Source organism: Longimicrobium terrae, assembly GCF_014202995.1.
Classification (GTDB): Bacteria; Gemmatimonadota; Gemmatimonadetes; order Longimicrobiales; family Longimicrobiaceae; genus Longimicrobium; species Longimicrobium terrae.
The window spans coordinates 1-57,671 of the sequence record NZ_JACHIA010000024.1; the positions used below are offsets into that span (position 1 = coordinate 1).

The 57,671-nt window shown below is 70.5% G+C and carries 47 protein-coding genes (1 of these 47 running past the window's edge); 42 read left to right on the plus strand and 5 right to left on the minus strand.

Annotated elements, in window-relative coordinates:
- Positions 1-446 precede the first annotated feature (446 nt).
- From HNQ61_RS24550 to HNQ61_RS24670, 25 genes are all read left to right on the plus strand, one after another.
- The gene (locus tag HNQ61_RS24550; protein WP_170039211.1) at positions 447-1,019 is read left to right on the plus strand and encodes an HD domain-containing protein; all 573 of its coding nucleotides are present in this window, start codon (positions 447-449) and stop codon (positions 1,017-1,019) included.
- Positions 1,020-1,389: 370 nt separating this feature from the next.
- Positions 1,390-1,578, plus strand: a complete 189-nt coding sequence (locus HNQ61_RS24555; RefSeq protein ID WP_170039209.1) for a hypothetical protein — start codon at positions 1,390-1,392, stop codon at positions 1,576-1,578.
- 31 nt (positions 1,579-1,609) lie between these two features.
- Positions 1,610-2,854, plus strand: coding sequence for an ATP-binding protein (locus tag HNQ61_RS24560; RefSeq protein WP_170039207.1), 1,245 nt, complete (start codon positions 1,610-1,612; stop codon positions 2,852-2,854).
- Positions 2,851-4,212: a sigma-54-dependent transcriptional regulator gene (locus HNQ61_RS24565; RefSeq protein WP_170039205.1), complete on the plus strand. Its 1,362-nt coding sequence runs from the start codon at positions 2,851-2,853 to the stop codon at positions 4,210-4,212. Before HNQ61_RS24560 ends, HNQ61_RS24565 begins: the two co-directional genes overlap by 4 nt.
- A gap of 211 nt (positions 4,213-4,423) precedes the next feature.
- Positions 4,424-4,918: a pilus assembly FimT family protein gene (locus tag HNQ61_RS24570; protein WP_170039203.1), complete on the plus strand. Its 495-nt coding sequence runs from the start codon at positions 4,424-4,426 to the stop codon at positions 4,916-4,918.
- Positions 4,919-5,035: 117 nt separating this feature from the next.
- A complete protein-coding gene (locus HNQ61_RS24575) occupies positions 5,036-5,524 on the plus strand; it encodes a GspH/FimT family pseudopilin (protein WP_183685844.1) in 489 nt (162 codons plus the stop codon).
- A gap of 1 nt (position 5,525) precedes the next feature.
- Positions 5,526-5,930, plus strand: coding sequence for a type IV pilus modification PilV family protein (locus tag HNQ61_RS24580; RefSeq protein ID WP_170039199.1), 405 nt, complete (start codon positions 5,526-5,528; stop codon positions 5,928-5,930).
- On the plus strand, positions 5,927-6,793 hold the full coding sequence (locus HNQ61_RS24585) for a PilW family protein (RefSeq protein WP_170039197.1): 867 nt from the start codon (positions 5,927-5,929) through the stop codon (positions 6,791-6,793). Before HNQ61_RS24580 ends, HNQ61_RS24585 begins: the two co-directional genes overlap by 4 nt.
- An 8-nt stretch (positions 6,794-6,801) precedes the next feature.
- On the plus strand, positions 6,802-8,064 hold the full coding sequence (locus HNQ61_RS24590; RefSeq protein WP_170039195.1) for a hypothetical protein: 1,263 nt from the start codon (positions 6,802-6,804) through the stop codon (positions 8,062-8,064).
- A gap of 166 nt (positions 8,065-8,230) precedes the next feature.
- Positions 8,231-9,268 carry a type IV pilus assembly protein PilM gene (gene pilM, locus HNQ61_RS24595; RefSeq protein ID WP_170039193.1) on the plus strand — a complete coding sequence of 346 codons (1,038 nt, stop codon included), beginning with the start codon at positions 8,231-8,233 and terminating at the stop codon, positions 9,266-9,268.
- A gap of 40 nt (positions 9,269-9,308) precedes the next feature.
- Positions 9,309-10,046 carry a PilN domain-containing protein gene (locus HNQ61_RS29740; protein ID WP_170039191.1) on the plus strand — a complete coding sequence of 246 codons (738 nt, stop codon included), beginning with the start codon at positions 9,309-9,311 and terminating at the stop codon, positions 10,044-10,046.
- A gap of 4 nt (positions 10,047-10,050) precedes the next feature.
- Positions 10,051-10,671: a type IV pilus inner membrane component PilO gene (locus tag HNQ61_RS24605; protein ID WP_170039189.1), complete on the plus strand. Its 621-nt coding sequence runs from the start codon at positions 10,051-10,053 to the stop codon at positions 10,669-10,671.
- Positions 10,655-11,224, plus strand: coding sequence for a hypothetical protein (locus HNQ61_RS24610; RefSeq protein ID WP_170039187.1), 570 nt, complete (start codon positions 10,655-10,657; stop codon positions 11,222-11,224). The genes HNQ61_RS24605 and HNQ61_RS24610 overlap by 17 nt, the downstream gene beginning before the upstream one ends.
- 5 nt (positions 11,225-11,229) lie before the next feature.
- Positions 11,230-13,035 carry a secretin N-terminal domain-containing protein gene (locus tag HNQ61_RS24615; RefSeq protein ID WP_170039185.1) on the plus strand — a complete coding sequence of 602 codons (1,806 nt, stop codon included), beginning with the start codon at positions 11,230-11,232 and terminating at the stop codon, positions 13,033-13,035.
- 31 nt (positions 13,036-13,066) lie between these two features.
- A complete protein-coding gene (locus tag HNQ61_RS24620; protein ID WP_170039183.1) occupies positions 13,067-17,386 on the plus strand; it encodes a YncE family protein in 4,320 nt (1,439 codons plus the stop codon).
- A 521-nt stretch (positions 17,387-17,907) separates the two neighbouring features.
- Positions 17,908-19,116, plus strand: a complete 1,209-nt coding sequence (gene aroC / locus HNQ61_RS24625) for a chorismate synthase (RefSeq protein WP_170039181.1) — start codon at positions 17,908-17,910, stop codon at positions 19,114-19,116.
- Positions 19,094-19,648 (plus strand): shikimate kinase, encoded by a 555-nt coding sequence (locus HNQ61_RS24630; RefSeq protein ID WP_170039179.1) that lies wholly within the window; start codon positions 19,094-19,096, stop codon positions 19,646-19,648. Before aroC ends, HNQ61_RS24630 begins: the two co-directional genes overlap by 23 nt.
- A gap of 24 nt (positions 19,649-19,672) precedes the next feature.
- Positions 19,673-22,450: a type I DNA topoisomerase gene (topA, locus tag HNQ61_RS24635; RefSeq protein WP_170039177.1), complete on the plus strand. Its 2,778-nt coding sequence runs from the start codon at positions 19,673-19,675 to the stop codon at positions 22,448-22,450.
- A gap of 576 nt (positions 22,451-23,026) precedes the next feature.
- A complete protein-coding gene (gene trmFO, locus HNQ61_RS24640) occupies positions 23,027-24,382 on the plus strand; it encodes a methylenetetrahydrofolate--tRNA-(uracil(54)-C(5))-methyltransferase (FADH(2)-oxidizing) TrmFO (RefSeq protein WP_170039175.1) in 1,356 nt (451 codons plus the stop codon).
- A complete protein-coding gene (locus HNQ61_RS24645) occupies positions 24,379-25,338 on the plus strand; it encodes a tyrosine-type recombinase/integrase (protein ID WP_170039173.1) in 960 nt (319 codons plus the stop codon). Before trmFO ends, HNQ61_RS24645 begins: the two co-directional genes overlap by 4 nt.
- A 924-nt stretch (positions 25,339-26,262) precedes the next feature.
- Positions 26,263-26,805 (plus strand): ATP-dependent protease subunit HslV, encoded by a 543-nt coding sequence (gene hslV / locus HNQ61_RS24650; RefSeq protein WP_170039172.1) that lies wholly within the window; start codon positions 26,263-26,265, stop codon positions 26,803-26,805.
- A gap of 223 nt (positions 26,806-27,028) precedes the next feature.
- Complete coding sequence (gene hslU, locus HNQ61_RS24655; protein WP_183685842.1) at positions 27,029-28,441, plus strand: ATP-dependent protease ATPase subunit HslU; 1,413 nt, start codon at positions 27,029-27,031, stop codon at positions 28,439-28,441.
- A 61-nt stretch (positions 28,442-28,502) separates the two neighbouring features.
- On the plus strand, positions 28,503-29,336 hold the full coding sequence (locus HNQ61_RS24660; RefSeq protein WP_170039170.1) for a hypothetical protein: 834 nt from the start codon (positions 28,503-28,505) through the stop codon (positions 29,334-29,336).
- A gap of 126 nt (positions 29,337-29,462) precedes the next feature.
- Complete coding sequence (locus tag HNQ61_RS24665) at positions 29,463-29,807, plus strand: DMT family protein (RefSeq protein WP_170039169.1); 345 nt, start codon at positions 29,463-29,465, stop codon at positions 29,805-29,807.
- 268 nt (positions 29,808-30,075) lie between these two features.
- A complete protein-coding gene (locus tag HNQ61_RS24670) occupies positions 30,076-30,231 on the plus strand; it encodes a hypothetical protein (RefSeq protein WP_170039168.1) in 156 nt (51 codons plus the stop codon).
- 137 nt (positions 30,232-30,368) lie between these two features.
- On the opposite strand, the gene HNQ61_RS24675 is transcribed toward HNQ61_RS24670, so the two are convergent.
- From HNQ61_RS24675 to purE, 3 genes are all read right to left on the minus strand, one after another.
- Positions 30,369-30,791, minus strand: a complete 423-nt coding sequence (locus tag HNQ61_RS24675) for a hypothetical protein (protein WP_170039167.1) — start codon at positions 30,789-30,791, stop codon at positions 30,369-30,371.
- Between the two features lie 283 nt (positions 30,792-31,074).
- The gene (locus tag HNQ61_RS24680) at positions 31,075-32,244 is read right to left on the minus strand and encodes a 5-(carboxyamino)imidazole ribonucleotide synthase (RefSeq protein ID WP_170039165.1); all 1,170 of its coding nucleotides are present in this window, start codon (positions 32,242-32,244) and stop codon (positions 31,075-31,077) included.
- Positions 32,241-32,708 (minus strand): 5-(carboxyamino)imidazole ribonucleotide mutase, encoded by a 468-nt coding sequence (gene purE, locus HNQ61_RS24685; protein ID WP_170040465.1) that lies wholly within the window; start codon positions 32,706-32,708, stop codon positions 32,241-32,243. Before purE ends, HNQ61_RS24680 begins: the two co-directional genes overlap by 4 nt.
- A gap of 427 nt (positions 32,709-33,135) precedes the next feature.
- Between purE and HNQ61_RS24690 the strand changes: the two genes are divergently transcribed.
- Positions 33,136-33,720, plus strand: coding sequence for a hypothetical protein (locus HNQ61_RS24690; protein ID WP_170039163.1), 585 nt, complete (start codon positions 33,136-33,138; stop codon positions 33,718-33,720).
- Here HNQ61_RS24690 and HNQ61_RS24695 read toward each other — a convergent pair.
- Positions 33,717-36,410, minus strand: a complete 2,694-nt coding sequence (locus tag HNQ61_RS24695; protein ID WP_170039161.1) for a BTAD domain-containing putative transcriptional regulator — start codon at positions 36,408-36,410, stop codon at positions 33,717-33,719. The genes HNQ61_RS24690 and HNQ61_RS24695 overlap by 4 nt on opposite strands.
- Before the next feature lie 264 nt (positions 36,411-36,674).
- Between HNQ61_RS24695 and HNQ61_RS24700 the strand changes: the two genes are divergently transcribed.
- The 10 genes from HNQ61_RS24700 to HNQ61_RS24745 all read left to right on the plus strand — a co-directional run bounded on the left by HNQ61_RS24700 (position 36,675) and on the right by HNQ61_RS24745 (position 51,853).
- Positions 36,675-38,246, plus strand: a complete 1,572-nt coding sequence (locus HNQ61_RS24700) for a hypothetical protein (RefSeq protein ID WP_170039159.1) — start codon at positions 36,675-36,677, stop codon at positions 38,244-38,246.
- Positions 38,247-38,460: 214 nt separating this feature from the next.
- Positions 38,461-38,796, plus strand: coding sequence for a nucleotide pyrophosphohydrolase (locus HNQ61_RS24705; RefSeq protein ID WP_170039157.1), 336 nt, complete (start codon positions 38,461-38,463; stop codon positions 38,794-38,796).
- A 39-nt stretch (positions 38,797-38,835) separates the two neighbouring features.
- The gene (locus HNQ61_RS24710) at positions 38,836-40,197 is read left to right on the plus strand and encodes a sigma-54-dependent transcriptional regulator (RefSeq protein WP_170039155.1); all 1,362 of its coding nucleotides are present in this window, start codon (positions 38,836-38,838) and stop codon (positions 40,195-40,197) included.
- The gene (locus HNQ61_RS24715) at positions 40,198-41,679 is read left to right on the plus strand and encodes an ATP-binding protein (RefSeq protein ID WP_170039153.1); all 1,482 of its coding nucleotides are present in this window, start codon (positions 40,198-40,200) and stop codon (positions 41,677-41,679) included.
- A 180-nt stretch (positions 41,680-41,859) separates the two neighbouring features.
- Positions 41,860-42,243 (plus strand): response regulator, encoded by a 384-nt coding sequence (locus HNQ61_RS24720; protein WP_221305279.1) that lies wholly within the window; start codon positions 41,860-41,862, stop codon positions 42,241-42,243.
- An 804-nt stretch (positions 42,244-43,047) separates the two neighbouring features.
- Positions 43,048-43,362, plus strand: a complete 315-nt coding sequence (locus tag HNQ61_RS24725; protein ID WP_170039149.1) for a hypothetical protein — start codon at positions 43,048-43,050, stop codon at positions 43,360-43,362.
- Positions 43,363-43,749: 387 nt separating this feature from the next.
- Positions 43,750-45,042: a dicarboxylate/amino acid:cation symporter gene (locus tag HNQ61_RS24730; RefSeq protein WP_170039147.1), complete on the plus strand. Its 1,293-nt coding sequence runs from the start codon at positions 43,750-43,752 to the stop codon at positions 45,040-45,042.
- 176 nt (positions 45,043-45,218) lie between these two features.
- Positions 45,219-47,435: a sodium-translocating pyrophosphatase gene (locus tag HNQ61_RS24735; RefSeq protein WP_170039145.1), complete on the plus strand. Its 2,217-nt coding sequence runs from the start codon at positions 45,219-45,221 to the stop codon at positions 47,433-47,435.
- 157 nt (positions 47,436-47,592) lie between these two features.
- On the plus strand, positions 47,593-49,071 hold the full coding sequence (locus HNQ61_RS24740; protein WP_170039144.1) for an APC family permease: 1,479 nt from the start codon (positions 47,593-47,595) through the stop codon (positions 49,069-49,071).
- A gap of 277 nt (positions 49,072-49,348) precedes the next feature.
- Positions 49,349-51,853: a TonB-dependent receptor gene (locus HNQ61_RS24745; RefSeq protein ID WP_170039142.1), complete on the plus strand. Its 2,505-nt coding sequence runs from the start codon at positions 49,349-49,351 to the stop codon at positions 51,851-51,853.
- 220 nt (positions 51,854-52,073) lie between these two features.
- Here the strand turns inward: HNQ61_RS24745 and HNQ61_RS24750 are convergent, their stop codons facing one another.
- Positions 52,074-53,771: an NFACT RNA binding domain-containing protein gene (locus HNQ61_RS24750; protein WP_170039140.1), complete on the minus strand. Its 1,698-nt coding sequence runs from the start codon at positions 53,769-53,771 to the stop codon at positions 52,074-52,076.
- 100 nt (positions 53,772-53,871) lie between these two features.
- Here HNQ61_RS24750 and panB point away from each other — a divergent pair, with 100 nt between their 5' ends.
- The 6 genes in view from panB to HNQ61_RS24780 are tightly spaced (at most 34 nt apart) and all read left to right on the plus strand, a layout consistent with a single transcriptional unit that may run on beyond the window.
- Positions 53,872-54,696, plus strand: a complete 825-nt coding sequence (gene panB / locus HNQ61_RS24755) for a 3-methyl-2-oxobutanoate hydroxymethyltransferase (RefSeq protein ID WP_170039138.1) — start codon at positions 53,872-53,874, stop codon at positions 54,694-54,696.
- Complete coding sequence (gene panC, locus HNQ61_RS24760; RefSeq protein WP_205762097.1) at positions 54,693-55,562, plus strand: pantoate--beta-alanine ligase; 870 nt, start codon at positions 54,693-54,695, stop codon at positions 55,560-55,562. The genes panB and panC overlap by 4 nt, the downstream gene beginning before the upstream one ends.
- A 34-nt stretch (positions 55,563-55,596) precedes the next feature.
- Positions 55,597-55,971 carry an aspartate 1-decarboxylase gene (panD, locus tag HNQ61_RS24765; RefSeq protein ID WP_170039136.1) on the plus strand — a complete coding sequence of 125 codons (375 nt, stop codon included), beginning with the start codon at positions 55,597-55,599 and terminating at the stop codon, positions 55,969-55,971.
- A 5-nt stretch (positions 55,972-55,976) separates the two neighbouring features.
- Positions 55,977-56,810 (plus strand): hypothetical protein, encoded by an 834-nt coding sequence (locus HNQ61_RS29745; protein ID WP_170039134.1) that lies wholly within the window; start codon positions 55,977-55,979, stop codon positions 56,808-56,810.
- Positions 56,782-57,375, plus strand: a complete 594-nt coding sequence (locus tag HNQ61_RS24775; protein WP_170039132.1) for an HD domain-containing protein — start codon at positions 56,782-56,784, stop codon at positions 57,373-57,375. The genes HNQ61_RS29745 and HNQ61_RS24775 overlap by 29 nt, the downstream gene beginning before the upstream one ends.
- Positions 57,353-57,671, plus strand: partial view of a LytR C-terminal domain-containing protein gene (locus HNQ61_RS24780; RefSeq protein ID WP_170039130.1) — the 5' portion only. Its footprint extends 218 nt past the window's final position; only the first 319 of its 537 coding nucleotides appear in the window; the start codon lies at positions 57,353-57,355; its stop codon lies beyond the right edge, outside the window. The genes HNQ61_RS24775 and HNQ61_RS24780 overlap by 23 nt, the downstream gene beginning before the upstream one ends.

The following is a 57,671-nucleotide window of genomic DNA, read 5'->3' on the forward strand; positions in this document are numbered from 1 at the left end:
TTTTCAGCCCCGGATTACACTACCACCAGTCAACCGCTTCCTAACCAGTTGCAGCTCTTCGACTTGTAAGCCGGACAGTAGTGGGGGGAGGGTTGGGGCGGGCGGATGGTCCGGTGCGGATCGCCCAGTCCAAGTGTGAGCGAATGCTGTTGAGCGGATGAATCCGCCGCTCCGACCGCGGGAACCCCCGACACCGGCCGCTGGCGCGTCCGGTTCGGGGCTTCAACCGCAACGGGTTCCGCGCCGATCTGGGGTGTGCTCCCTCTCCCACATCCGTTCGTGGGAGAGGGTCGTCGTGCGCAGCACGCGGGGTGAGGGGCCCCAGCCCGCGGCCGCGCACCACCATCGGGTCCGCCCCGTTCCTTCCCGCCACGCCGCGCCTTACATTCGCGCATGAGGCCGCGCCCGCGTCCGGGCCGGAGATCAACCCGCAAGCCGGAGCCCCGATGCCCGCACTCCCCAGCCGCGACGAGCAGCTCGCGCTGATGCATCAGTACGTGGAAAGTGAAAGCCTGCGCCGGCACATGTATTCGGTGGAGGCCGCGTGCCGTGCCTACGCCCGCGTCTTTGGCGAGGATGAGGACACGTACGGCGCCGCCGGGCTGATGCACGACTTCGATTACGAGCGCTGGCCGGAAGAGCATCCCCTGCGCGGCGCCGAAATGCTGCGCGAGGCCGGCTATCCCGAGCCGGTGATCCGCGCGATCCTGGCGCACTATCCCGACCGCACGGGCGTGCAGCCGGAGACGCGGCTGGAGCGCACCCTGCACGCCTGCGACGAAATCACCGGGCTGGTGACCGCCGCCGCGCTCGTTCGTCCCAGCCGCTCCGTGGCCGACCTGGAGGCCAAGTCCGTCATCAAGAAGATGAAGGACAAGCAGTTCGCCGCGGGCGTGGACCGCGACGACGTGCGCCGCGCCGCCGAAGAACTGGGCGTAAAACTGCCGGAACACGTGCAGTTCGTCATTGAAGCCATGCGCGGGATCGCCCCCGAACTCGGGATGTCGGCCACGGTCTGAGGAACCGCAACTGACTGGATCACGCAGAGCAGCAGAGGAGCAGAGGAGCCGATGTGGAATCATGAATGCTTTCCATCTGTTCTCTGCTCCTCTGCTGCTCTGCGTGAGATATGCTGTTGCTGTCCTCCGTGACCTCCGTGCATCCTCCGTGACCTCCGTGTGAAACAGCAGTTCTTTTGTTCATCGCAATGACATCGGCTGATACAGCAATTTGTATCACCCGTATTGCCGTATGACATGCTGGTTGTATCCGGCACCCCTCGCGGACACTCGCTGTTCGTATTATGGTAGGACTGTAGGCGATCGTCGGGCCGCCCGGAGCGGAGCCCCGGACGGCGAGCTGGACCTTTTCTCTTTTGTGGAGGCGTACATGAGAAAGCCGGTCAGCAAGCATGCACTGCGCAGGGCCCTGGAACAGGCGCGCGAAGAAGGCCTGGTCACCTGGTCGGAGCCCGCGGGCACCGTGGTGGACCACGTCTGGCACCTGATCTCCCGCGAAGCACTCGACGGCAAGCCCGAACGCACCCCGGCACGGCGCCGCGCTCCGGCAGCGGCCTGACTCTCTCCGCGGCGCAGCGCCGCATCGCGCCGTGAACCAGCCCGATTCTTCCGCGAGCCCCGGCCCCGGCCGGGGCTCGCTTCGCGCCGAGCTCCTCCTCAACCTCACCTTTCTGGCGCTCGCCGCCGCCATTCTGGCCGTCGGCACGCACACGGTGCTCAGCGTGCTGGGCCCCTCACCCGCCTGGGTGCTGGGCGCGCTGATCGCCGTGGACGTCGCCGTCTACGTCCTGCTGGCCAACCACCTCATCGAGCGCCTGGTGCTGCGCCCGGTGCAGGCCGCCGTCGCCGCCGCCGAGGCCATCGCCGCCGGCGACTACGCGCGCCGGGCGCCCGTGGGCGAAAACCTGGAGATGGCCGCGCTGTCCCACGCGCTCAACCGCATGACGGACCAGCTTCTGGACAACCAGGAGCGGCTGGCCCACAACGTCAGTTCGCTGGATGAAACCAACCGCGTCCTCGTCAGCACCCAGCGCGAACTGGTGGATGCGGAAAAGATGGCCGGGCTGGGCCGCCTGGCCGCCGGCGTGGCGCACGAAGTCGGCAATCCGCTGGGCGCGCTCATGGGCTACGCCAGCGTCCTGCGCCGCCGCGGCGCCGATCCGGAGCTCGTGGGTGGCGTAGAAGGAGAGGCGCGCCGCATCGACCGCATCGTCCGCGGGCTGCTGGACTACGCGCGCCCGGGCACGCGCGTGCGGGAAAGCGTGGACGTGAACGCCACCATCCGCGCCGCCGCCGGCGTCCTCACCCGGCAGGGGACGATGGAAAACGTCGAGTTCCGCCTTCAGCTGGAGGACGCGCTTCCGCCCGTCCACGGCACGCCGCACCTGCTGGAACAGGTGTTCGTCAACCTGTTCGACAACGCGCGCCGGGCCATGGAGGGCCACGGAACGCTGCACGTGCGCACGAACGTGGAGCGGTACCGGCCGGAGCGCGGCATTCCCGCCCGCCGCGCGGACGATCCACCGGGGATTTCGTACGCGCACCTGCGCCGCCCCCGCGCCGCCTCCGTGCGCGACCCGCACCGCATCGAGGCGGGCACCGAGGTCATCCGCATCGTGGTCGCCGACACCGGCACGGGGATTCCGGTGGATGACATCGACAAGGTGTTCGACCCGTTCTTCACCACCCGCGCGCCGGGCGACGGAACGGGACTGGGCCTTGCCATTGTCGCGAGCACCGTCGCAGACTTCGGCGGGCGCATCGAGGTGGCGTCGGCGCCGGAGGGCGGCGCGGCGTTCACACTCACCCTTCCCACCGAACAGGCAGAGCGTTGAGCAATCGCCGCGTGCTGGTCATCGACGACGAGGCGGGGCTGCGGCACACCCTGCTCCTCATCCTGCGCGACGAGGGCTATACCGTGCAGGTGGCCGAGGACGGCGAGGCGGGGCTGCGGATGGCCTTGGCCGAGCCGCCGGACCTCGTCCTGTGCGACGTGCGCATGCCCCGCATGGGCGGGCTGGAGTTTCTGGAGCGCTACCAGCGCGCGGGCGGCCCGGCGCTGGTCATCATGATGAGCGCCTACGGCACGCTGGACGCCGCGGTAGAGGCCATGCGCGGCGGCGCGTACGACTACATCAGCAAGCCGTTCAACGCCGACGAGGTCATCCTCACCCTGCGCAAGGCGGAGGAGCGCGAGCAGCTTCAGCGCGAAGTGGCCCGTCTGCGGCGCGAAGTGGGCGAGGTGGCCGGCTTCGAGCACGTGGTGGGCGTCAGCGGGGCGATGAAGGAGGTGATGGAGCTGGCCGGGCGCGTGGCCCCGTTCCCCTCCACCGTCCTGCTGACCGGGGAGAGCGGAAGCGGCAAGGAGGCCATCGCCCGCGCCGTGCACCGCGCCTCGCCCCGGCGCGACCGCGCGTTCGTGGCCGTCAACTGCGGCGCCATTCCCGAAAACTTGCTGGAAAGCGAGCTGTTCGGCCACGAGCGCGGCGCGTTCACCGGCGCGGACCGCATGCGCGAAGGCCTGTTCGAGGAGGCGGATGGCGGAACGCTCTTTCTGGACGAAATCGGCGAACTGCCGCTGTCGCTGCAGGTAAAGCTGCTTCGCGTCCTTCAGGAACGGACGATCCGCCGCGTGGGCGGCACGGGTGAGAAGGCGGTCGACGTGCGCGTGCTGACGGCGACCGCGCGCGATCTGGTGGATGAGGTGCGCGAGGGCCGCTTTCGCGAAGACCTCTTTTATCGCATCAACGTCGTGCAGATCCACATTCCCCCGCTGCGCACGCGGCCAGAAGACGTGCCGCCGCTGGCCGAACACTTCCTTCGCCGACACGCGCCACGCCTGGGAATCGATTCGCCGCCGCTGCCCCGTGACCTGGTCCCGGTGCTGGCGGCGTACTCCTGGCCGGGCAACGTGCGCGAACTGGAGAACGTGATGGAGCGCGCGCTGGTCCTGAGCGGCGGGGCCATGACGGTGGATCATCTTCCGCCGCACGTGCGCACGGGGCGCCATCCCTTTCAGCTGGCGGACGACGCGGGCGACCTGTCCGTCAAGCGGCGGCTTCCCGCGCTGGAAAAGTCGCTGATCTCCCGCGCGCTGGAACGCTGCGGGGGCAACCGCACCCGCGCCGCCGACCTGCTGGAGCTTTCCGTCCGCGCGCTCTCCTACAAGATCCGCGATTACGGTCTGGAATAAATTTCTTTTCGATACGGCGGTCGGACCGCAAAGCCGCTTCATCCCTGGGGATGGAGCGGCTTTCTGCTGCACGGAATCGCGGAATCCGCACACTTGTCCGGTTTGTGGCGGGTCGCGGTTTGACTTGTCTCCGCGCGGAAAGCATACATGATGGACGCGTGGATCGGGACGCCGCGCGGGGGAACGGGACACCAATGCGGGGAAGGGGAGAATGGAGCAGCCGAACCAGCAGTCTGAGGGATTCACGATGGTGGACGTGATGGTGACCCTCTGCATCGCCGGCATCCTGTGGGGGCTGGCGGCGCCGGCGGTGAACGCGGAGCTCGCCGGCATGCGGGTGCGGGCCGCGTCCAACACCATCGCCGGCGACCTGGCCCACGTGCGCTCCATCGCCATGCGCGACGGGGTGGGCGCCGTGCTGCTGCTGGAATCCGCCGCCGACTGCGTTCCCCGCTACCGAGGACGGCGCGCCGGGCACCTGTACCGGGTGGGCACGCGAGGCCAGGCGGTGGAGCGCATGCGGCGGGTGGACCTGCGCGGCACCGGCGGCCGGGTGTGCGCGGAAATGAACGGGGACGACACCCTGACCTTTACCTCGCGCGGCATGCCGCGGGGCTTCACCAACCGCACCATCTGGGTGTGGCAGGGCGCCACCACCGACTCGCTCACCCTGTCCGCGGTGGGCCGCGTGCTGCGCGTGCGGTGAGGATGCAAACAATGCGAAAACAGGAACTGTTTTCCGCCGCCGCGCGGGGAGAAGCGCGCGAAAGTGCGGTAATGGCAAGGGTTTCGGCAGGGCACGGAAGTTACGTTGTCCGCCGGCATGACCACACCACATCTTTTCCGCCCGCGCGGCCGGGCCGGCTTCACGCTCACGGAACTCATGATCACCGTGGGCATCGCCGTGGTGATCTCGGCGATGGCGTATCCGCGCCTTTCCGCCTGGGTCCGCTCGCTGAGCCAGCGCAGCGCGACGTCGCAGCTGGTGGCCGACCTCACCATGACGCGAACGCAGGCCGTGCGCGTGGGGCGCGCCGCCTCGCTCACCCTGGAAAACGCCACCACATACCGCGTGGCCTACGCCAGCCCCGTCACCACCGGCGACACACTGGTGAAGCGGGTGAAGATCGAGGGCGCGGGGCGGGGAACCACCCTGGCGCAGGTCAGCCGTACGTACCCGGCCACCATCACCTTCGATTCGCGGGGCATGCGCCGCAGCAGCCTGTCGACCTTTCTGGTCGTGCGTTCCGACCGTACCGATACCGTCAGCATATCCTGGGTGGGAAGAGTGTATCGTGGGCAGGAGCAATAACATGCGGTTGACGCAACGCGCACTCCCCGCCGGGCGCGACGGCTTTGCCCTGGCCGAGGTGCTGGTGGCGATGGTGATTCTGGCCGTGGGGCTCATGGCGCTGGAGTCACTGGCCATCGGCGCGGCCCGCCGCATCACCATGGCGAACTTCGCCACCGAGTACACGCTGATCGGGTCCGAGCGGATGGAAACGGCGCTGACCGCGGCCCGCGGTGGTACGCCGCCGGTCACCAGCACCACCACGCTGGCCGACGGCACCCGGGTGGACCAGGACGTCACCCCCACCGTTCTGGGCGGCGTGGGGGGAACCCTGTACCAGGTCCGGATCACCGTGACCCCCGGAGCCCTCGCCAACGCGCGGGTCCGCATTGCCCCCGTCGTTCTCACCGGGAGGGTGGTCCGATGACGGAGCTGACGCGCCGCGCGGACGCCCGCGCCGGCTTTACGCTCGTGGAACTGATCGTGTCGCTGGTGATCGGCGCGATCCTGGTGGGCTCCGTCTTTCAGTTCGTCAACGGGCAGGCCCGCATGGCGGGGCTGCAGAGCGCGCGGGAGGAAGTGCAGCAGAACGCGCGCGGCGCCCTTGAAATCGTGGGCGGCGATCTGCGCGGCGCCATTTCGTCCGGCATCGTGACGGCCAACCAGCGCGAACTGGAGTTCATGCTCCCGGCCCGCTGGGGCGTGCTGTGCAAGACGGGTGGCGGCTCCAGCACCGTCATGTTTCCCGCGGACGGGCTTCCCGCGCCCTCGGCCGGGCAGACCTGGGGGCTGCTGGCCCGCGACAGCATGACCACGCCGTGGCTTCCCGCGCTTCCCACGCGCGCCACCATCACCGCGGTGACCCCGGCCACGGTGACCGACGCCGCCACCGGCTGCCCGGGGCTCAGCCCCCGGGGAACGGCCCCCGCGGCCTTCGTGCTCACCGGGGCCAACCACCCCGCCGTGGGGCCCGGCGCGCTGGTGGCCGTGTACCAGCGCGTCCGCTACGACGTGGCGTCCGGGCCGGGCGGCGTGTGGATCCGCCGCAGCAACGGCGTGGGCACCGACGGCCAGTTCAGCATGCAGCCGCTGGCCGGGCCGGTGGACTCCACCGTGGTGCGCTTTCAGTACTACGGCGGCGCCGGCGGCGGGCTGATCGGAACCACGGTTGCCACGCCCTACACGCGGGCCCTTTCGCGTATTCAGTTCCGCGTGCGGATGAACAGCAAGCAGCAGCGTACCGCGGTTACGTACGATCAGGACTCCGTCAGCATCCAGATCCGCAACTAGAGGAACCGATGACTCATTCCGTCCTCCATCGCGTGCGCGACCGCCGCGGGGCGGCCCTGCCCGTGGCGCTCTTCGGCCTGGTGGCCGTAAGCCTGCTGGTGACCACCGCGCTGCTCACCTCCAACACCGAGTACGCCATCAGCGCCGCCCACCGCGGCGCGGCCGCCTCGTTGTACAACTCGGACGCGGCGCTGGAGCAGTACGTGGCCAACCGCTTCGCCGCGGGAAGCGGTGCCGGGGCCAACCAGTGGATGGTCCCCACCACCGAGGCCGGCGCGGTGACCACCGTCACCGGGCCCGACAACCGCGTGTACAGCGTGCAGGTGACGCGGATGAAGCAGAAGATCCTCGCCGTGCCGCGCAGTTCGCCCAGCGCGCTGGCGGACGAGATCTTTTCCCTCGTGGTGTCGCCGCAGAACGGGCGGGGGCGGGCGGTGGGGGCCTTTCTGCGGGTGCAGCGCTCCGCCCCCCGCCTCACCACCAGCATCAACGCGGGCGCCACCTCCGGCGGCGACCTCAAGGTGTCGGGCAACGCCACCATCAGCGACGGACGCAGCGGCGTAAACTACTGCAACACCGAAGACAACCAGTCCGACTACGCCGTGCAGGTCACCAAGGGCTCGCGGATCGACCTGGGCAACAACTCCGCGGGCAACCTGGAAGGCGCCACCAACGTCACCACCTGGGAAAAGAGCGAACTGGAGCGGCGGGTGCTGGGGCCCAACATGACGCTGGAGCGGCTCGCCGACGCCGCGGGGCTCAAGTTCGGCGCCCGGTTCGGCACGCCCGGCTTCAGCACCACGCGCATGAGTGCCACGCAGAGCGACACCATGTACAACTGGGGATGTCCCCAGGTGCTGCTGTCGCCGGGTACGTGCCCCGCCGGGTCCGCCGCGCGTGACGTGGTGGTGGCCATCGACGCGGGCGGAGGCGAGGTGCGCATCAACGGCGACTACGGGCAGGGAATGATCATTGTCCTGAACGGAAGCCTGAGCATTCAGGGCAACTTCGTGTACAAGGGGATCATTCTGGTAGAAAAGGACATGAACATCCGCGGCGGCAACGGCGGCAATGAGTCCAAGATCGAAGGCGCCGTGGTGGCGTTCGGAGAATCCAGCACGGTGGAAGACAATCTGAGCGGAACCGCCACCATCAAGTACAACTTCTGCGCCATCCAGGACGCCGAAAACGCCCTCAACAACACAGCCGCGCTGTCGGGTGACCAGCAGCGCCGCGGGGGTACGTTCGGCTGGTACGAACTGATACGGTAAACGCGCCCGCCGCACCGGATAGCGCGGGCATGTTCCGTCCGCCTTGACGGGGATGCATGCCCGCGCTACCATACCGGGCAGCCTTCCCGCAAACACCCGATCGCCACGCAATCCGCCGCCCTCCGCGGTGCCCCGCGTTCACGCACCCCCCCGATTCTCCCGATCCATGGTTTCGCTTTTCCGGCGCAACAAGAGCACGGTTGGCCTCGACATCGGCAGCGGGTTCATCAAGGTGGCCGTGGTGGATCATTCCGGCGCCGAACCCGAGCTGACGCACGTGTCGCACACGCCTCTGATCGCCGACGCGATCGTGGAGGGCGAGGTCATGGACCCGCAGATCGTGGTGGAGACGGTGCGTTCGCTGGTGGAAACGTCCGGACTCAAGCCCAAGCGGCTGATTTCGTCCGTGGGCGGCCGCGACGTGATGGTCAAGAAGATCCAGATGGACCGCATGAAGGAGGCGGACGCGCGCGAGGTCATTCGCTGGGAGGCCGAGCAGTACGTTCCCTTCGACATGGAAAACGTGCAGCTGGACTTTCAGATTCTTGACCCGCTCGACGACGGCCTGCAGATGAGCGTGCTGCTGGTGGCCGCCAAGCGCGAGGTGGTGGACCAGCGGGTGGGGCTTCTGCGCGACGCCGGGCTGTCGCCCGACGTGGTGGACGTGGACTCCTTTGCCCTGCACAACGCCTTCGAGTACAACTACCCCGAGGCCATGGAGGGGATCGTGGCCCTGGTGAACGTGGGCCACGAGATCGCCACGGTGAACGTGCTGCAGGACGGCGCCATGGTGCTTACCCGCGACGTGCCGTTCGGCTCGCGGCGCCTTCGCGAGGACATGCGCCGCATGCACGGCCTGACGGTGGAAGAGGCCGACGCCGTGCTGCAGGGCCGCTCCGAGCGCGCGGGCGAGTTCAGCGAACTGCTGCGGCAGGGCGCGGACGACCTGGCGGTGGGCGTGGAGCGGGCGCTGGCCTTTCTGGGTGGCGACGCGGCGCCCGGCCGCGTGTACGTGTGCGGCGGCGGCGCCCGCATCCCGGGGATGGTGGACGTCCTTGCCGCCCGACTGCGCGCCCGCACAGAAGTGGCCTCGCCGCTGCAGCGGCTGCGCGTGCGCCCCGGTGTGACCTCGTTCGTGGCCGTCGACGAACTCGCCCCCATGCTCATGCTGTCGGTGGGCCTCGCGCTGCGCGGCGGCGCGTGATTCCCGCCCGACCCTTCCGGAACGCTTCGGAGACTTCCTCGTGATCGAGATCAACCTGCTTCCCGCCGGCGGTGGAGGCGCGCGCAAGCCGTCCGCCCGCCGGTCCTCGGGAAGCGTGAGCCTGCCCCGGGTGGGGGGTGAGCCGCGCATCGCCGGCCTCGCCGCCGCGCTCGTGCTGGGGCTCCTGTTCGCGGCCTACTTCACCTGGACCTCCGGTTCGCAGATCGCCGCGCTCAACGCCGACGTGGAGCGCGAGCAGGGCGATTCGGTGCGGCTGGAGGCCAGCATCGCCCGGCTCAAGACGCTGGACACGCGGCGCGACACCATCGACCGCAAGATCCAGGTGATCCGCAGCGTGGACGGCCGCCGCTTCGTGTGGCCGCACCTGATGGACGAGGTGAGCCGCGCCACGCCGCCGTACCTGTGGCTTACCAAGCTGGCCGTGGCCGACGACGCCGGGGCGACCCCCGCCGCGCCGCCCCCGCCGCCGCGCACCGCCGCGGACTCCGCCAAGGCGAAGGCCGATTCCGCCGCCGCGGTGACCGCGGCGGGCGAGGGGCCCAGCTTCAACGTCGAGGGGAACGCGGGGAACACCCAGTCGCTCACCCGCTTCATGCGCAACCTGGAAGGGTCGCCCATGATCCGCGACGTGGCGCTGGTGACCAGCGAGCAGACCGACGTGCAGGGACGCAGCGTGCTGAAGTTCACCCTGGAGGCGCGCTGGGAAGACCCGGATCCGGCCTTCGTGCAGACCCTTCCCCTCGTAAGCACCCGATAACCGAATGGCGCTTCCTCCGCTTGAAGCGGCGCAGAAGAAGAACCTGCTGTACATGGCCGTGATCGCGGCCCTGGCCGGCTTCGGGTTCTACAACCAGATCTACACTCCGCGCAGCGCGGAGATCGAAACGCTCGAAACCCGCCTGGAGTCGCTCAAGACGGTGAACTCGCGCAGCCGCGCCATCACCCAGGGCAACGAGGCCGCGGTGGACGAGCGGCTGGCGCTGTACCGCGAGCAGCTGGAACTGGCCGAGGGGCTGATTCCCTCCGCCGAGGAAGTGCCCAACCTGCTGGACGCGATTTCCGCCGAGGCGGCGCGCACCGGGGTGGAGTTGCAGTCCATTCAGCCCGTGGGCGCCACCGAGGAGGAGTACTACACCCGGCGCGTGTACGACCTGGCGGTGACGGGGCAGTACCACCAGATCGGCGAATTCCTCACCCGGGTGGCCTCGCTGCCGCGCGTGGTGACGCCCACCAACCTGACGGTGGGCCCGGAGTCGGCCACCCCCGGCGCGCCGGCCGCCCCCGCGGCCTCGCCCCGCGGCGGCACGTCGCTGCAGGCCCGCTTTTCCATTGAAACCTACGTGATTCCCTCCACTCCGATGGCCGATGACGCGAGCGCCTGAGCGCGCCCTGCGCGCCGGAATGGCGGTTCTGGCCCTGGCGGCTGGCACCGCCCTTTCCGCCCAGCAGCCGGCCCCCGCCGGCGCCGCGCCGGCCGTGGCGCCCGCGGCCGCGCCGGGGGCTCCGGCCGCCGCCGCGCTGCCGGAGGCCGACGTGTACCGCCGCGAGGTGTTCCGCTACCAGGCCGGCGGCCGCCCCGACCCGTTTCAGCCGCTGCTGAGCAGCGACGACATGGGGGTGCGCGCCCAGGACCTGCGCCTGGTGAGCATCGTGTTCAGCGGCAACGCGCGGCAGTCCATGGCCACATTCGCGCTTCCGGATTCCACCACGCGCGTGCGCCTGCGGCTGGGACAGCGCCTGGGCAGCGTGACCGTGGTGGCCATCACCCCGCGCCGGGTGGACCTGCGCGAGGACGAGATGGGGGTGAGCCGCGTGTACTCGTACGAGGTGCAGCGCGCCCCCCGCGCCACCAGCGCGCCCCCGGCCGCGGCGCCGGCGATCGTTCCCGCCGCGCCCCCCGCGGCATCCGCGCCCGCCACCGGGCGCCGTCCGTAATGCCCATGACGACCAAGAGGCTTTCGATGATCGTGCGCAATGCATGGATGGCGCTGCTGCTGGCCGTGGCGCCCGCGCCCCTGACCGCCGCCCCCGCGGCCTTCCCCGCTCCCTCGGCGCCGCGCGCGCTGGACGGCAGCGTGGCGGCCCTGCGGCTGGAAGGCCGTGAGGGCCGCACCGAACTGACGGTGGACATCGCCGGCGGCGACGTGGCCTGGACCGATTTCACCCTGTCGGGCCCGCCCCGCGTGGTGGTGGACATTCAGAACGCCCGCCTGGGACTTCCCGCGCGGCAGTACGCCGGGCTGGACCGCGGCGGCGTGCGCGCGGTGCGCACCAGCCAGTACGCGGAGGACGTGGTGCGGCTGGTGCTGGACCTGGACCGCGACACCGGCTACCGCGTGGAGCGGGTGGCCGGCGGACTGCGCATCGTGCTGGCCTCCGGCGCCACGGCCTTTGCCCCGTGGAGCAGCGGAGCCGGCTCGCAGGCGGCCGCCCCGGCGCCCCGGCGCACGGAAACGCGTCCCGCCGCGCCGCAGCAGCAGCCCAGCCAGGCGCGCCGCATCACGGTGAGCTTTCAGAACAGCGAAATGCGCGACGTGCTCGCGACCTTCGCCGAGTTTTCCGGCCGCTCCATCATCGCCGGGACCGACGTGTCGGGGATCGTGGTGGACGGCGTATCGTTCAGCAACCAGCCCTGGGACGTGGCCCTGCGCACCCTGCTGCAGGCCTACGGGCTGGCGGCCGAGGAGCTCGAGGGCGGGCTGATCCGGGTGGACGCCATCGCGCGGCTGGTGGAGCGCGCCGCGGCCGAGCCCGTGGTCACGCGCCCCTTCCGCGTCAACTACGTCCCCGCCGGCGACCTGGCCAGCACCTTCAGCAAGCTGATCACCGACCGTGGCAACATCGTCGCCGACACCAGCACCAACACGCTGGTGGTGACGGACGTGGAGCGGGTGGTGCGCGACGTGGAGCAGCTGCTTCGCCAGCTGGACGTGCCCGCGGCGCAGGTGGCCATCGAGGCCAAGATCATCTTCGTGGACCGCACGCAGCTCGAGGCGCTGGGCATTCAGTACGACCTCAAGGACTTTGGCGGCAACGGCTTCGGCTCGCTGGTCAACAACCCCGTCTACGACCCCACCACGGGGCTGCCGACGGGTGAAAACACCGTCAACGACCAGTTTCTGCTGGGCGGCCCCTCGGTGGGCGCGGTGGGCAACGCGTCGTCGGACATCGACGACGCCTCGCTGAACGTGGCCGTGTCGCTGCTGCTGGCCAACCGCTTTTCGCTCGTGGCGCTGATCAGCGCCCTGCAGAGCACCGAACTGGCCGACGTGCAGGCCACCCCGCAGATCACCACGCTGGACAACCGTACGGCGCGCATCTTCGTGGGGCAGGAAATCACCTTCCTGACCGCGTCCACGCAGGGCGGCGCCTCGCCCACCGGCGGCGTGACGCTGCAGCCGGTGCAGGTGGAGGCGGGGATCGAACTGGAAGTGACCCCGCACATTACCGACGACGGCCGCGTGCGGCTGAGCCTGCGCGCGGAAAACAGCGACGCGGGAACCACCAACGCCAACCTGCTGAACGTGACCCGCCAGCAGGCCGAAAACCAGGTGCTGGTGGCCGACGGCGAGACCGCCGTCATCGGCGGGCTGACCGTGTCGCGGCTGCGCGAAACGCGCAGCGGCATCCCGTTCCTCATGGACCTCCCGTTCATCGGCGGACTGTTCCGGGTGAACGAGCGCCGCGAGCAGAAGCAGGACCTGCTCATCCTTGTCACCCCGCATATCGTGCGGCAGGATCCCTGACCGCATCCTCCCTCCGCAGGTCGTACCGATCATGAAATTCCTCCGTAGCCGGGCCGCCCTGGGGGCGGCCCTGGCACTCGTCGCCGCGCTGGCGGCGTGCGATTCGGGCACCAACCCGTTCAGGCCGGTTCCTCCGGTTACGGGCCCCGGCGGCAGTGACGCCGTGAAGCCCACCGTCGACGTGCTCCTGCCCACCGCGCAGGCGGCCACCGTCAACGTGGGCGATTCCGTGTTCGTGCGCGCCCGCGTGCGCGACGACCGCGGCGTGGTGAGTGCCCGCTTCCAGGCCTTTGCCGTGCGCGGCCGCCCGGAGCTGGGCACCGACACCGCCATCGCGCGCTTCGCCGAAAAGGTGGTGGACCTGCGGACGGCCGGGCGCGCGGTGACCGACACCACCCTGGACCGCTTCCTCCTGGCCACCACCGACACCCTCGCCGAGAACGGCGTGCTGGTGGTGGTGACGGCCACCGACTCCGCCGGCAACAGCACCGCCGACACCACGCGCATCAACCTGGTGTCGCGCACGGTCGCGCCCACGGTGCAGATCCTGTCGCCGACCGCGGCTTCGGGAGTGGTGCCGGTGGGTGACTCCATCTTCGTCAGCGCCCGCGTGGGCGACGACCGCCGGCTGGCGCGGGTGACCTTCTCCGGCTTTTCGCTGCGCGGCGACCCCGCGCTGGGAACGGCGGTGGTGGTTCCGCGCTTCGTGCCCAAGGAGGTCAACCTGGCCACCGCGGGGCGCGCGGTGACGGATACGGTGCTCAACCGCTTCCTGAACGCCACCGGCGACACGGTGCGCGAGTCCGGGGTCTACGTGGTGGTGACGGCGACGGACTCGTCGGGCTTCACCACCTCGGACACGGTGCAGATCACCATTGGCGGGGCCGGGGTGGTGCCGCAGGTGGAGATCACCGCGCCGGCGACCGGGACCACGGTGGTTCTGGGCGATCCGCTCCTGGTCCGCGCGCGGGCGCAGGACGACCGCCGCCTGGCCAGCGTGAGCTTCAGCGCCTACTCGGTGCGCGGCAACCCGGCGCAGGGCACGGGCGAAATCGTCCCCCGCTACGTCACGCGTACGGTGGACATGTCCACGGGGCGCGCGGTGCGCGACACGGTGGTGGAGCGGGTGCTGATGGCCACGCCCGACACGGTGCGCGAACCCAACGTGTACGTGGTGGTGACGGCGACGGACTCCACGGGTCTGTCCCGGTCCGACACCGTGCTCATCAACATCGCGGGGCCCAGCGCGGCGCCGACGGTGGACATCCTGGTTCCCAACGCGTCGGCGGACTCCGTCGGCGTGGGCGACTCCCTCTTCGTGCAGGCGCGGGTGCAGGACGACCGCCGCCTGGCGCGGGTGGTGTTCCAGTCCTTCTCCGTGCGCGGAAGCGTGGCGCTGGGAACGGACACCGTGGTGGTGCGCCACGCGCCGCGTACGGTGGACCTGACGGCCGGCGGGGTGGCGACGCGCGACACCGTCATCGGCCGGTTCCTGCCGGCCACCAGCGACACCATCCGCGAAACGGGTGTGTACGTGGTGGTGACGGCGACGGACACCTCCGGCATCTCGCGGGCGGACACGGCGCGCATCACCATCTCCGGGGCCGGCGTGGCGCCGCAGGTGGACATCACCGCGCCCACGGAGGGTGCGTCGGTGCTGCTGGGCGACCCGCTGCTGGTGCGCGCGAGGGTGCGCGACGACCGGCGGGTAGCGAGCGTGACCCTGTCGGCGTTCTCGGTGCGCGGCAACCCCGCGCAGGGAACGGGCGTGGTGGTGCAGCGCTACGCGCCGCGGACGGTGGATCTGTCGTCCGGGCGCGCGGTGCGCGACACGGTGCTGGAGCGGGTGCTGGAGGCCACGGCCGACACGGCGCGCGAATCCGGCGTGTACGTGGTGGTGACGGCGACGGACTCGTCCGGGCTGTCGCGCTCCGACACGGTGCGTATCACCATCGCGGGCCCCAGCGCGGCGCCTTCGGTGGACATCATCCTTCCCGACACGCGCACGGGCACCATCGCGGTGGGCGACTCGCTCTTCGTGCGGGCCCGGGTGCAGGACGACCGGCGCCTGGCGCGCGTGGTGTTCCAGTCCTTTTCGGTGCGCGGCCGGCCGGAGCTGGGAACGGACACGGTCGTTGCGAGGTTCGCCCCCAAGGAAGTGGATCTGACGGCCGGCGGGCGCACGGTGCGCGACACGGTGGTCGACCGCTTCCTGCTGGCGACGTCGGACACCGCGCGTGAAACGGGCGTGCTGGTGGTGGTGACGGCCATCGACTCGGCCGGGCTCAGCACTTCCGACACGGCGCGCATTTCCATCGGCGGGCCGCGGGTGCAGGTCACCGTTCCCGCCGGGCAGGACCCGCGCGGCGGCTCGGACCTGCGGGTGCGGGTGGTGGCGGAAGACGCGCGCGACCTGATCGGGTCGGTGCGGGTGCGCGTGTCCGGCGCCTTTGCCTATGACCAGACGATCACGCTCGCCGCGCCGCGCGCGGTGCTCGACACCGTGCTGGTGATCGCCATTCCGCCGCTTCCCACGGACGGGGTGATCACCATCGACGCCAGCACCATCTCCGGCTCGCTGCAGCCGGGCGTGGCGGTGCCCATTCAGGTGTCGGTGCGGGCGGCGGAGCTGGACCGGGTGCGGCCGCGCACCACCTTCGTGCCCGACGTGCGGGCCACGGTGGAGCAGGGCGACACCTTCCAGGTCACGGTGACCGGGGTGGATGAAACGCGGGTGGACTCGGTGGGCGTCACGGTGCTCGCCATCCGCCGCAGCGGGCCCCGGCCCGACACCCTGCGCGTGTACCGCGGCGCGGGGCCGGTCACCACGGGCATCTTCCGCTTCCAGATCTCGGACCTGGGGCTGAACCCGCTGGACACGGCCGGGGTGGACCTGGAAGTCACGGCCTGGTCCAAGGACAGCAGCGGCAACTGCGGGGCGGCGGTGTCGCCCAACACGCCGCAGCAGCTGGAGTGCGTGGCGGGGCCGGGCGGGGTGGTGCTCAGCACGGTGAGCGGCCGCGTGATTCCGGTGTTCATCGCCCGCGGCACCACGGTGGCGCGCCCCAGCGGCGGCGCCGACGTAATCGCCGACCTGGTGGCGGACTCGCGGTTCGTCTACCTGTCCAACTTCACCCGCAACCGGGTGGAGGTGCTGCCCCTGGGCGGGCGCGAGTACGCGCAGCCGGTGACGGTGGGCTCGCAGCCCTGGGGTCTGGCCATCGGGCGCACGGGTGACTCGCTGTACGTGGCCAACAGCGGCGGCACCAACTTCTCGGTGGTTCCGCTGGGCGGCCCGGTGCTGGCCGAGGCCACCAGCCGCCGCATCTTCACGCGGAACGAGCGGCTGTTCGCGCTCACGTACGAGCCGGACTCGGGCAAGGTGGGCCAGGTTACGCTCATCGACTACAGCGACCGCCCGCAGTTCGTGGCGCAGACGAGCAACGGGCTGCTGGTGTACTCCACCCGTCCCACGGCGGCGGCCAGCGACGGCACGGTGCGCATCTACGACCCGCGCAAGCTTCGGTCGGAGATCTTTACCGGGTACGTGGACCGCCACACCGGCGGCCGGGCGATCGTGGTGAACGCCGACTCGGCCTTCCTGCTCCGCCTGCAGCAGGTGCGCGTCTGCCCGCGGGCGCGCTTCGGCGACACGTCGCTGCCGCCCTGCATCGACGGCAACGCGTACTCGGTGTCGGCGCAGCTGGACTCGCTGCGCGCGCTACCGGCCAACGCGCAGGGCGGGCGCTACGACACGCGCCTGGACATCGGCGCCGACATCGACGAGGTCGGGTTCTCCGACACGACCTTCGTGGCGACCAGCACCGACCGCAACTACGTGGCGGTGGGCGAGGGCGCGCGCGACAACGCGCGGATCCCGCTGTTCCAGGTGGCCGGCGACTCGCTGCTGCTGCGGGGCGACGTGCGGGACCTGATCAGCAACTCGGCGGACCGGGTGATCGGGCTGGGGTTGAACCTGGACGGCTCGCTGGGCGTGGCCCGGGGCAACGAGGCGTACTTCTTCAACAACGAGCTGCGGCGGCAGGGCAGCCTGCTGCTGGGCCAGCCCACCGGGGGCGTGGCCATGCACCCGCAGAGCGCCATGTACCCCACCGGCAGCGTGCGCCTGGCGTTCGTGTCCGGTGTGGAGAACGGCCGCTTCTTCATCGACGTGGTGGACGCATTCAGCTTCGAGCGGAAGAAGCGGGTGTTCACGCGTGACCCGGTGGTGGGCGCGCTGGTGGTGGCGCCCCGCGCCACCGGGGACGCTCCGAACGTGAACCTGCGCCTGTACGCCCTCACTTCGGGCGGCGTGCTGGGGCTGGAACTGACCAACGAGGACCTGCAGTAGTCCTCCGCGGCGAACGGATGAGGCGGGGGCCCGGCGCAATGCCGGGCCCCCGCTTCGTTTTCCGGATGATGAACCGCACCGGTGCGGATGCGCCGCGACGATGGCGGAAACTCCCCGATGGATGGTCGGCGCCACCTGCTCGCGGTCCCGCCGTGCCACCCCACGGCGGCGCCCCGGCACTGTCCGCCACGCACGACATCCGCGCCCACAGTCCGCGCAGGCGGACTTCGTGTTTTTCGAGGTGCGGTTTCAACCGCCGGACTCATCCCGCCGCCACACACTATCTTCTTTCTAAACCTGATCATTCCCGCGGATTGGATCGGCGAGGCGAGGGGCCGGTCCCGATCGTTATCTCCCGCACCCCCTAGCAGGGATGAGCCGCGGCGGGGACTTCCGGACAGTGCAAGCGCGGTTTTGGACGTCCGCGGAGCCGCCGATCCGGAAACATCGCGCCGCGGCTCCGGCGGGGAATGTGGCTCCGGCACTGGCGCCCGCCCGCGCCGCACGTTTTATTTCCTCCCATGCCGACCTTCCGCTTCATTACCGCGGGCGAGTCACACGGCCCCGCGCTGACGGCGGTCGTCGAGGGCGCTCCGGCGGGCCTGCCCCTGTCATCCGACGAGATCGACCGCGAACTGCGCCGCCGCCAGGGAGGCTACGGCCGCGGCGGCCGCATGCGCATCGAGTCGGACCGCGCCGAGTTTCTTTCCGGCGTGCGCCACGGCCAGGCCCTCGGATCGCCCATCGCCCTGCTGATCCGCAACCGCGACTGGGCCAACTGGACCGACGCCATGTCGCCGTCCCCCGTGGATTCCATGGGAGACGACGACGCCATGCGCCGCGTGTACCTTCCCCGTCCCGGCCACGCCGACCTCGTGGGCGCGCTCAAGTACGACCGCACCGACGCGCGCGACATCCTGGAACGCGCCAGCGCCCGGGAAACGGCGGCGCGGGTGGCCTGCGGCGCCGTGGCCAAGCGGCTGCTGGCGGAACTGGGGATCACCGTCGGCAGCCACGTGGCGTCGCTGGGCGGCATCGTGGCGCGCGTGCCGGACGAACTGCCGGAAGACCTGAACGCCGCCTCCGATCCGTCCCCCGTGCGCTGCCTGGACGCGGACGCCGAAGGGGCGATGATCGACGCCATCGACGCCGCCAAGCGCGCGGGCGACACGCTGGGCGGCGTGGTGGAAGTGGTGGCCCGCGGCGTTCCGGCCGGCCTGGGCTCGCACGTGTCGTGGGACGCCAAGCTGGACGGGCGGCTGGCGCACGCGCTCATGTCCATCCAGGCCATCAAGGGCGTGGAGATCGGCCTGGGCTTCGAGGGCGCCATGCGGCCCGGCTCGCGCGTGCACGATCCCATCGTGGCGGACGCGTCGGCGGGGCGGGGCGGGGGATTCGGCCGGGCGAGCAACCGCGCCGGCGGGCTGGAGGGCGGCATCACCACCGGGCAGCCGCTGGTGGTGCGCGCCGCCATGAAGCCCATCTCCACCCTCATGCAGCCGCTGGCCACGGTGGACCTGCGGACGGGCGAGATCGCCGAAGCCGTGCGCGAGCGCAGCGACGTGTGCGCCGTCCCCGCCGCCGGCGTCGTGGCCGAGGCGATGGTGGCGCTGGTCCTGGCCGCCGCGGTGCTGGAAAAGTTCGGCGGCGACAACATGACGGATCTGCGCGCCTCGTTCGATGCGTATGTGGAGCGGATCCGCGGCCGTGGCGTCTTCGCGCCCCGCTGACGCCGTTCCCCGGCGCGTGGTGCTGCTGGGGATGATGGCGTCGGGCAAGTCGGCGGTGGGCGCGGTGCTGGCGAAGCGGCTGGGATGGAGCCACGTGGACCTGGACCGCGAGATCGAGGCGGCGCAGGGACGCCGCGTGGCGGAGATCTTTGCCGCGGAGGGCGAGCCGGCGTTCCGCGCGCTGGAGGCCGCGGCCACGGCCCGGATCGCGGGGCGGACGGAGGTCGTACTGAGCCCCGGCGGCGGGTGGATCACCCGTCCCGCGCTGCTGGACAGCCTGGGGCCCGACACGCTTTCCGTCTGGCTGCGGGTGAGCGTGGACGAGGCGGTGCGCCGCGCGTCTGCCTCGCCGGGGGAACGGCCCTTGCTCGCCGGCCCCGACCCGGCCGGAGCCGTCCGCAGGCTCCTGGGCGAGCGCGAACCGCTGTACTCCCGGGCGGAACTGCACCTGATGACCGACGGCCGCTCCGTGCCCGCACTGGCGGACGATATCCACTCGGCACTACGCGCCCGGGGCCTCGCGCCCCGCTGAGGGCGCATCTCTCACGATCGATTCATGGCGGTCAAGAAAGACAAGCGGCTGGTGGTGGTCGAATCGCCCACCAAGGCGAAGACGATCCGGGGATTCCTTCCCGCGGGGTACGTGGTGGCCGCGTCCATGGGGCACGTCCGCGACCTTCCCGAATCCGCCACCGAAATCCCGCCCAAGTACAAGGGCCAGGAGTGGGCGCGCCTGGGCGTGAACGTGGACGACTCGTTCGAGCCGCTCTACGTGGTGCCCGCCGGCAAGCGGAAGATCGTCGCCGAGCTCAAGGCGCTGCTCAAGGACGCGGGCGAACTCATCGTCGCGACCGACGAAGACCGCGAGGGCGAATCCATTGGATGGCACCTGGTGCAGGTGCTGGAACCCAAGGTGCCCGTTACGCGGATCGTCTTTCACGAGATCACCCCCGAAGCCATCCGCCAGGCGCTCGCCACCCCGCGGCAGATTGACGAGGACTTGGTGCGCGCGCAGGAAACGCGGCGCATCCTGGACCGTCTGGTGGGCTACACGGTGAGCCCGCTGCTGTGGAAGAAGATCAGCACCGGGCTCAGCGCCGGCCGCGTGCAGTCCGTCGCCGTGCGCCTGCTCGTCCGCCGCGAGCGCGAGCGCCGCGCCTTCCGCAACGCCACCTACTGGGACCTCAAGGCCACGCTGCTGCGCGGCATCACCCCGTTCGGCGCAGTGCTGACCATGGTCGGCGGCAAGCGGGTGGCCACCGGTCGCGACTTCGACGAGAACACGGGCCAGCTCAAGTCGCGCGACGTCGTCCTTCTGGGTGAGGAAGACGCGCGTTCGCTGCAGGAGCGGCTGCGCGCGTCGGAGTGGAAGGTGGGCGAAACGGAGGAAAAGCCGACCGTGCGCCGGCCCTATCCGCCGTTCACGACGTCGACGCTGCAGCAGGAGGCCAACCGCAAGCTGCGCCTGTCCGCCCGCGACACCATGCGGGTGGCCCAGCGCCTGTACGAAGAGGGACACATCACGTACATGCGTACGGACAGCGTCCACCTTTCCGACCAGGCCATCAAGGCGTCGCGCAGCCGCATCGAGGGGTTGTACGGCAAGGAGTTCCTGAGCCCGTCTCCGCGCCAGTTCACCACCAAGAGCAAGGGCGCGCAGGAAGCGCACGAGGCCATCCGCCCCGCGGGCACGGAGATGCGCACGGTGGATGAACTGCGCCTGGCCGGCGTGGAGCGCGCCCTGTACGACCTGATCTGGAAGCGCACCGTGGCCAGCCAGATGGCCGAAGCGCGCCTGACGTACCTGACGGCGACGATCGAGGCGGACGGCGCCACCTTCCGCGCGTCCGGCAAGCGCATCGACTTTCCCGGCTTCTTTCGCGCGTACGTGGAGGGATCGGACGATCCGGATGCGGCGCTGGAAGACCGCGAAGAGCCGCTGCCGCCGCTGAACCGGGGCGACGCGCTGGGGCTGCGCAACCTGGAGGCGGTGAGCCACACCACGCAGCCGCCGGCGCGCTACACCGAAGCCACACTGGTCAAGACGCTGGAAGCGGAGGGGATCGGCCGGCCCAGCACCTACGCCAGCATCATCGGCACGGTGATCGACCGCGGCTACGTGGAGCGGGTGAGCAACCAGCTCGTCCCCACCTTTACCGCCTTTGCGGTGACGGGCCTGCTGGAGCGCAACTTCCCCTCGCTGGTGGACACGCACTTCACCGCGCGGATGGAGGAGGAGCTGGACGAGATCGCCGAGGGCGACGCCCAGTGGCTGCCGTACCTCAAGCAGTTCTTCCTTGGGCCTGACGGGCTGGACGAAACGGTCAAGCGCGGGCAGGAGTCCATCGATCCGCGTGAAGCCAGCACGGTGACGCTGGAAGGGTGCCCGGCGCGCGTGCGCATCGGCCGCTTCGGCCCGTTCGTGGAGATGGAGTCGGACGGCGCGACCGTCACCGCGTCCATCCCCGACGGCATCGCCCCGGCGGACCTGTCGGACGAGCAGGTGGAGCAGCTGGTACGCCAGAAGGCGGAGGGCCCGGACATCCTGGGCACCGATCCCGCCACCAACGAGCCGATCTACCTCCTCCAGGGGCGGTTCGGCCCGTACGTGCAGCGCGGGCAGGCGCCCGAGGGGAGCAAGGAGAAGCCCAAGCGCGCCTCGCTGCCCAAGGGGATGAACCCCACCAATGCCACGCTCGAGGTCGCGTTGCGGCTGCTTTCGCTGCCGCGGACGCTGGGCGTGCATCCGGAAACGGGCAAGGAGATCCAGGCCAACGCCGGGCGCTTCGGGCCGTACGTGGTGCACGACGGCGACTTCCGCTCGCTGGCCAAGGACGACGACCTGTACACGGTGGAACTGCCCCGCGCGCTGGAGCTGTTGAAGCAGCCCAAGGGCGGCCGCGGGCAGCGTGCCGCGATCGAGCCGCTGCGCACCCTGGGCGCGCACCCGGCGGACGGCGAGCCGGTGCTGCTGTTCGAGGGGCGCTACGGGCCGTACGTAAAGCACGGCGCCGTGAACGCTTCGCTCCCCAAGGGGGTAGGACCGGACGAAGTGACGCTGGAGCAGGCGGTGCCGCTGCTGGCCGAGCGCGCGCTTGCCGCTCCGGCGCCCAAGCGCGGCGCCAAGCGTGGGGCGCCCGCGGCCAAGAAGCCGGCCCCCAAGACGCCCGTGAAAAAGGCGGCGGACACGGCGGACGGCGCGGCCAAGAAGCCGGCGGCCCGCAAGCCGGCATCCAAGACGGCGTCGTCTGCGCGGACGGCGGCGGCAAAGACCACGGCGCGCACGGCGGGGAGCAAGGCCGCGAGCGCCAGGAGCGGGGCCAAGAAGAAGTAGCCCACGTTCCGGCTGTCGCAGGAGATCCGGCCCTCCCCCGTAACGCGGGGGAGGGCGCGGCGTTTGGGGGTCCCGCCCCGTGCAAACCGCGCCGGGATGAGGGGAGAACTGCACGTCGGTGTGCTCCGGATGGTTTGGCGCGGCGGCGGGCACCCCTCTCCCCCCAGCCCCCTCTCCCGCAAGCGGGCGAGGGGGAGCCGTTCGGCGCGGGCGACGGGTTCGGCTCGCGACGCGATCCCCGCTGTCGCGGTTCCTGATGCGGTCGAAGCCCCGAACCGGACCCGCAAGCGGCCGGTGTCGGGGGTTCCCGCTGTTGGAGCGGCGGATTCAACCGCTCAACGGCGCTCGCTCACGCGGGGAAACTCGCCGGATCGCGCAGGACTCTCCGCCGCATCCAACCCTCCCCCAGGTTGTTTTGGGGGAGGGTGGGCCGGTGGTGCCGGCCCGGGTGGGGGCCGCCCGTGAGGCCGGCGGGCACCCGCCGATGATCGTTCCCGGGAGCAGTTGCTGTTTCGTTCTGATCGAAAATATCCAGCCGGTCCGCTGGATCTGAGCCTTGAAGAAGTGAGGAAGACGATGGCGGAAGTATCGGTTGTCGGCGGGGGCCTGAGCGGCTCGGAAGCGGCGTACCAGCTCGCGGAGCGCGGCCACGACGTGACGCTCTACGAAATGCGGCCCGTGCGCGGCACCCCCGCGCACAACACCGACCTGCTGGGCGAAATCGTCTGCTCCAACACGTTCAAGTCCGAGGACCCGCAGAACGCCCACGGACTGCTCAAGGTGGAGATGGACGCGCTGGGCGTGGGCGGCTCGCTGCTGCTGGCCTGCGCCCGCGCCGCCCGCATCCCCGGCGGCACCGCGCTGACCGTCGACCGCCGCGAGTTCGCCGAGCGGATGACCGCCGCCATCGAGGCGCATCCCCGCATCCGCGTGGTCCGCGAGGAGATGCCCGGCCTCCCCGAAGGTCCCGCCATCGTCGCCACCGGGCCGCTGACCTCGGACGCGCTCTCGGAGTGCATCCGCGGCGCGCTGGGCGCGGAGGGGCTGGCCTTCTTTGACGCCATCGCCCCCGTGGTCAGCTTCGACTCGCTGGAGATGGAGCGCATGTTCTTCGCCTCGCGCTGGGGCAAGGGCGGGCCGGAAGACTACCTGAACGCGCCCATGACGCGCGAACAGTACGAGGCGTTCATCGAAGCGCTCAAGGGCGGCGAAGGATACGAAGGGCACGACTGGGAAAACGTCCCGTACTTCGAGGGCTGCCTTCCCGTGGAAGTGATGGCCGGCCGCGGTGTGGACACGCTGCGCTTCGGGCCCATGAAGCCTGTCGGCCTCCCCGTGCCCTGGCTGGACGGCAAGTGGGCGCACGCCGTCGTGCAGCTGCGCCGCGAGGACCGCGCGGGGAATCTGTGGAACCTGGTCGGCTTCCAGACCCGCCTCAAGATTCCCGAGCAGCGCCGCGTGTTCAAGATGATTCCGGGGCTGGAGAACGCGGAGTTCCTGCGCTGGGGCTCCATCCACCGCAACACGTACCTGAACTTTCCCGCCAGCCTGAGCGCGCACGGCTCGCTGCGCGACCGGCCGGAGCTGATCTTCGCGGGGCAGATCACCGGCGTGGAGGGCTACACGGAGTCGACGGCCACGGGCATTCTGGCGGCCGCCAACCTGGACCGCGTCATCCGCGGCGAGGAGCCCGTCATCCCCCCGCCCACCACCATGATGGGCGGGCTGATGCGCTACCTGCGGGAAAGCGATCCCAAGCACTTCGCGCCGATGAACAGCAACTTCGGCCTGCTGGATCCGCTGCCGCACCGCGTAAAGGACAAGGACGAAAAGCGCGTCCAGCTGGCCGAGCGCGGGCGGGTGGATTTCGCCGGGTGGATGGAGGAGAACGGCGTCACCGGCGGCGTGCCCGCCGCGGCCGCCGCGCAGTGAGCCCCGCGGGCGCGCCGTCCCCCAGCGCCGAGGCGTCGCGCGGGGGCGAGCTGGACGAGTTTCTGCGCTACGTGGCGCACGAACGGCAGCTCAGCCCGCAGACGGTGCGCGCGTACACGGACGACCTGCGCGAATTTCAGGAGTTTCTGGACCGCTACTACGGCGCGCCGGAGTGGACGTGGGGCGGGGTGGACCGTCTGGCCATCCGTTCGTGGATGGGCGACTGCGCCACCCGCCGCGGCCTGTCGCGCACGAGCATCGCGCGCAAGCTGTCGTCCGTCCGCTCGTTCTACCGCTTTCTGCACGTGGAGGGGCGTGTGGAGGCCAACCCCGCGCGCGCCGTACGTTCGCCCAAGAAGCAGCGCGTGCTCCCGGGCTTTCTGACGCGCGAGCAGATGGACAGCGTGTTTCAGACGGCGCTGCTGCGCGCGGAGGCGGGCGGGTTTCACGGCCTGCGCAACCTGGCCATCGTGGAACTGTTCTATTCCGCGGGGCTGCGCCTGTCGGAGCTGCAGGGGCTGAACGTGGGCGACGCGGACCTGATTTCCGAGCAAATCCGGGTGATGGGCAAGGGGCGCAAGGAGCGGATCGTTCCCGTGGGGCGGATGGCGCTGCGGGCGGTGCGCGGATACTACGATGCGCGCGAGCGGATGATCGCCACGGCCACGCGGCCGGATGCGCGCGCGGTGTTCGTGGGGCAGACGGGGCGGCGGCTTTCCGTGCGGCAGATTCAGAACATCGTGGGCGAGTTTCTGCGCGGCGTGGCGGGGGAAAGCGGATTGAGCACGCACTCGCTGCGGCACAGCTTCGCCACGCACCTGCTGGACGCCGGCGCGGACCTGATGGCCGTCAAGGAGCTTCTCGGCCACGCCAGCCTGAGCACCACGCAGATCTACACGCACACCAGCAAGGAGCGGCTCAAGGCCGTATACCGGCTGGCGCATCCGCGAGCGTGAACAGAAGTGCGTGAGTGCGGGGTGCGTGAGTGCGTTAGTGCGAAACAGCGGGAACGGCTCTGAGATCGTGCGGGAGGCGGGCTCCAGGGCGGCCCCCACCCGGGCCGGCACCACCGGCCCACCCTCCCCCAAAAAAGACTGGGGGAGGGTTGTTGGGGCGGAAGGCTCGGCGCGACCTGGCGAGTTCCCGGCGTGGGCGGATTGTGTTGAGCGTCTGAATCCGCGGCTCAGATAGCGGCTCCCCCCGACTGGCGGCCGCTGTCGCGTCCACGATCGGGGCTTGTACCGCATGCGCCAACCGGGCGATGTGGCGGCCGCGGTCCGCGAAGGCGGACTTCGTGTGTTTCGAGGCGCGGTTTCAACCGCCGGGCTGGTCCCGCCGACCTGCGCCGCAACCAGCCGCCGCACTGAGGTCTCCCCCTCTCCCGCTTGCGGGAGAGGGGGCCGGGGGGAGAGGGCTGCCCGCGGCCACGCCAGACCGTCCGAGGCACACGGATCTGCCGTTCCCCCGTCCACGATCGGGGCTTGTACCGCATGCGCCAACCGGGCGATGTGGCGGCCGAAGTACGCGAAGGCGGACTTCGTGTGTTAGGCGCGGTTTCAACCGCCGGACTGGTCCCGCCGACCCGCGCCGCTGTCGCCGTACGCGCTGAGGTCTCCCCCTCTCCCGCTTGCGGGAGAGGGGGCCGGGGGGTGAGGGCTGCCCGCGGCCGCGCCAGACCGTCCGAGGCACACCGGAGTGCAGTTCTCCCCTCTCCATGCGAGCCTTGTACGAGGAGGGAGCGGGGGACAGCCCGTTCACCGCTGCTCCGATCTGTTACGGGCAGTCCCGCAGCGGTTGCGTAAGGTGCGGTACCACGCGAGTTTGTGCACGGCGGCACGCAGTGCGCCCCATCAACGGATCAGCACACGACGGACGGATAGATGAGCATTCCCACGTTCCACGCCACGACCATCCTCGCCGTGCGCCGCGACGGCAAGGTGGCGCTGGGCGGCGACGGCCAGGTCACCATGGGCGACGTGGTGGCCAAGTCCACGGCCACCAAGGTGCGCAAGCTGCGCGATGGCAAGGTGCTGGCGGGTTTCGCCGGCTCCGTGGCCGACGCCTTTACGCTGTTTGAGAAGTTTGAAGAAAAGCTGGAGCGCTACCCCGGCAACCTGTCGCGCGCGGCCGTAGAGCTCGCCAAGGACTGGCGTAGCGACCGCTACCTGCGCCGTCTGGAAGCGCTCCTCGCCGTAGCCGATTCCGAGAACCTGTACATGCTCAGCGGCAACGGCGACGTCATCGCCCCCGACGACGACATCGTCGCCATCGGCAGCGGCGGCAGCTACGCACTGGCCGCCGCCCGCGCGCTCAAGGAGCACTCGGACCTGCCCGCCAACGAGATCGTGCGCAAGGCGCTGGGCATCGCGGGCGAGATCTGCATCTACACCAACCAGAACATCACCGTGCTGGAGCTGGACTGACCCGCTCCCCACGTTTCAACAGAGTGAACTGATGGCGATCAACGAGACGGACGTTCCCGGCGCGCCGGACGATTCCACGCCCGCCGCCCCGGTCTCCGGAGAGGCGGGGCCGGTGCTGGGTGAAGCCGGGCCCGTGCTGGGCGCGGCCGACGGCGCCGTGCCGGAGGCGGGCGTAGTGCCCGCCCCCGACGCCCCGCCGGCCGAGCCGCTCTGGCTGGACGAGATGACTCCGCGGCAGATCGTCGCCGAGCTCGACAAGTACATCGTGGGGCAGCAGGCCGCCAAGAAGGCCGTCGCCATCGCGCTCCGCAACCGCTGGCGCCGCCAGCGCGTGGCAGAGGAGCTGCGCGAGGAGATCGTCCCCAACAACATCATCATGATCGGCCCCACGGGCGTGGGAAAGACGGAAATCGCCCGCCGCCTGGCCCGCCTGGCCGGCGCGCCCTTCGTCAAGGTGGAAGCATCCAAGTTCACGGAAGTCGGCTACGTGGGCCGCGACGTGGAATCCATGATCCGCGACCTGGTTGACGTCGGTGTGAACATGGTGCGCACCGAGCGCGAGGACGAGGTGCAGGAAGAGGCGGAGAAGCGGGTGGAGGACCGCCTGCTGGACCTGCTCATCCCCCCCGCCGAGACGCCGGCGGCCGCGTCCGGCGACGCGGACAAGAAGGAGCGCGTGTGGTTCGCCTCGCCCAGCGGCCAGGCCGAGCCGGTGGAAGACGCCGCCAGCCGCGAACGCCGCGAGCGCACCCGCGAGAAGTTTCGCCAGCTGCTGCGCGAGAACAAGCTGGAGGAGCGGCAGGTGGAGGTGGAGGTCAGCCAGAGCATGCCCATCGAGAACATGATGGTTCCCATGGGCGGCGGAATGGACGGCGGCGGCGGAATGGACGGCAACTTCATGGACATGCTGCAGGAGTGGCTGCCCAAGAAGACCAAGCGCCGCCGCGTCACCGTGGCCGAAGCGCGCCGCATCCTGCTGCAGGACGAGCTGGACAAGCTCGTCAACATGGATGAGGTGATCAACGAGGCGCTGGACCGCGTCGAGGATACGGGAATCATCTTCCTGGACGAGGTCGACAAGATCGCCGGCGAGCGCAGCGCCGCGGGCGGCCCCGACGTGTCGCGCGAGGGCGTGCAGCGGGACCTTCTTCCCGTCGTGGAGGGTTCCACCGTGCAGACCAAGTACGGCATGGTGCGCACGGACCACATGCTGTTCATCGCCGCCGGCGCGTTCCACGTCAGCAAGCCGTCAGACATGATTCCGGAGCTGCAGGGGCGCTTTCCCATCCGGGTGGAGCTCACCAGCCTTACGGAAGACGACTTCGTCCGCATCCTCAAGGAGCCCAAGCACGCGCTGGTGTCGCAGTACCGCGCGCTTGCGGCCGCGGACGGCGCCGAGCTGGTGTTTACGGACGATGGCGTGCGCGAGGTGGCCCGCACGGCCGCGCAGCTCAACGAGCGCATGGAGAACATCGGCGCGCGGCGGCTGCACACCGTCCTGACCACGCTGCTGGAAGACGTGATGTTCGAGCTTCCCGACATGGCCGAAAAGACGATCACCGTGGATGCCGACCGCGTCCGCGACCGTCTCAAGGGCATCGTGGAAGACGAGGACCTCCGCAAGTTCATCCTCTGAGATCCGGCGCCGCGGCGCCCCCGGCCCGTCCGGGGGCGCCGCACCCACGCACCGCACCGCCATGAAGTTGCTCCGCCTGCTCCTGCCGGCGCTGCTCGCGGCCACGCCCGCCGCGGCCCAGCGCGCCGCGCTCTTCGGCGTGTACGATCCCGACTCGTTCGTCGAAGGAAACGCAACCCGCTTCATCGGCTGCCACGACGGCCGCCAGTTTCACTACGCCGGCTGCCCCGTGCGCGTCGACACGCTGCGCGCGGGCGACGAGCTTCCCGGCGCGGACGCGGAGGGGCGCTTCGCCACCGTGCGCGTGGAGCAGGTGCACGCTTTTACCGGCGACCTGTACGAGGCGCCGTATTCCGTTTCCGTGCGGGAAAGCGCCGGTCCCGTGGCCCGGGCGCCGCTCCTGTTCTGGCAGGCGCATCCCACGGTGCAGCTGCTGGCCACGCACGCCGTTGCGCTGGATGCCGCCGCGCTCGCGCTGCTGCGCGCCGAGGCCGTGCGCCTGCACGGGCGCGCGGAACTGCTCCGCGCGCCGGGTGACCGCGCCGACTCGCTGGTGCTGGCGGTGCCGTCCGCGCGCGGGGTGGACGGAGAGGGACGCGTGGCGGTGTACTGGCCCGCGGCGCTGGCGTACGGCGAGGACCGCGACCGCCGCGCCTCGTTCTTCTTTGTGTACGATCCGGGCTCGCGGCGCGTGATTTCGGGGCTGTTCGGTCACCCGGAGTGGGCGCCGCTGCCGGACCGCGAGACGGTATCGGCGGTGGAGCCGCTCCTCTTCTTTCGCGTGGGCGGCGACGGGCGCACCTACATCCTGGCCCGCGACAACGGGCCGTGGGAGCATATCGGCTTCGGCGTGTTCGACCTGCGCTCCGGCGACCGCGTCCTCCGCTCGCGCTGAGCCCATCCTCCTTTTCCGCCGCGTGTGGCATGGATCGGCGGGGTCGAGCGGGAGGAATTCGGCACCCGCCGCGGATCCGCCGGTCATCCACCCGATCCCACAACGAGCAACGATCCTCTGGATGCGATGAGTGCTACGATTCTGAAGACGGTGGGGCTGCTGCTGCTGTCGAACGTGTTCATGACGTTCGCGTGGTACGCGCACCTCAAGGACCTCAGCACCAAGCCGTGGATCGTGGCGGCGCTGGCCAGCTGGGGGATCGCGCTGTTCGAGTACCTGCTGCAGGTGCCCGCCAACCGCATCGGCTACACGGCGCTCACGCTGCCGCAGCTCAAGATCATGCAGGAAGTGATCGCCCTGGCGGTGTTCGTCCCCTTCGCCGTCCTGTACATGAAGCAGCCCATCTCCCTCAACTACCTGTGGGCGGCGTGCTGCATGGCGGGCGCGGTGTACTTCGTTTTCCGGGGATGAACACGAGCCAGCGGATCATCGTACTCCACAAATTCTCCTTGATGGCGGGCGGATGTTGATCGTCGTCCGGATCGTCGTCCGGCCCGGTTGATGACGATGAAGGAACGAAGGCCCCGCGCTTCCCTGAGGAGGCGCGGGGCCTTGCTGTCATCCATCTTGTTCACCTTTGGCGACAGGGATTGAACAAACGACCGTTCGAGGCTATGTTGCGGAATCCGCCGGGAAATGGACCGGCGGCCCTCCCCGTCCCCCATCCAGGAGAAGTCCCATGCTGAACCCCGAACAGCTGCAGGTGGAGTCGTTCGCGACGGCGTCGTCGGCCACGTACAAGACCACCGGCGGCATGAGCGAAAGCCCGGACTGCATCGTGTACGTCAGCGACTGCGTGTCGTGCTTCCCGGATCCCGCCGGCGTCGTCGCGTAAGCCAGGCGAGCCCGGCACGCGCCGCGCCCGGTTCGGCGGCTGCGCCGGGTAGCTGCACGCGCGCTGGATGAAACGCGGAAGCCCCGCGCCTCAACGGGAGGCGCGGGGCTTCGTGCGTCGCGGGTGGAAGCCGCGGCTCAGTCGGGAAACGGAATGGTCGCGCCGGTCTCCGGCTGGCCGCCGGTGATCAGGTCCACGATGGCCTCCATTTCGGAACCCATCTGGTCCAGCCGGTGCAGCACCGACCGCGAGTGCCCGTAGTCGAAGTACAGGGTGACCGCGTCTTCGTGCGCGGGATTGTGTTCAATGATCGTCTGGTCCATGCGCCCGCGCAGATCGTCGCAGATGAGGCCGACGGCCGCGCGCACCCGGCGCTGGTCCTGAAGCGTATCGATGCTGAAGTCGCCCGTAAGGCGGGGCAGCAGCATCTCTATGCGGGCGATCCCCTCGGCCGGGGCCTGAACGGCACCCGACTGGCTTTCGCCCTCCGCCGCGGCCACCACCGCCTCACCCGCCGAGGCCAGCGCGCGCAGCTCTTCGAAATTGCAGTGAAGGATCATCGTTTCCTCCCCCAGGCTCAGTCCTGCCGTGTGAAAGGGCAATCGCCGGGCCATCATCTGGCGCCACCGCGAAGCCATTTCGCTATGTGTGTTTACGCCGGGATGGCGGATTTTGTTTCAATCCGCGCCGCCGCGAATCGCGGCCTCCCCGGGACATCTGCGGCGCCCGATGACATGCCCGGAAGGCGGCGCCGCGGCTGGGGTGGAGTGGAGCGTGAGACGGGTGTTTTTTCGGTGTGATCCTACTATGGCGACGGGTTGCCGGTGGGCGCAAGGGCCGCGTTCACCGCGGGTCCGACATCGCCGTCCACGCCCGCAATGCACGCTCGGCGGCGGCATCGGCGTCGTCACCCAGAGAGGTCAGGTGTCCCATCTTGCGGCCGGGGCGCGCGGACGCCTTGCCGTACAGGTGCAGCGCCGTCTCCGGCACCGCCAGCGCGTCCGCCGCGCCGGGACGGCCCAGCCCGGTGCCCGCGTCCTCGCCCATCAGGTTCACCATGGCGGCGGGGCGCAGCAGGGCGGGGGAGCCCAGCGGCAGCCCGCACACCGCGCGCAGCTGCTGCTCAAACTGAGACACGCCGCAGGCTTCCAGCGTGTGGTGCCCGGAGTTGTGCGGCCGCGGGGCGATCTCGTTCATCAGAATGCGCCCGTCCGCGTCCACGAACATCTCCACCGCCAGCAGGCCGATGACGCCCAGCCCCTCCGCCAGCGTGCGCGCGACGGCGATCGCCTGCTCCGCGACGGCTGGGGGGACGCGCGCCGGGCAGCGCGTCAGGTGCAGGATGCCGTTGCGGTGCTCGTTTTCCGCCACGGGAAAGCACGCCGTCTCTCCGCTGGCCGACCGCGCGCAGATGACGGACACTTCCATGCGGAAGGGGACGCGCGCTTCCAGGATGAACTCGTCTCCCTGCGCGCTTAACGCCGCCCACGCCGCGTCCGCGTCCGACGCGTCGCGAAGGGTCGCCTGCCCCTTACCGTCGTAGCCCATGCGCGCGGTCTTGAGGATCGCCGGCGCGCCCACCTCGCGCAGCGCCTCGTCCAGCTCCGCCCGCGTGCTCACGGCGCGGTACTCCGCGGTGAGGACGCCCAGGCTCCGCGCCGCGTCCTTTTCGCGCACGCGGTGCTGCGCCACCTCCAGCACGGCCGGCCCGGGGCGCACGGGAACGATGCGCTCCATCTCGCGCAGCGTGGCCACGTCCGCGTTCTCCCACTCCAGCGTGACCAGGTCCGAGCGGCGGGCCAGCTCCAGGCAGGCGTTCAGGTCCTCGAACGGCGCGCGGATGTGGCCGTCGCAGAACTGCGCGGCGGGCGTGTCCTCTCCCGGATCCAGCACGATCAAGCGGTAGCCCATCCGCCGCGCCTCCAGCGCGAACATGCGGCCCAGCTGCCCGCCGCCCACCATGCCGATGGTGGCGCCGGGAAGAAAAGGGGCCGTGGCGTCTCGTCCGGTCATCCCTGGCTCTCCCCTTCGGTGCGCAGCGCGTCTTCCGCCATCCGCGCGGCAAACGCCTTGAGCTTCGCCCGCAGTTCCGGATCGCGGCTCCCCAGGATGCGCGCGGCGAGCAGGCCCGCGTTGGCCGCCCCCGCCTTGCCGATCGCCACCGTGGCCACGGGAACGCCGCGCGGCATCTGCACGATGGAAAGAAGCGAGTCGATGCCGTTGAGCGTGGACGACAGGACGGGAACGCCGATGACGGGAAGCGTGGTCTTGGCGGCCGTCATTCCCGGCAGGTGCGCCGCGCCCCCCGCGCCGGCGATGATGACTTCGATGCCGCGCTCCTCCGCCTGTTCGGCGTAGCGGAACATGAGGTCGGGCGTGCGGTGGGCGGAAACGACCTGCATCTCGTACGCGATGCCGAGTTCCTCAAGGATGCGCGCGGCTTCCTGCATGGTGTCGCGGTCCGAGCGGCTGCCCATGATGATGCCGACGCGAGGCTGATTTTCGCTCACCTTTGATGGCCTGTACGGGCGTGCGGGACGGGTGGATGGCGGTCGCCGGGAATGTAGGGCGCGGCGGCGGCGGATACAACGGAGCCGGCGGGGATTCTCGACCGGGAACCCGCGGCGGATCGACTGCGGCGGATCGACCGTTCGTGAGCAATGGTGAGTAATCGTCGTGAATCATCGACCGTTATCGATCAACCGCGTGGGACCACCCGGACCGATCCGACCGTAGACGATCCGACTTGACCGATCGACCGTGACCGATCAACCGACCTCGACGGACGGCCCGGGCGGGGATCAACCCAGGCGCTGAGAGCGGGTTGATGGGCGCGGGCTACGTTGTTCCCGGTACCCGGCGCGCGATCCCGCGCCCTGCATCCACCCGTCCACTGGAGCCGCCATGCCCAAGCCCCACGTCACCTTTCAGATTCTTCGCGACATCGCCGAAACCGCCAGCGGCCTGCGCAACCAGGACCTGTACTTCACCGTGTGGGGAGAGCCGGTGCGGTACAGCTGGACTACGCAAAAGGTGGTGGAGGGCCCGGACAACGTCGTCATCTTCTGCGGAGCCACCAACGATCCCCCCACCCGCGTAAGGAAGGCGAGCATCGGCGACGGCGCCACCTCCATCAACCTGATGAAGGTGAATGTGCGCCCCTCCCCGGAGTTTCCCCACCCGGCGCAGGCCGGCCCGTTCAAGGCGGACGCGGTGTTCTGGAGCGTGTCGGCCATTGAGAAGTTCCTGGCGCCCTACTACGTCTCGGTCTACGGCGACCGGGGCGCGGAATACGCCCGGCACGTTCTGAATGTGCTGATGGAATCCCGCAGCGACGACGAGCCGGGGGATTCGTTCGCCGTGGCGCACCTGCCCAGTTCCGAGTACGTCCCCCTCACCGACACACCGGGGGAGGCGCGCCACGTGCCGCACCTGGCCGTGCTGACGAGCCGCGGGGTGGAGCGCCTGCGGCTGCGGACGCCCCGCTAGGGCGCGCCGAGCTCCCGGATGAGCGGGTCGCGCTCCAGGTAGGCGCGCAGATCCGGGCGCGCGGCCCCCATCCGGGCGGTCAGTGCGCGGGCGCCGGCGGTGTCACCCAGCGCCAGGCGCACCCAGGCCTCGTCGTAGTCCAGCGAGAACCCCAGGCCGGGGTCCGCGCCCGCTTCCCTTCGCGCCCGGGCCGCCACAGCCCGGGCGCTGTCGGTGTCTCCCGCCCGCGCGCTCACCGCGGCCGCCACCATCCGCCGGTAGACGGGGCCGTAGAAGCGGCCCTGCGCCCGGGCACGCGCCGGCGGATCCAGCCTGTCCAGCTCCGCCACCAGGCGCCACGCCGCGGCGGGGTCCGCGCGCCGGGATCGGTCGTTGCGCAGCAGCGTCAGCCGGCACTCCGTAAAGCGCCAGTCGTCCGCGAACTGCGCGCGGCCGGTTTCGCATTCCTCCCGCGCCCCGGCGTAGTCCGCCCGCCACAGGGCGCTGAAGAACAGACGGTGGCGGATGTCGGCCGCGTCTTCCAGGTAGGCGTCCTCCGCCAGGGCGCGGCGGGCGGCGACGTCGCTTTCCGCCAGGCGTCCGCGGATGCGGAGCAGCTGGCTGAGCGTGCTCCACGCGCTGGCCCGCGCCGGCTCCGCGGCCACGCCGGCGCGCAGGTCCTGCTCCGCCGAGTCCAGCCGCACCCGCTGCCCCACGGTGTCGCGCTCGTCCAGCGCCAGCCGGTAGAGCGCCGTGCCGCGCAGTTCCAGCGCCCCGGCCGGGGCGTTTTCCCCCGCCAGTACGCCAGCGCCGCGCGTGGCCGCGGAGCGGAGCCGCGCCTGCCGGGCCGCGCCGCGCGCCAGGGTGGCGCGGTCCACGTCCACCCATCCCCGCAGAAGGATGGGTGCATCCCACCCCCGATCGGCGGCGTGGGCGCGCTCCAGCAGTGAATCCGCCCGCTGCAGCAGGCGCGCGGCCGAGGTTCCGTCCAGCGTGTCGCCCCCGCCCGCCATCTCCCGTGCGTCGCGGCGAAGCTGCTCCGCCATCAGCACCGCCTCCCGTGCCTCGGCGCTCTCCGTTTCGCGCGCGGCCGCGTGCAGGCGCACCTCCCGCCCCAGCCGGATGCGCAGTGCCGCGGACACTTCCGCCGCCACGGCGCGCTCCAGCGCCACCACATCGCCCATGGGCCGACCGACCACCCGGCTCTGCAGCTGCCGCTGCGTGTTGGCGTCCACCAGCGCCACGGTGACCCACACGCTGTCGCCGGAGCGCTGCAGCGTTCCCTCCACCACGCTTCCCGCGCGCAGCTGGGCGGCGATGCTGTCCGGGCGCACGGAACGCCCGCGGTACGCGCGCACCCCGCCGCGCGAGACCACGTCCAGCACCGGCACCTGTCCGAGTTCGTGGATCAGCCTCTCCGTCAGGCCCGCGGCCAGGTAGCGCAGTTCGCCGCCGGGGCTCAGGTCCTCAAAGTACAGGACGGCGATCCGCCGCGGGTCGTAGCGCGATTCGGGCTCCGGCGGGCGCTGCACGTCCCAGCCGGCCAGGAACGAGAGCAGAAGGCCGAGCAGCACCCCGCCCGCCGCCGCGACGGGAAGGCTGTCCCGGCGCCGGGCCATCCCGGCCCGCCGTGCGGGCTGGGATGGCGGCGGTGCCGCGACGAGGGCCGGTGCCGTGAGGGGGACCGGCGCCGCGACGGGGGCCAGCGCGGGGATGTCGGCGGAAACGACGGCGGGAAGCAGAGGAGGATGATGGATCGCGCCGTCCGCATTCGTGCGGGCGGCGTTTTCCGTCTTTGGGCCGGTTTCACCGCGAGGCGGCCCGAGGGGAGCGGAGGGAGGGGCGTTCCGCTCCGCCGGACCGGGGATGGGGAGCGCGGTCTCCCCCTGCGCGAGGGAAGGCGGCGGCGTGATCCGCGTCGGCTCGACGGCCGCGGGTTCCGGGGCCGGGTCCCGCTCCAGGGCGGGAAGGGGCGCGGCGGCGCGCGGGGGATCGGCGCGCAGGCGCGCGACCAGCGCCAGCAGGTCCGGGTCCGGCTCCACCCCCAGTTCCTCGCGCAGCAGCGCGGCGTGCGCCTCCGCGGCGCGCAGGGCGGAGGGGCGCTCCCCCGCGGCGTCCAGCGCGCGGACCAGCCGCAGCGCCGTGCGCGAACTGAACGGGTCGTGCGCCGCCAAACGCCGCCACCAGTCCACCGCGCGAATGGCGCTTCCCTCGGCCTCCGCCGCCTGCGCCAGCCCCTCGAGCGCCGCGGCAAAGGCGCGCGCCAGGCGATCGCGCTCGCCATCCACCCACCGCTCGAATTCCGGCGCCTCGGACACGTAGAAGCCGTCCAGCAGCGGGCCGCGGTAGAGTGCCGCCGCACCCTCGGCGTCTCCGGCGTCCAGCCGGTCCTGGAATTCGGCCACGTCCGTGGCCACAACCTCGGGGTTGAGCGCTACGTCTCCCGCGGAGGCGGCGGACACGCTCCCCTCTCCCAGCTCCTTTCGCAGCACGTACAGCGACTCGGACAGATTGTGCCGGGCGGCGTCGGTGGTGAGTTCCGGCCACAGCAGGCCGATCAGCCGCTCGCGCCCCACGGGGCGCCCCCGCGCCACCGCCAGCACGGCCAGCAGCGCCACCCTTCGCTTGTGCGCGGCGCGCCCGCGCACGGGCCCGCCCGGGCCGGAAAACGCGGGATCTCCGAGCAGATCCAGACGAAATGTCGGGGGCATCTTGGCGCTTCAACCTGCGGGATGATGGAGAGCATGAAACCGCGTTGATCTCATGCCGCCATAATGTCTTCGCGGATCGGGACGCCGCAAGCGTTTCCCGGCCGGTGGAGGGACGAATGCCGCCCCTTTTCATCCTCGCCATCCCTTGCAGGTCATGCGCACGAGATCACGGGCTCCGCCCCGCCCGCGGCAGAACGGCACCGACGCACCGGGCGGACACTCCGCCCGCGCTTCCATTCATCACGAACGCATACGGAGAACACCATGAGCACTCCTTTCGACGGCAGCTGGAACGGCGGTACGGCCACCATCAGTTCGCGGGCCGAGCTCGTCAACATCGCCATGCCGGGATCCGGCCGCCCCTCCGCCAGCGGCTCCGCCGTGACGGTCGGCGCGCCGGTGATCTACGCAGACTTCACGGACGACGCGCCGTACACGGGCGTGCTGTCCGTGGACAACAGCAAGATCCTGTGGAGCAACGCCACCATCTGGACGCGCGACTACGGCAACGGCAACGGCTCCGCCCTGAAGATGGCCGACGAGACCGCCGCCGCGCCCGCGCCGAACGCCGCCGCTATCCAAGCGGTGCAGACCGCGATCACTGCGGCCAACCCCACAGTCGACGGCGTGGACTTCGGGGCGTTCCACGCGCTGGTGGTGCCGACGGCGGGGAACTTCGTCGACATCTATGACGGCGGGGGCGATACGACCATCACCTTCTACCAGTTCCAGGGCACGGCTCCCAGCGGAGGATGGCTGCCGCTGGGTGACATTGTGGCGGTGCCGGCGGGTAGCCCCTCCCCGGGTGTCCTGTTCTTTGCGCCCGGCACCGACCCGGACGCCTTTGCGCATCCCACCGGCTTCACCTGGCTCCTGGACGACAAGGGGTCCGGAGATGATCGGGACGTGGTCTACTGGGAGCCCGTCGCGCCCGACGGCTACGTCGCCGTGGGGATCTGCTTCACCAACAGCGGCGACATCGCGCCCACCGGCGCCAACTACTGGTGCATCAAGCAGGAGTACGCGCTCCAGGTGTCGGCGGCTACCGCGTGGGACGACTCCGGCGCGAATTGGGACCACGACGGCAACCTCAACCAGCCCTGCTTCACCAGCGCCTCGCCGGAGATCGCGCCCCTGGGCGGCATTCTCATCCTGCCGCCCACCCTGCTGAGCGCGCAGGCCGGCAACACGCCCTACGCGCTGGTGGGAACGCAGGCCACGCTCAGCGTGACACCGGTCGCGGTTCCCGAACCCACGTACGTGGACGGCATTACGGAGGCGGGTGATACGACGGATTGCGGGCTCCGGGATACGCTGGTCGTCGTGCCGTACACGGCCGTTCCCGCCGACAGCTTCACTCAGCAGGCGGTTCTCTCCCCCTTCTACTACGTGGCGAGCGAGCCTTTCTGGAAGTGCACGATGATCGTGCCCACCCCGGCGGGCGGCACGCTCACGGTGGCGGAAAGCGTCGGCATGTCGCAGACGAACGCGAGCAGCTTCGCCCAGACCACCTCGATGACCGTGGGGGCGGAGTTCGGTGCGGCATACGGCGGGGTTTCCGTGGGCGTCACAGTTTCCATGACGGAGGAACTGCGGCTTGAAACGTCCACGAGCGCCACGAACAGCACCGAGGTCGTCACCTCGGTGAGCCTGAACTTTCCCTCGCAGGAAATCACCTCCGTGTGGCAGGGCCAGAGCCTGATCCAGGTGTTCCGCTCGGACGGCACCCCGCTCCCCCCGGCGGCCTACGAGAACGGGTTCAGCAACGTGCGCTTCGAGCCTTCGGGAATGACACCCGCGCGGCTGGCGCTGAAGGCGGCGCTGGCCCGCGGATAAGGCAGGCGGATCAGGCAGGCGGATGAGCAGGCGGATAAGCAGGCGGGAATGCACGGGGCCGGTGCTTCCGTGCATTCCCGCCTGCGTTCCGAACCATGTGCCCGTCGCAGTCCCGCGCCGATGTGCCCGTCTGCATCGGCCGCGTCTTGTTTCCATTTGGGAACATCAGTACCTTGTCCGTCATCCCAAGACCGCAAACGACCTGACGGGCCTCATGGATCTTCGCGACATCCAGCAGCAGGTAGACGCCTACATCAGCCAGTTCAAGGAAGGCTACTTTCCGCCTCTGGTGAACCTGGCGCGGCTCACGGAAGAGGTGGGCGAACTGGCGCGCGAGATCAACCACGCGCACGGGCTCAAGACCAAGAAGGCGGACGAGCCGGAGGGCGACATCGCGCTGGAACTGGGCGACATCCTGTTCGTGGTCGTCGTCCTGGCCAACCAGCTGGGGATCGACCTGAGCGACGCCGCGGCCCGCACGCTGGCCAAGTACAAGGTGCGCGACGCTGACCGCTGGGAGCGCGTGGAGGCGCCCGGCGACCCCTCCTGATCCGCCTCTCCTGATCCCGACCGCACTCGTACGCACCGGATGAATCCCACCGTCTTCATCATCGACGACGACCCGGACCAGGTGGCGCTGGTGACCGCGCAGCTGGAGCGCGGGCGCCAGTTCATCACCAAGGGCTTTACGCGGGCGGACCGCGCGCTGGAGGAGCTGCGCGCCGACCCGCCGGACGCCATCGTCTGCGACCTGGTGATGCCGGAACTGGACGGCATCAGCTTCGTGCGCCGCGTGCGCGAGCTGAACCGAACCGTTCCCGTCATCATCGCCACGGCGCGCGGGACGGAAGGGGACGCGGAGCGGGCGCTGGAGGCGGGCGCCACGGACTTCGTCACCAAGCCCATCGAGCCGCGCGGTCTGGAAACGCGCATCCGGCGGGCGCTGGAGCAGGCGCCCAAGGAGGCGCTGCTCCAGAACTTCACCCAGGCCAAGTTCGATCCCCACGCCATCATCGGAAAGCACCCGCTGATGCAGCAGGTGCGCGCCTTCATCACCAGCGTGGGCTCGGTGCCGCAGGTGTCGGCGCTGCTGCTGGGCGAGTCCGGAACGGGCAAGAACCTGGTGGCGCGCGGCATTCACACGGCCAGCCGCGCCGCGGGGTACCGCTTCGTGGAGGTGAACTGCGCCGCGCTCCCCGCCAGCCTGCTGGAAGCGGAGCTGTTCGGCTACGAGAAGGGCGCGTTCACCGACGCCCGGCAGGCCAAGAAGGGGCTGGTGGAGGTGGCGGACGGCGGAACGCTGTTTCTGGATGAGATCGGCACCATGGCGCCGGAGCTTCAGGCCAAGCTGCTCAGCTTTCTGGAGTCGCGCTCGTTCCGCCGCCTGGGGAGCACCCGCGAGCAGTCCGTCACCCTGCGCGTCGTGGCGGCGACCAACGTGGACCTGGCGGGCGAGGTGGCGCGCGGGACGTTTCGCGAGGACCTGTACTACCGGCTGAACGTGGCGTCGCAGGTGCTGCCCCCCCTGCGCGCCATCCGCAGCGACATTCCCGAGATCGCCCGCCACTTCGTGAAGCGCGCGGCGGAGTACTTCGCCAAGCCGCTGCCGGTGATCGAGGCGGACGGCGAGGAGCGGCTGCAGCGCTACGAGTGGCCCGGCAACGCCCGCGAGCTGCGCAACGTGGTGGAGCGGTCGATGATCTTTTCGCAGGGTCCCTCGCTGCGAATCGTGGATCTGGCCCCCGCGGTGATGCCCGGCGTGTCGGCCGGGGCGGACATGCTCACCCTCCCCCGCGGGCTCACGCTGGACGAGGTGGAGTCGCGCTACATCGAGGCGACGCTCAAGCAGCTGGACGGCAACGTGCAGGCGGCCGCCGAGCAGCTGGGCGTGTCGCGCAAGGTGCTGTGGCAGCGGCGCAAGCAGCACGGCCTGCTGACGGGGCGCGAATAGGTGGCGGTTCTGGACGGGGGCGAGGCCGGCGGGGACCGCGTCGCGCGGCTGGAGGAGGAGATCGCCGAGCTGCGGCTGCGCGTGGCCGACGCGGAGCGCGGAAGCGCGCACAAGAGCCGCTTCATCCGCCACGTGAGCCACGAGTTCCGCACGCCGCTGAGCTCCATCATCGGATTCACGTCGCTGCTGGAGCGCGAGGCAGACACGCTTTCCGCCGCGGAACGCACGGAGTACCTCGCCATCGTGCTGCGCAACTCGCGGCACCTGCTGCACGTCGTGAACGACCTGCTGAACATCAGCAAGGTCGAGGCGGGGGCGCTGGAGGTCACGCTGGTTCCCCTGCGCCCGGCGGACGTGGCGGCGTCGGTGATCGCCTCCATCGGGCCGCTGGCGGACGAGCACGGCGCGGAGATCGTCCTGGACGGCGGCGACACCGTGCCGGTGCTGGCGGATTCGGGACGGTTGCGGCAGGTGCTCTTCAACCTGCTGGAGAACGCGGTCAAGTACTCGCCCCCGGGCTCGCGCATCGATGTCCGCATCCGCGAGGAGGCGGGAGAGGTGCGCATCGAGGTGTCCGATCCCGGACCGGGCATCACCCCCGACGACCAGGCGCGGCTCTTCATCGAGTTTTCGCGCGTGAACCCGCCCGGGCTGCGGGTGAGCGGCGCGGGGCTGGGGCTGGCGCTGTCGCGGATGCTGACGGAGGCCATGGGCGGGCGCATCGGCGTGCGCTCCGCGCCGGGGGAGGGAAGCACGTTCTGGATCGCGCTGCGCGCCGCCACGGAGCGGGAGCTTTCGCGCGTGCGGCCGGCCCGGGCGGAACCGGCGCCCGCCCGCGGCGCGGGGCAGGTGGTGGCGGTGGTGGATGACGACGCCGACATCCGCGCCTACGCCGGGGCCATCCTGAGCCGGGGCGGATACGGCGTGGCGGCGGACGACGGCACGCCCGGTGTGGGGATGCGGCTGGCGGATGCGCGGCCCGCGGTCGTGCTGCTGGACCTGCACCTGGGCGGCCGGTCCGGCGCGGACGTGCTGGCGGAACTGCGCGGGCACGACGGCCTGGCGCACGTCCCCGTGCTGTCCTTTACCGCCGGCGCGCTCTCCGATCCGGACCCGCCGGGGTTCGCGGGGCGCATCACCAAGCCGGTGGAGGCGGACGTGCTGCTGGAAAGCGTGGGCCGCACGCTGCTGGCGGACGCGGCCGCCCCGCACGAGGAGGACGACTTTCTGGCCCCGCTGCGCCAGCGCTTTCAGGAGGGGCTGGAGGCGCGGCTGCGGGAGATTGAGCGGGCGGTGGCGGCGGAAGATGGTGAGGCGCTGCGCCGCGAACTGCACAAATTGCGCGGCGCGGCGGCGGGGTACGGGTTCGACGCGCTGGCCCGGCTGGGCGACGCCGCGGAGCACGCGCTGGGCGGCGGGGACGCGGAGGCCGCCGTCGCCGTGCTGATGGACCGCCTGCGCGCCGAACTTCCCGAGCGGTAGGGAAACAAGTTCCCGAATGGGAAAGCTGTTCCCGTCCGGGAACGCGCGTTTGGGGGCGGCGCATGCCCGGGCCCGTCTACAACCCGTTGCGCCGCGACGGTTTGGGAGCGGCGCCGCGCGCTGGGCCGAACCTTGCCTCTGTTTACGGGCGCACCCGTGAACCCGGCAGTCCCCCGCATGATGCATCAACAAACTCTCGCCCTCGCCGACGACGACGAGCTTCACGCCGAACTGATGTCGGCGTGGCTGCAGCACCAGGGCTACCGCGTGCTCTGCTTTGCCAGCGGCGATGAACTGCTCTCGTGGGCATCCACGCCCTCCGCGCACGCGGACGGGCTGGTGCTGGACGTGGACATGCCCGGGCGCGATGGCTACCAGAGCTGCCGCGAGGTCCGTGAGATTCCGGAGTTTGCGCGCGTTCCCGCCGTGTTCGTGAGCGCGACGCACCAGACGGAGATTCCGGAAGAGGTGGCCTGCCACGGCGTGCAGTTCATCCGCAAGGACGAACGGATGTTCGTGCAGTTGGCCGACTGGCTCTCGCGCAACATCTACCGCGAGCGCTGACCCGCCGGTGGACGTTGATGGATGACCGAGCCCCTCTCCGCGATCGATGCGGGGAGGGGCTTCTGGTTTCGATGTGGTTGCTGACCGCGGCGAGGTTCAGGGCGGCCCCCACCCGGGCTCGTACTACTCGCCCACCCTCCCCGCACAAGAGCGAATGAATCCGCCGCTCAAACTGCGGGAACCTCCGACACGTCGCCCACAGGCGCCGTTCGGGGCTTCAACTGCGTTTGACCCGTGCGGAGGGTGCGCCCGCAGTCCGCGAAGGCGGACATCGTGTTTCGCGCCGCGGTCTCAACCGCCGGGCGAGTGTGGCCGGTCCCCACTACCGACAGTGCCCGCGCTGAGGTCTCCCCCTCTCCCGCTTGCGGGAGAGGGGGCCGGGGGGTGAGGGCTGCCTGCGGCCGAGCCAAACCCTCCGGAGCACACGATCCAACCCCGCTGCAGTCCGCGCAGGCGGACTTGGAGTTTTTCGAGGCGCGGTTTCAACCGCCGTGCACGATGTCCGCCTGCCCGAGCCGCAACCCGGCCTCCGTGCTGAAGTCTCCCTTTCTCCCGCGGAGCGGGGGAGAGGGCCGGGGAGAGGGGCCTCTCCTCGCGAGCGGCACCATCCGGAGCAAGTCGAGTTGCGGTTGCGGCCTCCTCGTCCCGTGATCGTCCTCACGTACGAATCACCGCTCCACCGTCAACAACGCCGGATATCACCCACCGCCGGGCACCATCGGCGCCGTTCAGCGTACCACAGATCGAGCGCGGCGGGCCGGGAACAGGCCGGGCCCGCGCGCATGGACCGAAGGACGGACTGACATGCGTTCTGAACTGCTGGACGGCGACGAGTTTCCCTCCCACTACGAAGAGCGGGTCCGCGCCCGGCGTGCGGCCCGCGGCACCCTTCTGCCCTGCGGCATCTACCTGATGGACGGCGTCTGCCACGTGGCGCCCTATCACAGCGAGGCAGAGGAGCGGCTGCTGGACGCGGGCGCCATCCGCGTCGCGGACGTCACGTTCGACGGCGGACCCGTCGCGGCGCTCTCCAGCGGCGCGGCGGCGGGCGCGGATGTCGTCCCGGTGCCCGCGCGGCGGATGGCGCGGACGACGGAAGCGGCGCGGGCGAGGAACTGAATAAGGGCAGGGAAGAGAGAAGACGGGCTGGCGGGGTCGACGGTCTGCGGGCGGCCAGGAGTTGGATCGGCGGGCGCGAGGCGCGGGAGATATTCCGCCTCGCGCCCGCTTTCTCGTGCTCCGCCCGGGTCCGCGGGAGCCGCTGGCGGGAGGGGATGAAAAGGCCGGACGGGAGCGATGGAGCGCTTCGGGGGCCGGCGAGACGCGCAGGCCGGGAGGCGCGCGGGCAAACGTCCGGCGGAGGACGGGGCGGGCGCTGGTTGACGGAGGGTGGGCGGGGCGGCATCTTACGCGGTTTCCTGATCTCCTGCGGGCTGTTCCGGCCCGCCCGTCCGCCCCGGGCTCCCAGCCTCCGGAGCGGCCCCCGCAACACAAGTCAGAGCAGCGATGGCGAGACGCAGAACTCCGTCCCTCACGATGATGATCCTGCTGTCCATGGTCATCGGCGTGCTGATCGGTAACTTTTTTCCGGCATTCTCGCAGTCGCTCAAGCCGCTGTCGACGGTGTTCCTGCGGATGATCAAGTCGGTCATCGCGCCCATCATCTTCGGCACCCTGGTCATCGGCATCGCCGGCCACGGCGACGACATGAAGCGCGTGGGCCGGCTCGCCTTCAAGTCCATCATCTACTTCGAAATCGTCACCACTCTGGCGCTGTTCATCGGCCTCGCCGCCGTGAACCTCACCAAGCCGGGAGTGGGCGTCACCCTTTCCGGCGCCAGCGCCACGACCGGCCAGCAGCTGGGGCAGACGGCCAAGGGCCTTACGCCCAGCACCTTTCTGGAGCACGTCGTTCCCACCAGCGTGGTGGAGGCGATGGCCAACAACGAGGTGCTGCAGATCGTCTTCTGGTCCATCCTCTTCGCCGTGGGCCTTTCGCAGGTGCGCGGCGCCCCCAAGGCCGCCGTGCTGGGCGTGCTGGAGGGGCTGACGGAGACGATGTTCAAGTTCACCGGCTACGTGATGAAGTACGCGCCCATCGGCATCGGCGCGGCCATCGCGGTGACGGTGGGGCACAGCGGGCTGGGGGTGCTCAAGAACCTGGGCGTGCTGATCCTTACGCTGTACGGCGCGCTGGTGGTGTTCGGGCTGCTGGTTCTGCTTCCCGTGGCGCTGATCGCGCGCGTTCCCCTGCGCCGCTTTCTGCGCGCGGTAAAGGACCCGGCGCTCATCGCCTTCAGCACCACCTCGTCCGAGGCGGCGCTGCCCCGGGCCATGCAGGCCATGGAGGCCATCGGCGTTCCCCGCCGCATCGTGGCCTTCGTGATGCCCACCGGGTACAGCTTCAACCTGGATGGAACCACGCTGTACCTGGCCGTCGCGTCCATCTTCGCCGCGCAGGCCGCGGGCGTGCACCTGACGCTGGGGCATCAGCTTACGATGATGCTCACCCTGATGCTCACCAGCAAGGGCGTGGCGGCGGTGCCCCGCGCGTCGCTGGTGATTCTGTCCGGCACGCTGGCCAGCTTCGGCCTGCCGCTGGAGGCCGTGGCGCTCATTCTGGGCGTGGACGAGCTGATGGACATGGCGCGCACCACGGTGAACCTGGTGGGCAACTGCCTGGCGACGGTGGTGATGGCGCGGTGGGAAAACGACTTCCACCCGGACGCGCCCCCGCCGGACCTGACGCCCGAAGAGGTGGAAACCATCGCCGGGCCGCCGGAGCCGCTGCACGCCTGACGGCGCGGCGATGGGGGTGCGCCCCCGTCGCCACGCTTGCGTTATCGTCCCGCATGCGCGATCCTACCGCGCGCGCGACGGCGCCCGCGCCCGGTGCCCCCGGTTCCGCCCTGGCGGAACGGCCGGGGGCATGAGCGGGCGCCTCCTTTTTTCGCAGAGCCTCCAAACCTCCCACAATGCATCCGATCGCTTACGCTGTACCCGTGTTCGGGGTGCTGGCCCTGCTGTACACCCTGTGGCGTTCCGCCTGGGTGACGCGGCAGGACCCCGGCAACGAGCGCATGAGCACCATCGCCGGCCACATCGCCGACGGCGCGCTCGCCTTCCTCAAGGCCGAGTACAGAGTGCTCGCCGTGTTCGCGGTGATCGCCTGCCTGTTCCTGGGCTACCTGAGCCTGGCGGACGAGCGCTCGCATCCCGCCATCATCGGCGCGTTCCTGCTGGGCGCCGTGTTTTCGGCGCTCGCCGGCTTCATCGGCATGCGCATCGCCACCAAGGCCAACGTGCGCACCGCCCAGGCCGCGCGCACCTCGCTGTCCCGCGCGCTGGAAGTGTCGTTCGCCGGCGGCTCGGTGATGGGAATGGGCGTGGCCGGCCTGGCGGTGCTGGGGCTGGGCGGGCTGTTCATCCTGTTCTACCAGATGTTCGTGCACGGCGGCTCGCCCAACGGACCGGAGATGGAGCGGGCGCTGGAAGTGCTGACCGGCTTTTCGCTGGGCGCCGAGAGTATCGCGCTCTTTGCCCGCGTGGGCGGCGGCATCTACACCAAGGCGGCCGACGTGGGCGCCGACCTGGTGGGCAAGGTTGAGGCGGGCATTCCCGAGGACGACCCGCGCAACCCGGCCACCATCGCCGACAACGTGGGCGACAACGTGGGCGACGTGGCGGGCATGGGCGCCGACCTGTTCGGCAGCTACGTGGCCACCATTCTGGCCACCATGGTGCTGGGCCGCGAAGTCGTCGCCACGGGCGACAACTTTGGCGGCATGAGCCCCATCCTGCTGCCGATGGTGATCGCCGGGCTGGGCATTCTGTTCTCGCTCATCGGCATCCTGATGGTGCGCGTCAAGGAGGGCGGCAACGTTCAGGGCGCGCTCAACCTGGGCAACTGGGTCTCCATCGCCCTCACGGCGGTGGGCTCGTTCTTCGTGATCCGCTGGATGCTCCCCGAGACGCTGCAGATGGGGCGCACGGGTTCGGTGGCCTTCGGGCCCATGGGCGTGTTCGGCGCCGTGGCGGTGGGCCTCGCGGTCGGCACGCTGATGAGCATCATCACCGAGTACTACACGGCCATGGGCCGCCGCCCGGTGCAGAGCATCGTGCAGCAGTCGTCCACGGGCCATGCGACGAACGTCATCGGCGGCCTGGCGGTGGGGATGGAAAGCACGACCCTGCCGATCCTGGTGCTGGCCGCCGGCATCATCGCCAGCTTCGAGTTCGCCGGGCTGTACGGCGTGGCGATCGCCGCGGCGGGGATGATGGCCACCACGGCCATGCAGCTGGCCATCGACGCCTTCGGCCCCATCGCCGACAACGCGGGCGGCATCGCGGAAATGAGCGATCTGCCCCCCGAAGTGCGCGAGCGCACGGACATCCTGGATGCCGTGGGCAACACGACGGCGGCCACGGGCAAGGGCTTCGCCATCGCCTCGGCGGCGCTCACCGCGCTGGCGCTGTTCGCGGCGTTCATGGGGATTTCGGGGATCGACGTCATCGACATCAGCAACGCCCGGGTGCTGGGCGGGCTGTTCGTGGGCGCCATGATCCCCTTCATCTTCTCGTCGCTCGCCATCGCCGCGGTGGGCCGCGCGGCCATGGCCATGGTGGAAGAGGTGCGCCGCCAGTTCCGGGAGATTCCCGGGATCATGGAAGGCACCGGCGAGCCGGAGTACGGCAAGTGCGTGGACATCAGCACCCGCGCCGCCATCCGCGAGATGCTGCTGCCGGGCGCCATCGCCCTCATCGTCCCCATCGTGGTGGGCTTCACCATGGGGCCCGAGGTGCTGGGCGGCCTGCTGGCGGGCGTCACGGTGAGCGGCGTGCTGATGGCCATGTTCCAGAGCAACGCCGGCGGCGCGTGGGACAACGCCAAGAAGAGCTTTGAGAAGGGCGCCACCATCAACGGGCAGCTCTACTACAAGGGCAGCAACGAGCACAAGGCGGCGGTGACGGGCGACACGGTGGGCGATCCCTTCAAGGACACCTCCGGCCCGTCGATGAACATCCTGATCAAGCTGATGTCCATCGTGTCGCTGGTGATCGCGCCGCACATCGCGGTGCGCCCCGTGGGCGAGGAGCCGGTGGTGGCCCCCGAAGCGCGGGTGACCACGGAAGCGCCGGCCGTCGTGGCCGCCGCGCCGGTGGTGGTGACGCAGGACGCGGCGGCCCGCTGACCGGAGCCGTCCCGTGGTACGAGGCCCGGCCGGGAAGGTTTTTCCGGCCGGGCCTCTTTCGTTCCGGTGGTCCTGACGTATGTTGGTGCCGTACTTCCCTCCGCCTGCGCGCCGGCCCCCTGCCTGCGCGCGCACGTTCCTTCCCCCGCATAGCCTCATGACAACGACGGACATCCCCCCGCACGGCGCGCCGCCGGCCGCCGCGGACGCGGAACTGCGCCGCGGCCTTTCGCTGCTGGACGCGGTGATGCTGGTGGCGGGATCCATGATCGGGTCGGGAATCTTCATCGTTTCCGCCGACATCGCCCGCAACATGGGGAGCGTGGGCGGGCTGCTGGCCGTGTGGATCGCCAGCGGGCTGATGACGCTGGCCGCGGCGCTCAGCTACGGCGAGCTGGCGGCCGCCATGCCGCGCGCCGGCGGTCAGTACGTGTTCCTGCGCGAGGGGCTGGGACGGATGCCCGGCTTTCTGTACGGGTGGACGCTGTTCCTGGTCATCCAGACGGGGACCATCGCCGCGGTGGCGGTGGCGTTCGCGCGCTTCCTGGGCGTGTTCTTTGAGCGGCTGACGCCGGACGTGTTTCTGCCGCTGGGAAGCGTGATGATGCCCGGCGCGACGGAGGCCACGCAGCTGGGCCTGTCGCCGCAGCGCGTGGTGGCCATCCTGGTCATCGCCCTGCTGACGTGGGTGAACCTGCGCGGCGTGCGCGAGGCCAAGTGGATTCAGACCACGCTCACCATCGCCAAGACGGGCGCGCTGGCGGCGCTCATCCTGCTGGGCATCAGCATCGGCCGCAACGCCGACGCCATCGCCGCCAACTGGAGCAACATCTGGAGCGGCCAGCCGGGGGGAACGCAGGTCACCGTGCTGGGCATCGCCATTCCGCTGATCATCACCGCCTTCGGCTCGGCCATGGTGGGGTCGCTGTTTTCGTCGGATGCGTGGAACAACGTGACCTTTGCCGCCGCCGAGGTGAAGCGGCCGGAGCGCAACCTGCCGCTGGCGCTGGCCCTGGGAACCGGGCTGGTGACCGTCCTGTACGTGCTGGCCAACATCGCCTACCTGTCGGTGCTGTCGCTGGACCAGATCAAGACCGCGCCGCAGGACCGCGTGGGCACGCTGGCATTGGAGCACATGTTCGGCCCCGTGGGGCAGTACCTGATGGCGGGCGCCATTCTGGTGAGCACCTTCGGCTGCATCAACGGGCTGATCATGGCGGGAGCGCGGGTGTACTTCGCTATGGCGCGCGACGGGCTGTTCTTTGCGCGCGCGGCCTCGGTGAACCGCAACGACGTGCCGGCGTGGGCGCTGGTGGCGCAGGGCGTGTGGACGGCCCTGCTGACGCTGACCGGCACCTACGGGCAGCTGCTGGACTACGTGATCTTCGCCGCCCTCATCTTTTACGTGCTGACGATGATGGCGCTGTTCTCCCTGCGGCGGAAGCAGCCGGACCTGCCGCGCCCGTACAAGGCGTTCGGCTATCCCGTGATTCCCGCGCTGTACATGCTTTCCGCGCTGGGCGTCGCGCTGATCCTGCTGGTGGCCAAGCCGGAATACTCGTTCAGCGGCCTGGTGGTGGTGCTGCTGGGCATTCCCGTCTTCTTCATCTGGGACCGCCGCACCCGCGCCGCCTGAGCCGCGACCGCCTTGGCGGATGAAGGAAAGAGCGCGGCGGGCTTCACGGCCCGCCGCGCTTTTTCGTGGGCCGTTGCGGGGAAGGAAATCGGCGGACCGGGGTACTGGATCTGGATGTTCCTTTTTTTTTCGCGCGGGCAAACGGTTTGGGCCCCTGTGGTGTCCAATCAGCATGCCCGCCGAGGGCGCGCGGGGGGGTGTGAATCTTTTAGCACCCCTGGCCGTACAGCGCGCACGGCCGGCAACCGACCCTGACCAGAACCTTTCCGTACAACGGATGGATATGAAGCTCCTTGGCACCCCGCTCGCGGCCCTGCTCGCGGTAATCACCGCGTCCACCGCCGCGTCCGCGCAGACCCGTCCCCCCGGCGCGCCCCCCGCGGGAGGCGCACCGGGCGCCGCGGCGCAGCAGGGCGGCGCGATCAGCGGCACCGTCGTGGACGCCGAGGGACAGCCGGTGGCCTCCGCGCAGGTGGCGGTGCGCAGCGCGGCGGACTCGTCGCTGGTGGCCGGCGTGGTGGCGCGGCCCAACGGCGCCTTTCGCGTGGAGGGGCTGCGTCCCGGGCGCTACTTTCTGCGGGTGAGCTCGCTGGGCAACGCCACCACGACCACGGCGGCGGTGGAGATCACCCCGCAGTCGCCGGTGGCCAACGTGGGCACGGTGCGCATGTCGCGCGGCGCGCTGCTGCTGGAGGGCGTAACGGTGGAGGCCACGGCGCAGAGCACCGGGCTGGCGCCGGACCGCAACACCTACCGCGCGGCGGACCTGCCCACGGCGGGCGGCAGCGCGGTGGACGTGCTGCGCAACATCCCCGCGGTGGAGGTGGACCAGGACGGCAACGTGAGCCTGCGCGGCAACCAGAACGTGGCGGTGCAGATCAACGGGCGTCCCACCCCCATGCGCGGCGACCAGCTCGCCACCTTCCTGCAGCAGCTTCCCGCCGGTGTGGTGCAGAACGTGGAAGTGGTTCCCAATCCCTCGGCCAAGTACGAGCCGGAAGGAATGGCGGGGATCATCAACATCGTCCTCAAGGCCAACACCGACCTGGGGCTGAGCTACGGCGTGCAGACGGGCGTGGGCACCGGCGGCCGCTACAACGCGTCGGGCAACGTGGGATACCAGCAGGGCCCGCTGACGCTGTTCGGCAGCTACGGGTTTCGCCGGGACGTGCGCCAGAACGAGGGGTTCAACACCCTGAACTCGTTCACCGACTCGGTGAGCCGCATCGTGGACTACACGGTGCGGCAGGACAACCTGGGCGAGTTCAACACGCTGTCGCACCTGGTGAACGGCAATGCCGACCTGCGGCTGGGCGAGCGCGACGTGCTGTCCGCTTCCGGCCTGTTCAGCCTGGGCGGGTTTGACGCCGGAAGCGACAACGACTACATCCGCCGCTCGCCCAGCGGGACGCTGCTGCTGGAGACGGAGGGGCTGACGGACAACGAGAGCGACGACATCACCGTCGACGGGTCGCTGGCCTTTCGCCACACCATTACGCCGCAGCGGCACGAGCTGAACGCCGAGCTGCGCGCCAACCACGTTGAAAACAACTTCGCCAGCATCATCGACGAGCGGCTGGTGACCAGCGCCGACGGCGCGCCCGTGGGACTGGTGCGCTCCGGGCAGGACGCCGAGGCGCTCGCCACCGTCTACACCGCGCAGCTGGACTACACCCGTCCGCTGGGTGAAGTTGCCAAGCTGGAAACCGGGTACAAGGGCACGCTGCGCCTGCTGGATAACGACCAGGCGGTGCGCGCCTTCAACGACGACACCGACACGTGGACGCCCAACGGCCGCAGCGTGTTCTCGTACGACGAAACGGTGAACGCGGGGTACGGCGTGCTCAGCCGCAGCTTCGGCCCGGTGGACGTGCAGGGCGGCCTGCGCGCGGAGTACACCAGCCGCGAGTTCACGCTGGGCAACACGGGAGAATCGTTTCCCAAGGATTACCTGAGCTGGTTCCCCAGCGGTCTGGCCGCGTGGAACGTGGATGACCAGCAGCAGGTGCGCCTGAGCTACTCGCGCCGCATTCAGCGCCCGGACACGCGGCTGCTGAACCCGTTCACCGTGAACGAGGACCCGCGCAACATCTTTCAGGGCAACCCGGACCTGGAGGCGGAGTTCACCAACGCCTTCGAGCTGGGCTACCAGCGGTCGTTCCCGACCGGCTCCATGCAGGTGACGCCGTTCTTTCGCCGCACGGACAACGCCATCCGCCGCATCCGCGAGGTGCGCGGCGACACGCTGCGCGTGACGTTTCAGAACCTGGACACCAGCGACTCGTACGGCATGGACGTGAACGGCTCCGTGCGCATGGGCAAGCTGAATGCGCTGGGCAGCGTGAGCGCGTTCCGCCAGGTGACCAACGCCAGCGGCGCGGGAAGCGACAACCTGAACAGCGACGCGCTCGGCTGGTCGGCGCGCATCAGCGGCAGCTACCAGGTCACGCCGCGCACCGACGTGCAGGCGTTCGCCTTCTACCGCGCGCCGATGGACGTGGAGCAGGGACGCATGGGCCGCATGGTGTTCATGAACCTGGCGGCCCGGCAGAAGGTGATGGGCGACCGCGGCAGCATTGGTCTGCGCCTTCAGGACCCGTTCAACCTGTCGGGCTTTTCGCTGGAGACCCGCAGCCCGCTGTACGACCAGTACACGGAGCGCAGCTTTGGCGGACGGGCGCTGTTCCTGACCTTTACGTACAACTACGGCCAGCAGCCGCGCCTGCGCCAGCGCCCGCAGGAGCAGCAGGAGCCGCAGAGCCCCAGCGTGCTCGGGCCCTGAGCCGCGGTTCTGGTGGATGAAAAACGATCGGCCGCGGACTGCTCCGCGGCCGATCGTTTTTTCATCCACCAGAAAGAACTAGAAGGCTCACACAGAGACGCAGAGCCGCAGAGAGAAAAAGGGAGAAGGACCGCGATCGGGTCCTTCTCCCTTTCTGTTGTTCTTTCTCTGCGCCTCTGCGGCTCTGTGTGATGTTTTTCTGGTCGTGCTTCGAGCGGGATCATTCGACTACGCGCAGACGTTCCTCCAGCGCGGCGTCGGGGGCGACGAAGATGGTCTTGGCCTGGACGAGGCTTACGCGTCCGGGCGGGGCGCCGCGCGGTTTGCGGACGTAGCGGCGCCGCGTCCAGTCCACCGCGACGGTGCCCGATGAGCGCGCCTTGCTGTAGTACGCCGCCAGCACCGCCGCTTCTTCCAGGTCGCGGGCCGGGGGCGCACCCTCTTCCCGCCAGCGGAGAACGACGTGGGAGCCGGGGACGGAGCGGGCGTGCAGCCATACGTCCCCCGGCGCCGCGTGGCCGAACGTAAGCCGGTCGTTGTCCCTGGAACTGCGCCCCACGCGCACCTCGATGCCCCCTGACGTGCGATACGGCCGGTAGGGAAGTCGTTCGTCGTCCGCGGAGGCGGAGGCGCGCTCGGCCGCTTCCGGGCGGCGCAGGGCGGCTTCCACGCCCTCCGGCACCTCTCCCGCCTCCAGCGAGGCGATGACGCCCATCCACCGATCGCGTTCCCGCTCCGCCTCCGCCACCAGTTCGGGGAGGCGCGCGTGCGCCTTGTCCCGGCGGCGGGCCTGCTCGTACAGCCGCTCCGCGTTCTCGTGCGGGCGCAGCGCGGGTTCCAGCGGCACCGTCACCTCGTCGCCCTCAAAGCCGGGGAGCACGACGCTGTCGGTGCCCGGCTCCAGCCAGTCCAGGTGAGCCAGGATCAGGTCGCCCCATCCGCGCAGCCGGTCCGCCTCGCCCGTCTTTCCCATGTCCGCCGCGAGGCGCGAAAGACGCTTCTCTGCACCCGCGAGCCGCCTCCGCGCGCGCTCCAGCAGTTCGGCCCCGGGCGCGGCGGCGGCCTCCACGGCATCGTCCGCCGGCTGCTCGCGAGACACCTGCTCCATCGCGGCCAGAAGGGACGTGTGCGGCGCGGACTCCGTTCCGGGGAGAAGGAGCGGATAGGGCTGCGGACCCGACGAGGTGCGCAGGAGCACGGGGGTGGAGGCATCCCCATCCGCCATTTCCCACCACCGCTCGAACGCATCCTCCAGGACGTCCTCCCCATCCACCGAAGCCGCCAGGCCCAGGATCCACGACGCGTTCATGGGGCTGGCGAAGGCGAAGCGGCGGACGAGGGCGCGCGCGCGGTCCGCGGGCGGGATCCCGGCGAGCGCGTCGGTCCACTCCGCGAGCAGCTCCGCGCGGGGGCGGCCGGGGAGGACGCGCCGGGTGGGCGGGGGAGGGAGGTAGACCGCGCCGGCCCGCAGCGCGCGCTCGCCGGCGGAGCGGGCGCGGAGGACGGAAATGATGCGCCGGGTTTCGGCATCCACCAGCAGCGCGTTCCACTGGTTGGTGTGCAGCTCGATGACCAGCGCCCGGCGCGCGCCGCGAAAGCGCGCCCCCTCGTGCAGGTCGATGCGCAGCAGCCGCTCGTCCGCGGGGGACGAGACGCGGGTGATGCGCGCCGACAGCTCCGACGGGTCCGGCGGGCGCGCGCCGTCCTCCGCGAGCGAGGCGGCGTCCACCAGGCGCACCCAGCCCCGGCGCGGGTGCAGGTCCCAGCGCAGCGCCTGCCCGCGGTCCAGCGGCAGCGTGCAGGAAAGGTCGCGGGCAAACACGGGCTGGCCGGCCGCGGCGCGGCCCCGCAGGGCGGCGCCGAGCTCCGCCGCGAGGGCGCGCACCAGCAGCGGATCGTAACGGATAAGGTTTGACACGCGGCCCAACTTCGGGTTACTTTCACGGCCCGTCAACCCGCAGTCCCATGCGCGATTTTCCGGCGTCCGGTCCGGTGTTCGCCACGCACGATGTAACGGGATGTCCACTCAGCGGGGAAGCGGGCCGCGGCGGGTGACCGTCGCCGAGCTGCGCGAAATGAAGCGCCGCGGCGAAAAGATCGCCGCGCTCACGGCATACGACTACCTCTTCGCCCGCCTGGTAGACGGCGCGGGCGTGGATGTCGTGCTCGTGGGCGACTCCCTCGGCCAGGTCATCCTCGGCCTGGATACCACCGTTCCCGTCACACTCGACGACATGATCCACCACGCCCGCGCGGTTCGCCGCGGCGTGGAGCGGGCCCTGCTCGTCGTCGACCTCCCCTTTCTCACCTACCAGGTCAGCCGCGAAGACGCCCTGCGCAATGCCGGGCGCGTGCTTCAGGAAACCGGGGCGCAGGCGGTGAAGCTGGAAGGGGGCTCCCCCGAAATCGCCGACACCGTCGCCGCGCTGGTGCGCGCCGGCATTCCCGTCATGGGCCACCTGGGCTTTACCCCCCAGTCGGTTCACGTGCAGGGCGTGCGCGTGCAGGGCAAGGGCGAAGAAGCGGCGGAGCGGATGATGGCCGAAGCGCGCCGCCTGGAGCAGGCCGGCGCCTTTTCCGTCGTCCTGGAGCTGGTGCCCGGCCCGCTGGCCGCGGCGGTGACGGAAAGCGTGTCCATTCCCACCATCGGCATCGGCGCCGGCGTGGGGTGCGACGGGCAGGTGCTGGTGCTGCACGACATGCTGGGGCTCAACACCGGCTTCAACCCGCGCTTTCTGCGCCGCTTCGCCGACGTGGGGCAGGCGGTGACGGACGGGGTGGGCGAGTACGTGCGCACGGTCAAGGACGGGGCGTATCCCGGCCCGGAACACACCTTCGAATGAGCATGGCCGTGGACGCGCGCCCCCTGCAGCTGGTGCACGGCCGCGCCGATCTTCGCGCCGCGATCGCCGCCGCGCGCGACGCCGGGGAGACGGTGGCGCTGGTGCCGACGATGGGCTTTCTGCACGCCGGGCACATGTCGCTGGTGGACCGCGCCCGCGAGCTGGCGGACCGGGTGATGATGTCCATCTTCGTCAACCCGCTGCAGTTCGGCCCCAGCGAAGACCTGGACCGCTACCCGCGCGACCTGGACGGCGACCTGGAGCTGGCACGCGAGCACGGCGTGGACCTGGTCTTTGCCCCTTCCGCCGCGGAGATGTATCCGCACGGCGCGCAGCAGGTGATGGTGGAGCCGGGGCCGCTGGGGTCGCGCATGGAGGGGGCCATCCGCCCCGGCCACTTCAGCGGCATGCTGACCGTGGTCGCCAAGCTGTTCGGCCTGTTCATGCCGGACGTGGCGGTATTTGGTCAAAAGGATTTTCAGCAGGCCACGCTCATCCGCCGCATGGTGGGGGACCTCAACATCCCCGTCCGCGTGGAGGTGGCGCCCATCGTGCGGGAGGCCGACGGCTTGGCGATGAGCTCCCGGAACGTTTATCTTTCCGTGGAGGAGCGCGAGCGCGCCCTGGCCCTGCACCGCGGGCTGCAGCGGGCAGACGCGCTGTTCGCCGGGGGCGAGCGCGACGCGGCGGTGCTGCGGCAGGCACTGTGGGCGGCGCTGCGGGTGCCGGGGATCGAGCCGGAGTACGCTGAGGCGGTGAACCCCGACACGCTGGAGCCGGTGACCGCCGCGGCGCCGGGAACCGTGCTGCTGGTGGCGGCGCGGGTGGGTGGAACGCGGCTGATCGACAACGCGGTCCTTTTCTGATTTCACGAGCAGGCGTCCACACTGGGAGGCTGCCATGCTTCGCAACATGTGCAAGAGCAAGATCCACCGGGCCACGGTGACCGGGGCGGATCTCAACTATATCGGCTCCATCACGATTGATCCCGAGCTGATGGAAGCCGCGGATCTGCTGGAGTTCGAGCAGGTGGCCGTCGTGAACGTCAACAACGGCGCGCGGTTCGAGACGTACGTGATCCCCGGTGAGCGCGGCCGGGGCGAGATGTGCCTGAACGGCGCCGCCGCGCGCCTGGTGCATCCCGGCGACAAGGTCATCGTCATCAGCTACGCGCAGTACGACGAGGCGGAAATGGCCAGCTACCGGCCGCGCTTCATCTTCGTGGACGAGCAGAACCGCATCTCGCGCGACGCCCTGCGGGCCGTCAGCTCCTGACGCCCGTGGGTCCCTGGACCGGCGTCGTACTGGCGCTGGCGGAGCCGGGGAGCGACGGGCTTCGCTCCCGGCTGTCCACCTACCTGCACCCCCTGGCGGGGCGCCCGCTGGCCTGGCATGCGGTAAGCTGCCTGGCCGCGCTGCGTCCGGCCCCGGCGCGCATCGTGGTGGTGGGGGGTGAGCTCGCCATCGAACTGTTTGGCGACATCGACTGTGTGGTCGATGTACTTCCCGCCACGGAAGCGGCGCTGGGCGGCGCCGTTCTGCCCGCGGAAGGGCGCGTGCTGGTGGTGGATGCCGCCGCACCCACCGCCGGCCCCGCGCTGGACCGCCTGCTGAAGCGGCCGGACGACGTGCTTCTGGAGGGCGGAGACGGCGCGGTGCTCGCGGCGTGGATCGGGCCGGAGGGCGCGGAGCGGCTGGTGGCGCGCGGCGGCGACCTGTCCGTCCTGCGCGCTCTTTCCGGGATCGCCGTCGTCCCTGACCCCGCCGGCTTCGTGGTGCGCGACCGCGCCTCGCTGGCCCGCGCCGGCGGCGCCATCCGCGACCGCGTCGTCCATCGGCTGATGAACGAGGGGGTCACCTTTCTCCTTCCCCAGACGGTGCTGGTGGACGTGGGCGTGGTCATCGGCCGCGATTCCGTCATCTACCCCGGCTGCGTACTGGAGGGGCAGACGGTGGTGGGCGACGAAACGGTCATCGGCCCGTGCTGCCGCATCGTCAGTTCGCGCGTGGGGAGCGGCGTGGAGCTTCGCGGCTTCAACTACGTGTCGCACACCGCCATCCGCAATCGCGCCATCCTGGAATCCCATGCCCGCCGCGGCTTTGACGACGAGTGATCCCGGCCCGCTGGTGCGCGCCGCAGCCCGCGGCGAACTTCCCAAGTGGGCGCACGTTTCCGAGAAGCGGCGCGCGCACATGGCGCGCGTGGCCGCGCTGATGGCGGAATGGGCGTCCGGACTGGGGCTTTCCGAAGGCGACCAGGCGCGCTGGACGGCCACCGGCTGGCTGCACGATGCGTTGCGCGAAGGCACGCCGGACGAACTGCGCCCCCAGGTTCCGCCCGCCTTTCACGATCTTCCCGGCAAGCTGCTGCACGGCCCCGCCGCCTCCGAGCGCTTGGCCGGCGAGGTGGATGAGGAGATGCTGGAGGCCATCCGCTACCACACGCTCGGCTCGCCCCGGTGGAAGGCGCTCGGCCGGGCGCTGTACCTGGCGGATTTTCTGGAGCCGGGGCGCCGGTACGAGACGGAGTGGACCGCGTCGCTGCGCGCCCGTATGCCGGCGGAGATGGACGCCGTGCTGCGCGAGGTGGTGGAGGCGCGGGTGCGGCACGTGATGGAAAGCGGGTCCGCGCTGCATCCAGAAACGCAGGCGTTCCATGGCCAGGTCAGCGCCGCGTAGCGCGGCCGCCAAGGGCGGCTCCGGCGGCGGGCGGATTCAGGTAATCGGCCTGTTTCTGCTGCTGCTGCTGGTGGCCGTGCTGGTGGGGTCCATGGTGGCGGGGTTGATGGGCGGCGGGGGCGAACTGGCCCGGCCCGTTGCCGCGGCGGATTCGGCTGCCGCCACGGCGGACCCGGTTTCCGCCACGCCCGCCCAGGGGCCGCGGCCGGGTGCGCGCGTCCGCGTGGAAGTGCTGAACGCGTCCGGCATCCCCGGGCTGGCGGCGGAAGGACGGCGCGTACTGCGCGACCGCGGCT

What these genes read in the sequence shown, in the direction of transcription:
- HNQ61_RS24550 (WP_170039211.1), top strand. Translation starts at nt 447, where the DNA reads ATGCCCGCACTCCCCAGCCGCGACGAGCAGCTCGCGCTGATGCATCAG.
- HNQ61_RS24555 (WP_170039209.1), top strand. Translation starts at nt 1,390, where the DNA reads ATGAGAAAGCCGGTCAGCAAGCATGCACTGCGCAGGGCCCTGGAACAG.
- HNQ61_RS24570 (WP_170039203.1), top strand. Translation starts at nt 4,424, where the DNA reads ATGGAGCAGCCGAACCAGCAGTCTGAGGGATTCACGATGGTGGACGTG.
- HNQ61_RS24575 (WP_183685844.1), top strand. Translation starts at nt 5,036, where the DNA reads ATGACCACACCACATCTTTTCCGCCCGCGCGGCCGGGCCGGCTTCACG.
- HNQ61_RS24580 (WP_170039199.1), top strand. Translation starts at nt 5,526, where the DNA reads ATGCGGTTGACGCAACGCGCACTCCCCGCCGGGCGCGACGGCTTTGCC.
- HNQ61_RS24585 (WP_170039197.1), top strand. Translation starts at nt 5,927, where the DNA reads ATGACGGAGCTGACGCGCCGCGCGGACGCCCGCGCCGGCTTTACGCTC.
- HNQ61_RS24590 (WP_170039195.1), top strand. Translation starts at nt 6,802, where the DNA reads ATGACTCATTCCGTCCTCCATCGCGTGCGCGACCGCCGCGGGGCGGCC.
- pilM (WP_170039193.1), top strand. Translation starts at nt 8,231, where the DNA reads ATGGTTTCGCTTTTCCGGCGCAACAAGAGCACGGTTGGCCTCGACATC.
- HNQ61_RS24605 (WP_170039189.1), top strand. Translation starts at nt 10,051, where the DNA reads ATGGCGCTTCCTCCGCTTGAAGCGGCGCAGAAGAAGAACCTGCTGTAC.
- HNQ61_RS24610 (WP_170039187.1), top strand. Translation starts at nt 10,655, where the DNA reads ATGACGCGAGCGCCTGAGCGCGCCCTGCGCGCCGGAATGGCGGTTCTG.
- HNQ61_RS24615 (WP_170039185.1), top strand. Translation starts at nt 11,230, where the DNA reads ATGACGACCAAGAGGCTTTCGATGATCGTGCGCAATGCATGGATGGCG.
- HNQ61_RS24620 (WP_170039183.1), top strand. Translation starts at nt 13,067, where the DNA reads ATGAAATTCCTCCGTAGCCGGGCCGCCCTGGGGGCGGCCCTGGCACTC.
- aroC (WP_170039181.1), top strand. Translation starts at nt 17,908, where the DNA reads ATGCCGACCTTCCGCTTCATTACCGCGGGCGAGTCACACGGCCCCGCG.
- topA (WP_170039177.1), top strand. Translation starts at nt 19,673, where the DNA reads ATGGCGGTCAAGAAAGACAAGCGGCTGGTGGTGGTCGAATCGCCCACC.
- trmFO (WP_170039175.1), top strand. Translation starts at nt 23,027, where the DNA reads ATGGCGGAAGTATCGGTTGTCGGCGGGGGCCTGAGCGGCTCGGAAGCG.
- hslV (WP_170039172.1), top strand. Translation starts at nt 26,263, where the DNA reads ATGAGCATTCCCACGTTCCACGCCACGACCATCCTCGCCGTGCGCCGC.
- hslU (WP_183685842.1), top strand. Translation starts at nt 27,029, where the DNA reads ATGACTCCGCGGCAGATCGTCGCCGAGCTCGACAAGTACATCGTGGGG.
- HNQ61_RS24660 (WP_170039170.1), top strand. Translation starts at nt 28,503, where the DNA reads ATGAAGTTGCTCCGCCTGCTCCTGCCGGCGCTGCTCGCGGCCACGCCC.
- HNQ61_RS24665 (WP_170039169.1), top strand. Translation starts at nt 29,463, where the DNA reads ATGAGTGCTACGATTCTGAAGACGGTGGGGCTGCTGCTGCTGTCGAAC.
- HNQ61_RS24670 (WP_170039168.1), top strand. Translation starts at nt 30,076, where the DNA reads ATGCTGAACCCCGAACAGCTGCAGGTGGAGTCGTTCGCGACGGCGTCG.
- HNQ61_RS24675 (WP_170039167.1), bottom strand. Translation starts at nt 30,791, where the DNA reads ATGATCCTTCACTGCAATTTCGAAGAGCTGCGCGCGCTGGCCTCGGCG.
- HNQ61_RS24680 (WP_170039165.1), bottom strand. Translation starts at nt 32,244, where the DNA reads ATGACCGGACGAGACGCCACGGCCCCTTTTCTTCCCGGCGCCACCATC.
- purE (WP_170040465.1), bottom strand. Translation starts at nt 32,708, where the DNA reads ATGGGCAGCCGCTCGGACCGCGACACCATGCAGGAAGCCGCGCGCATC.
- HNQ61_RS24690 (WP_170039163.1), top strand. Translation starts at nt 33,136, where the DNA reads ATGCCCAAGCCCCACGTCACCTTTCAGATTCTTCGCGACATCGCCGAA.
- HNQ61_RS24695 (WP_170039161.1), bottom strand. Translation starts at nt 36,410, where the DNA reads ATGCCCCCGACATTTCGTCTGGATCTGCTCGGAGATCCCGCGTTTTCC.
- HNQ61_RS24700 (WP_170039159.1), top strand. Translation starts at nt 36,675, where the DNA reads ATGAGCACTCCTTTCGACGGCAGCTGGAACGGCGGTACGGCCACCATC.
- HNQ61_RS24705 (WP_170039157.1), top strand. Translation starts at nt 38,461, where the DNA reads ATGGATCTTCGCGACATCCAGCAGCAGGTAGACGCCTACATCAGCCAG.
- HNQ61_RS24710 (WP_170039155.1), top strand. Translation starts at nt 38,836, where the DNA reads ATGAATCCCACCGTCTTCATCATCGACGACGACCCGGACCAGGTGGCG.
- HNQ61_RS24720 (WP_221305279.1), top strand. Translation starts at nt 41,860, where the DNA reads ATGCATCAACAAACTCTCGCCCTCGCCGACGACGACGAGCTTCACGCC.
- HNQ61_RS24725 (WP_170039149.1), top strand. Translation starts at nt 43,048, where the DNA reads ATGCGTTCTGAACTGCTGGACGGCGACGAGTTTCCCTCCCACTACGAA.
- HNQ61_RS24730 (WP_170039147.1), top strand. Translation starts at nt 43,750, where the DNA reads ATGGCGAGACGCAGAACTCCGTCCCTCACGATGATGATCCTGCTGTCC.
- HNQ61_RS24735 (WP_170039145.1), top strand. Translation starts at nt 45,219, where the DNA reads ATGCATCCGATCGCTTACGCTGTACCCGTGTTCGGGGTGCTGGCCCTG.
- HNQ61_RS24740 (WP_170039144.1), top strand. Translation starts at nt 47,593, where the DNA reads ATGACAACGACGGACATCCCCCCGCACGGCGCGCCGCCGGCCGCCGCG.
- HNQ61_RS24745 (WP_170039142.1), top strand. Translation starts at nt 49,349, where the DNA reads ATGGATATGAAGCTCCTTGGCACCCCGCTCGCGGCCCTGCTCGCGGTA.
- panB (WP_170039138.1), top strand. Translation starts at nt 53,872, where the DNA reads ATGTCCACTCAGCGGGGAAGCGGGCCGCGGCGGGTGACCGTCGCCGAG.
- panC (WP_205762097.1), top strand. Translation starts at nt 54,693, where the DNA reads ATGAGCATGGCCGTGGACGCGCGCCCCCTGCAGCTGGTGCACGGCCGC.
- panD (WP_170039136.1), top strand. Translation starts at nt 55,597, where the DNA reads ATGCTTCGCAACATGTGCAAGAGCAAGATCCACCGGGCCACGGTGACC.
- HNQ61_RS24775 (WP_170039132.1), top strand. Translation starts at nt 56,782, where the DNA reads ATGCCCGCCGCGGCTTTGACGACGAGTGATCCCGGCCCGCTGGTGCGC.